Genomic DNA, 57,671 nt, shown 5'->3' with positions numbered 1-57,671 from the left:
GCCGGTCCAGCGTTAAGTGGAGATTGATGGGGACATTCGCTTTTTCTAGCATGCGTTTGGCCAGATTGCCGACGATTTCGAGCTTTTCCTTGCCTGCTTCGATATCGACCAGGTACAAATCTTTCACGGGAAGCTCGGGATACCGTTTGATGAAGCCTTCGATCAATTCCGGCGTGTAGGAAGAGCCGCCGCCGATAACGGCTACTTTTAACGATTCCTTTTTCATGCTTCATACCCTCCGTAAGCTGCAAATTTGGAATGAATCGCTTCGCCTGCCGCCAGACCCAGATGGTCCATGCCGAGCAACACGGCGCCGTAAACCGGAGCCATCTCCGGAATGATCAGTTCGATGGAGCCGTGCTCCTGCCGGACTGTCTCCTCCAAGGCGGCGAGCAAATGCGGATTGCGGCCTTTCTGTACGACGCTGCCGACCAGCACGATCGGAATCGTTTCCTTCCGGAAGCCGCCCAGCCGACGAATGACCGAGCACGCCGCAATGCCGAGCTCCCGGCCGGTGTCCTGCAAGATGCGGATCGCCAGAGCGTCGCCTTCGTCAGCCGCTTCGTGCAGCACGATCGCGAGATTGCCCTCTCGCAGCGAGTAGATGTCCCGGTCCAGAAAATCGTTCACCATCTGCTCGACAGTCTCGAAACCGAAATAACGTGGCACTTTGTGCTGCAGAATGGACGGAATTTCCCGGTATTCCCAGGAGCGAACCGCCGCTTGGAATGTCCGCGTTGCCATGTAGTGGCTACCTGCGGCGTCGCCGTACAGCGTTCCGAGGCCTCCGGTCTGAATCGTGAGGCCTTCCTCGTTGCGTCCCGCCGCATTCGTGCCGCTGCCGCAGACGAGCACGACGCCCGCATTGTCCGGACAGCCGATGCGAAGGCCTTCCATCGTATCACAGACGACGTCCCAATGGGCAAAAGGCAGCGTCGCCAACGCCGGGCGAAGAATCGAGAAATCGTGCTCCCGGTCCGCGCCTGCGAGGCCGTACTGGACGAAGGCGATATCGGCATAGGTCAGGCCGGCCTCTTGGATCGCCAGCTCCATCGATTGCCGGATATGCCCCAGCGCCTTCTCGATGCCGACAATCTGGTGATTGCCGCATCCGGCAATGCCGCTTCCCCGCTTGTTTCCTTGCTCGTCGATAACGACCGCGTACGTCTTGGTTCCGCCGCCGTCTACGCCGATGATGTAGCGCATGCTGAAGCCGACTCCTTTCCTTCTCCAAGAAGTATTTGTTATTACAAATATGATTAAATTGTATTTGTCATTACAAATTTAACATGCCTTCCGAGCGGCGTCAACGGGTTATTTTTCGGATAAAACAGGCTCTTGAATACCTATCTTCAACGTTGTATCCTATAGTTGTATCTAAATTTGTATCGAATGTATTGGGACAATGACTATGGGTTCATATCGGAGGTTTCAACGTGACGAAAACGAAAGCGGATGCTCCGCTCTATCATAAATTGAAAGACCGCATACTGGGGCTGATCGAGTCGGGAAGGTACCGGCCGGGGGACCGATTGCCGACCGAATACGAGCTGTGCGAGCAATTCGAGGTGAGTCGGACGACGGTGCGGCAGGCGCTGCATCATTTGAAGCTGGAGGGGCATATCGAGCAAACGCAAGGCAAGGGAACCTTCGTCGCTTCTTCCAAAATTCAGCAGCCGCTGTCCAGCTACATCAGCTTCGACGATTATATGAAGCGCTTGGGGCTATCCGGCGAAACGAAGGTGCTGGAATTCGCCGTGGTGCCGGCAACCGCGCAGCTGGCCAAGATGCTGCACGTCGCCGAGACGGACCCGCTCTTCAAGCTGATCCGCATGCGGTATGTAGACCGGACACCCTTAAAATACTCGATTACGTATATTCCGTGGAAGGTCGCGCCGGGTCTTGCCATTGAGGAAATTCAAGGCTCGCTGTACGACGTATTCCGCGGCAAGTACGGGCATCAATTAAGCAAATGCGTCGACTGGATCGAGCCGATCCTGACCGACGATCAGTACAGCGAATATTTGGAGGTTGCCGTCGGGGCTCCCGCCTTGATGGTCCGCTCGGTCACCTATGATACGGCGGGCGTGCCGCTGGAGCATTCGCAGGAAATATTCCGCGGCGACCGTTCGAAGTTCGTGCTGGAGCGCGACCTTCAGTCGCCATCTGCGAAGTATACAGGATTGCTGCCCGACCCGTGGCAGCACGAGCCGGACGGCGCGGAATGACCCTAAAAAAGGCATGACAAAACGGCCCGGTTCCAACGAACCGGACCTGTTCCACGCTATTCGGATTAGCCGGAATGATCCTTTCTGACGTATTGCTCCGGCGACGGCCCCACGATCGACCTGAAATCGCGGATGAAATGGGACTGATCGTAGTAGCCGAGCGCCAAGGAGAGCTGCGACCAATCGGGAACGGAGCCATGGTGCATCTGCTCGGCCGCTTCATGAAGCCGGTAGCGCCGAATGACCCATTTGGGGCTTACGCCGACATAGCGGTCGAACAAGCGCTGCAGCGTCCGTTTGTGCACTCCGGTTTGGCGCACGGCGTCATCCACTTTGACGATGGTCCGATCATTTCGGATGCGGCTGACGATGTCGCTCACAAAACTGACGTTGTCGTCCGGCGCCGGAAGCCGCTCGCCGAGGAACGTTTCCACCCGGCTTAACGCCGGCTCGATCTCCTCCTGGGCAAAAATTTCTTTCTCGAGCGGCCCGCTATCCATACCGAACACTTCGTGGAAGCTGACAGAGCTGTCCGTCAACCGGGATACCGGCTCGTTCAGGAAAGGATAGAAGCCTCCGGGCTTGAATTTCAGGCCAAGCACCCAGCCTCGATCCTGCAGCAAATGTGAGGAGGTCATGCTGGCAACGCCGTAAATGCGCGTAAGCTCCGGTTCGAAAACCAGGTTGACATTCGGGTGGGTCAATACCGTCTGACGATACGGTGCTTCTCCGCGCAAGTCCCACTTGACGATCCAATAATGCTGCACGAAAAAGTCGATTTCCGCCGAAGGCTGGAATCGGGACAATTCAAACTTTTTTTCACCGTTTTTCGGATGCAATATTCCTCTTGGGGTCTCGTCGGCCGTCCTGTGCATCAAATCTCTCCCTTGTTCCGGTGTGGTGGGAAAATCGTTCTGTCGCGTTTTTCCTATACGCTTGTCCGCAGCCGAATGTATAGTAAGAGTAGCAGTCGGGACGTCCGATTGCAATTCCAAATTCATTGATGCGCGGAGGGATAAGGATGGATCTCGTTTACCATTACTATATCGGGGCGTCGCCAGAGGACGTCTGGCAAGTATTGATTTCGGACGAAGGCGTGAAAAAGACAATGTTCGGCTGTACGATCCGCTCCACCTTCGAGGTCGGAGCCGATTACGCGTATGTGGGACCCGGGAACGACGGAGACGAAACCGTCCACGTTTACGGCAAGGTGCTTGCCATCGAGTCGAACCGTCTGCTCAGCGTGACCGAGCATGCCGGACCGTCTTACCGGGAAAACCACGCCGAGCTGGAGACCCGGATCACGTTCACGCTGGAGCCTATGGGCAGCTGCACCAAGCTGACGCTGGTCAACGACCGGTGGCCGGCCGATCACCCGTCGTACGAGAACACCCGGCAAAGCTGGCCCATGATTTTGAGCAACATCAAAACCTACGCCGAAACGGGCAAAACGCTTGATTTCGGTTATTGATATCGTGTCAAACGGGACGGAGACTTGCTTCGTTCCGTTTTGTTTTCCACAATTTTTGCGCCGGCGCAAGCGACGATCAGAAGGAGCGTAATCCAGACGGATCGTTCGAAGGCGATGCGAAAGTGAGCTTGCGTCCACAGGCCGTCGCCGATGATAAAATAGGCTACCCGATTGGAGATGCATAAGCCTCCGTCATGCATGCCGGGGATCAGATTGTAAAAGTAGTTCTGCCCCAGACCGAAGTTGGCGACAAGCGATAACAGCACCGACAAGAGCAGGGCCGTGGAATAGACGGCCTTCGCGCCCAGCCGCTTGAGCACGCCTGCGACCAGCAGCACGGCAAGCAGCATCAGAGCTGCATAAAGCATACAGCGATCCTCCTTATGTTAAAAGATATCCATCTCTTTCAGCATAGTAAGAACGAAGCGGTGTGACAATGACGCGCCGCTGACAATTGGATTACAAAAGCAGGTGCCGGGCGAGGCTCGAACATCTGCTCCGCGACATGAAGCTCCCGAATTTAGCAATTTTAGCCCTTCATGTTGTCGGCCGATAGGCCGGGAACTGGCTGCGGTTTCTTTTTGGCTTTCCCCAAACCGGTCATCCATTGCCCGAGGAACGGAATCCTGGACAGCGCGAATGTAGCCAGCACCGACATCGCCGAGCAAAGAATAAAGGCAAGAATCGTGCGAAGCGTGACGTTCATCTGCGGAAGCAGGAGGTCAGAGAGCAAGGTAGCCCAGGTCAGTATCAGCGCATGGATCAAATAAGCGCCATAGGAATATTGGCTGACCATCCAGAACACACGGCGCGTAAGCCCCTTGGCGGATTCGGCGGCCCGCATTCCGAACTTATATGCCACAAGAACCGAAGCGATCAAGAAAACCGCCGTCATCGGGCGCAGCAAAAGCAAGTCCTCGTAGTGATTCTGGGATGCGGGGTTATTTTCGAAGCCGGCAACGACACGATACGTCAAGTAAGCGGACAAGCTAAAAAAAACGGCATACACCAGCGGCCCGTTGCGTCTCAGCCATTCCCTCCAGTGCGTTAGCGCCAAACCGGAAACCGCTCCAAGAACGAAGTAGTAGAAGAAATAGAGCGAGTTGCGATCTGCATATTCGGTCAGCATCGGGGTCAGCACCGGCACATTCCATTGCTCCGCCGCTTGGTAAATCGGCCATATTAGAGTCATGCCATACACATACACGGCAGCCAAAAGCACCATGGCGGCGATCGCGCGCCCAGATGTCAAGATTCGGCTTCGCACATTCTGGATCACCCGGCGCCAAAGCGGAAACGTCACATAAAACGGAATGATCATCACAATATACCACAAGTGATACGAGGCTTTGCCGGTGAATACCAGTCCCGCGAACTGCTGTATGCCTGTGAAGAGGCCGGTGCTTTGCAGCAATGCAGGAGCAGCATAGATGAGGGACCAGAACAAATACGGGACGCCGATGTCCTTCAGCCGCTTTTGCAGAAACGAACCGTAACGAAGCGGCCCGTCATAGTTGTAAAACAGCACGAGACCTGTAATAAAGATGAACACCGGAACGGCAAACTTGGAAATAAGAAGAAAAAGGGTAAACATCACGCCATCCGAAAGCGTTGTATCCGGCTCGGACAAATAGTGGCCGATCGAGTGCTGCAGCACGACGGCCAGAAAGGCGAGCGCCCGTAAAACATGTATTTCTTCGATGCTGTTTTTTTTCATTTCTATCCTTTTTGACCCCCTAATGACAATAAACCCTATGGCTATGATTCAAACAACTCTATCATTATAGTGCAAAGCATAGCTTTATGAAAGAAATGACAGGTTCGGGATTTCTGGAACTTTAGGAAAAAATATTCTACCTTCTCCTAGCAAATGCAAATAGCCCGCAGGGAGCAGCCCCCCCCCCTGAGGGCGTAATCGTGGCTGAGGCCATATGGCCGAACTCGATAACTTCTTCCAGACCGCTTATCCCCGCTAATCCTGAAGCGATTTACCGGCGTCCTCTATGAAGCGTTGGGTTGATCCACACGGCGGATTCTCCGGTTTTGGGAGAGGGTTCTGGTTTTGGAGCCTTCGTTTGCTTTGAAACGAACAGGCGGGAAGGGGCGGTTTTGCGGGTCCGCGATTTACCGCTCCGGCTGGTGGCCACGGTTTTGTTGTCGGCTCGTTGTGCGGACTTCGACCGGTATGACGATCTCATAGGCTGAGCCGAATCGTTCGGCGCAGAACCGGTCGCCGGGTCGACGGATTCCGGTACGTCCGATAGCGGCGAGAACGATAGCGTCCGGGTCGCTTGATCATAAGCAAGCAGGCACGTCTGCCCGTTGCCCAGACGAAGCTTGGCCGCAGCGCCTGCCGACAACACGAATTGTTCGTCTAGCTCGTTTGGGGGCACCGAGAGGCGGAGCTTGACGGAAGCATTCCCGTGTCTGGCCCGCACGGTCCGGCTCCTTTGTGCGCCGGCCAAACCGAGCTTGTTCAGTAACGAATACCCGATTCTTACTCTCGGTTCCGTCCGGCCCTTTTCGGTAAGCACGACTACCCGCTCTTTGTTTACGGTAATTTTGGTCAGAGTCATGGTGTGCTCGAACTCGTTATATACCAGCAGGCAGCGGGCTCCTCCCCGCAGGTCGGCGGCTTGGGCCGTGGCCGGTCCCATTTCGATGTAATGAAACAGGCATTCGTCGTCGAGTCCCCGCACGATGCGGATTTGTTTGTCCGGACTGCCTTCTTTTTTCAAAACGACCATCATTCCGTCCCGAAGCGTATGCAGCTCGTGTTCGTAGCCGTTTATACAATTCGCGACTACCGTTATCGTATCCTCGCCGTGCTCCGGGTTCACTACGACATCGAATAGTCCTCTAGCCACTTCGATCCTCTCCCGTAATGCCGATGTAAGTTTCTGTCCTGCTAGCACCTATATAAGGTATGTCATCGGCCGTCTTATGGTATGGACAGGTGTCCTGAGGCATCTATCACGAAAAAAGGACGCGTTCCCGGAAACAAGGTATAATGGAGCGGTAACAGAGTGCAGCCCAGCTGAGGGAGAGGAGAAAGAGGCTTATGGGGATGACCCGGTATACGCATTTGTTGTTCGACCTGGACGGGACATTAACCGATCCGAAGGAGGGTATTACCCGGTCGGTTCAATATGCTTTGGGGCGTATGGGAATCGAGGAGCCGGATTTGAACAAACTGACGCCGTTTATCGGTCCGCCGCTGCAGGTGTCGCTGCGCGAGCGGTATGGTTTCACCCCGGAGCAGGCGTGGGAAGCTATTGGCTGGTACCGGGAATATTTCACGGAACGGGGCATGTTTCAAAACGAAGTGTACCCCGGCATCCCGCAGTTGTTGGCGGAGCTCGGGGCAGAGGGCCACAAGCTGATCGTCGCGACATCGAAGCCGATCGTGTTTGCAAAGCAAATTTTGGCGCACTTCGGACTGGACCGGCATTTCGCCCATCTGGCGGGCAGCGAGCTTGACGGTACGCGTTCGGACAAAGCCGACGTGATCGCGTATGCGCTGGAGCTGGCGGGCTTCCCACCCGTTTCCGCCTGCTTGATGATCGGCGATCGGAAGCACGATATCGAGGGGGCGAGAGCACACGGAATGGATTCGGCGGCTGTCGCTTACGGCTACGGCACCGCCGAGGAGCTTAAGCTGGCGCAGCCAGTATATAGCGCCGCAACGGTACACTCGCTTGCGGAGCTGCTGCGCGGATGAGCCGCGGGGGCTATGTCGGCGTCGACGGCTGTCCGGGCGGCTGGCTTGCGGTGAGGCTGTCGGAGGATGGACAGAGCTGGGCGGCAGACGTATATGAAGACCTCCATCTCCTGTGGGAGGCCCATCGGGAGGCCAAGCTGATGTTGATCGACATGCCGATCGGCTTGGCGGACGGCCGGGAGTCGCGGGCTTGCGACGCGCTCGCGCGGGAGCTGTTGAAGCCGGGGCGGGCTTCCTCGATCTTCGCCGCACCGGTACGCGAGGTGCTGGGAGCAACCGGCTACGCCGAGGCAAATGCCCTGCAGCGGGAGATCAGCGACCGCGGCTTGTCGCGCCAGTCCTGGGGCCTCGTGCCGAAAATTCGCCGGCTCGACGAGCTGCTCCAGCAGGATATGGAGGCACGCGGGCGCTTCCGCGAGTCGCATCCGGAGCTGTGCTTTGCGCAGCTCTTCGGCGGGTCGATGCGCCACGGCAAAAAGACGCCGGAAGGCTTCGCCGAGCGGTTCGCGCATTTGCGGCGGGTCTGCGCGCACGCTGATACCATCGTCGCCGAGCTGCTCGCGCGGTATCCGCGCAAGGCGCTGGCCCGCGACGATATGCTCGACGCGCTGGTGCTCGCGGTCACCGGCTGGCTCAGCGGCGGCGCATTGCGTCAGGTGCCTGCCGAAGGCGATGCGGACCGGACGGGGCTGTCGCGTACGATTTCATTTTACAAGCCGGAGGGACGCACGCTTGCTGCCGGGGGGCAGTAGATCTGGCGGCACCGGGTTTCACAGCGACTCGGGTTGGCTTAATAAATATGCGGCAATTGCAAAGGCCGGGATTCCTTGAAACAAAGGGATTCCGGCCTTGGACTTTTTACCCGGTCCGAAAATAGGCGGCGTCTCAAAAAAAACATAATTGACAATGATAATCATTATCATTTAATATGGTTGAGGAAGTACATGGAACATTACGGAAAACGGAGGGGCTTGGAAATGAAACTGATTATTGTGTTTGCCAGCATGACGGGCAATACGGAGGAGATGGCCGACGAGGTCGCAGAGGGGGTCCGCGAAGCAGGGATCGAGCCGGTCGTCAAAAACGTGATGGATACAAGCAGTCATGAGCTCGGAGAGTATGACGGTATTATTCTTGGAGCCTACACTTGGGGCGACGGCGAGCTGCCCGACGAATTTCTGGATTTCTACGAAGAGATGGACGGTCTGGAGCTGAGCGGGAAAAAGGCGGCGGTCTTCGGTTCGGCCGATTCCTCGTACGCGCAATTCGGAAAGGCGGTCGACCTTCTCAAGGAGAAGCTGGAGGAGCTCGGAGCGGACGTTGTCGCAGAAGGGCTGAAGGTGGAGTTAAACCCATCGGATTCGGATAAAGCCGCCTGCCGGGCACTCGGCAAACAGGTGGCGGACGCTTTGGCCTGATACGGCTGCTGCGCGCCGGCTCGCCTTATCGCAGCGCTTCAGCCGGCGCATCGACTCATCCAGTTCGGCCTCGGTCAGCTCGTCTTACCCCCGGCATCTTCCTCGGTCGAACGCTTCTCTTCCGCAACGGTCTCTACGATTTGAATCTCAGGCACGCCGACCGGTGTGCGCAGCCTGCTTCCCTCGTTGATCCGCGCTTTCTCCCGGCAGCGGCATTCGCCTCCCGATCATCCTATGGCATACGCTTGGAGCTCCGAAGGGAGCGTGATAAAATCAGTTCAGACGAACTTTGTCGAAGATAGATTTCACGCTACCGAGATCGGGAAAGGAGAGAGGGAAAACGATATGTTTACGACCTTTATATTCGATATGGACGGCGTCATCATTGACAGCGAGCCGCTTCACTTCAAGGTGGATATGGAGGTGATGGAAGGGCTTGGCGTCCCGATTACGAAGGAGGAGCTGGAAGGGTATGTCGGGATGACCAATCCCGAGATGTGGACCCGAATCCGGCTCAAGTACGGCTTGACGCCATCCGTCGAAGACATCATCGAATTGCAGCTGAAGCGGAAGCTGGCGTACTTGGAGGCTTCGGACGACCGGCCGATCGAGGGGATCGCGGAGCTGCTTCATTCGCTGCATGGCAGCAAGCGGATCGGTCTGGCTTCTTCCTCGCCAAGGGTGTTCATCGAGGCGGTGCTGAATAAATTCGGTCTGCTTTCGTATTTCGATTTTGTGATAAGCGGCGAAGAGGTGGACCATGGTAAACCGGCGCCGGATATTTATTTGAAAGCCGCCGAAATGCTTGGAGCCTCACCCGACCAATGCATCGTCCTGGAAGATGCCCGTCATGGCGTGGCTGCGGCCAAAGCTGCCGGCATGACGTGCATCGGGTTTCAAAATGCTAATTCCGGGGACCAGGATTTGTCGAAAGCCGATTGGATCGTCGCCTCGATCCGCCAGATCCGGCTTGAAGAGCTCGAGAGGCTGATCCCATCCGCCGAAGCGGGAGCTTAAGCTGCCACGTAGTCGGTCTAATACAGAGAAGCGCACCTTTGCGGGCACAAGCGTAATTTGCAGCCCAGCCGGTGCGCTTCCGTTTTTCTCCCCTTCCCACAGAAAGAACCTCACTAGTCCCCATTGTTTAGTCGATTGCTTTCTCATTTGAATCTCGTATATGGCATAGACGCCTCATGCAGCGCATAAATTACCAAGTACAGGGGAGATGGCAACGCTTTCGGACAACCTGGCCGGTCGTTTGCCGTAAGCGGTAACGCAAGCGGTCCTGTGGTTCGGCCGCCAGGGCGGTTAACCGTTTCCCCAATCGGCCGCCGCCGAGGCGTCATCCGTGACCGGTGAAACCGTCGGCGTCGTCCCCAGACCAAGGCAACCTTGCATGGAGGTGGTTTTAATGCCCGACAAGCCTTGGCTGCGTCACTATCCTGCCGAGGTGCCGCCGACGTTCGACTACCCGCGACATTCGCTGGCTTGTTTTTTGACCGAGTCCGCCCGTACGTATCCGCAGCGCGCTGCCTTGGATTTTATGGGCAAAACGATGACTTACCGCACGCTTCTGGAGCAAGCGAGCCGATTTGCGGACGCGCTTGTCCGGCACGGCGTGCGCCAAGGCGATCGGGTGGCGCTCATGCTGCCGAACTGCCCGCAAACGGTCATTGCGTATTTCGGCACGCTGCTTATGGGCGGTATCGTTGTGATGACCAATCCAATGTACACCCCGCGCGAGCTGGAATATCAGCTTAAAGATGCGGGGGCCCGGACGATCGTCACGCTGGATCTGCTGTACCGGCGGGTATCCGAAATTGCCGAGTCCGCCGAGCTAAGGCATATCATCGTCACGTCGATTAAGGACTACATGCCTGTCCCGCAAAAATGGCTCTACCCGTTGTTCGCGAAGAAGCAAGGACTGGACCGGAAAGTCGTTTACGGCAATGGCGTCTACCCGTTCCGGCAATTTATGGAGCGGGGTTCCCCGGAGCTTCGGCAAGTGGAGGTGGATGCGGAGCGCGATCTGGCTTTGATCCAATATACGGGAGGCACAACCGGGCGCGCCAAAGGGGTGATGCTGACGCATTATAACCTGATCGCCAATTCGATTCAAAGCCGGCTGTGGTCCTACCGTTTGAAGCCCGGGCAGGAAACATACTTGTCGGCGCTGCCGTTTTTTCATGTGTTCGGGCTGACGGTGCTGCTGAATCAGTCCGTTTATTTGGGCGGAACGCTGGCGCTCTTGCCGCGATTCGAGACCGGTTTGCTGCTTGAGACCATCCGTCGGACGAAGCCGACCGTGTTCCCCGGGGCGCCTACGATGTATATTGCGCTTCTTCAGCAAGCCCGCAAGCCGCGGTTTAACCTGTCTTCGCTGAAGCTGTGCATCAGCGGGGCCGCTCCGCTGCCGCTTGAGGTGCAGGAGCAGTTCGAGGCCGTCTCGGGAGGCCGCCTCGTCGAGGGCTACGGCTTGACGGAGGCGTCACCCATTACGCACGGGAACAACATCTGGGAGCGGCGGAAAGTCGGCTCCATCGGGATTCCGTTCCCCGATACGGACGCGCGGATTGTTGACCCGCAGACGCTGGAGGAGCTGCCGGTTGGAGAAGTCGGCGAGCTTGCCGTCCGCGGGCCGCAAGTGATGAAGGGCTATTGGAACCGGCCGGAGGAGACCGCAGTGGCGCTCAAGGACGGATGGCTGTACACCGGCGATATGGGAAGGATGGATGAAGACGGATTTTTTTACATTTTGGACCGCAAAAAGGACTTGATCATTGCCGGAGGCTTCAATATTTATCCGCGCGAGATCGAGGAGGTGCTGTACGAGCACCCGGATGTGGCGGAGGCCGTGGTGGCCGGCGTGCGCGATCCGTACCGGGGGGAGACGGTGAAGGCGTATCTGGTCATGAAGCAGGGCAGCGAGGCGGGAGCCGAGGAGCTCAATCGGTGGTGCCGGGAGCGGCTGGCCGCTTACAAGGTGCCCCATATTTACGAATTTCGCGACCATCTGCCCAAAACGATGGTCGGCAAAGTGCTTCGCAGAAAGCTGCTGGAAGAAGAGGCGGAACGGACGGAAGGCGAAACGCCCGGCGATTGACGGCGGTGCGGCCGTTTGGCTGAAGAAAGCGGGGGGAAGAAGGCAGGGTGCGGCAGGGGCCTTGAACCGAAGGACGGATGAGCGGCCTGATCCGCGCCATAATGCGTAAGCTCATATAAAACGAAGCAAAGTGCTTCTGCAAGGCGGCGATACACGCTGCGGCAGAAGCACTTTGCTTTTACAGGGATCGGTGGGACGGCAGCCGATCACAAAATTTGCTCTCCAAGCAGGGAGCCGATCAATTCGACGGCGAGCTGCGCCGTCTTCTGCCCCGTATCGAGCGACGGATTCACCTCGACCAGCTCGGCGGACGTCACGATTCCCGATTCGTGCAGCAGCTCAAGGGCCAGGTGCGCTTCCCGATAGTTGAGCCCGCCTTTTACCGGCGTTCCCGTACCCGGCGCCTCGACGGGGTCGAGGCTGTCGATATCGAAGCTCAGATGTACGCCGTCCGTGCCTTTCCCCGCCACCTGAACGGCTTCTTCCATCACGCTGCTCATTCCGCGCCGGTCGATGTCGTGCATCGTGAAGCAGGTGATGCCCTGCGCCTTGATGTACGCTTTCTCGCCCGGGTCGAGATCTCTTACCCCAACAAGGACCGTATGCTCCGGCCTGATCTTCGGGCTAGAACCTCCGATTCGGGTCAGACGTTCGTCGCCCTGCCCGAGGCTTGCGGCGAGCGACATGCCGTGGATGTTGCCCGAAGGCGTCGTATCGGGCGTGTTCAGATCGGAATGGGCATCGATCCAGATCACGCCGAGCCGGTTATAGTGCGAGGCCAAGCCTGCCAGCGTACCGATCGCAATGCTGTGATCGCCCCCGAGAACGAGCGGAAAGCTTCCCTGCTGCACAATACGGGAGACGCCGGCGGCCAGCGCTTCGTTTACGGCCAGCACGTCATGCAAATGCTTCAGGGCGGTAAGAGGAGGCGCATCCTGATCGAGCTGCGGCTCCGGCCAAGTCAACAATCCGGCATCGTTCCATTGGATGCCGAGCCGGCGTAATTTTTCCGGCAGACCGGCTTGCATAATGGCCTCCGGTCCGCCGCAGGCTCCCCGGCGTCCGGCCCCCAAGTCAAAAGGAACGCCGAGGAGGGTGATTGAGTTTGCGCGGGTCATGAAGTCCAGCTCCTTCTTCTGTGCTCAGTTTAAGGCTCTTTGCGCTCTTATGCTGCGGCAGGATAATGCCTGCTTCGCCCTGAATCGGTTCGACGAGAAAGGCCGCCATATTCGTGTGTTAGCGTTTTCGAGCGTCTGCAAATCGCCGTAAGGAACAATCGTAAAGCCGAGGGTAAACGAATCGAAGCCCTTCTTGTATTCCGGCGTTTTGGAGAAAGAAGTGGCCGCAAGGGTCCGGCCGTGAAAATTGCCTTCGCAGACAATCACTTCCAGGGGAGCGCCATAATGCCCCGCCAAACGAATGAAATCCGTCGTTCGGCTCACGTTAATTCACCTTGGTTTCGATTCATTCGAAGATGGAAGAAAACAGCCTGCTATAACTATATTCCATGCGGACTTCGACTGTACTTCTTTTTGAAGGAACGCCGAAGAGGGCCACCCATGATCGGTCTTTATAAAAAGACTGGAGGGCGGCCCATATTCGTTTCGATCGTCCGGCAGCGATTAGGAGGATGTTGGTTTTGTCTGCTTTAACGCGGCAATTGCTTCCCGGAAGGCAACTACTTCTTCGAGCATTTCACTATCGTGTGTATTGACGCTGGTCTTGACAATAACGATATTTTCCTTTTGATTTACATAAATGGATTGGCCATAAATACCGCTTGCAAGAATTTCCTGGCTGTCGCCGGGCAGCCACCACTGATTTTTATAGTATGGCATTCCCGGGCTGCCGACATAAGTTTCTTTGACCCAGTTATCGGAGATGATCCGTTTGCCGTTCCAAAGGCCGTTATTCAAGTACAGGCGGCCGAACTTGGCGTAGTCGCGCAGCGTTGCATTGAGAAAGGCGAATGTCATGTCATCGCCGTGCAAATCCGTGTTCCAATAGGCGCGGCTTTCCATGCCGAGGGGCTTCCATATTTTTTCTTCCAAATATTGCGCAGGCTGCTTTCCGGTTACTCTGTGAATGAGCATGCCCAGAACCTGGGTGTCCGATCCTTTATAAGTAAAGGTCCCCGGTGGGGTTTCGGCAGGGAGGGTTGCCATTTTGCTGTTGAAAGATTTTTTATTCACAAATAATTCGTTGTACCACACGGTTCTGTAAGGCTCTTCAAAAACAGGATATTTTACGCCGGACGCCATGTTGAGAATATGTTGAATCGTGACGCCGTTATACCCCGACTGACTCAACTCCGGCAAATAATCGGTGATCGGATCGTTTACGCTCCGAATGTACCCTTCGTCTATGGCAATGCCGATTAGGGCGGAAGTAAACGATTTGGACATGGACCAGGACGTATTCAACGATTTTGCCGTATTGCCCAGATAATAATTTTCCACCAATATTTTATCGTCTTCGATGATAAGAAGACCGGTCGTTACGGTGCGTGCGAGCAAATCTTTAAACTGTCGGGTCTGTCCATTATACGTATAAGTGAAATTAGGCAGTTCGCGGAGATCTTTTTTGAACCGGTACACATTTTGTTTATCATGTTGGATCGTTCGGCTTGGGAAAACTTTATCCATGGAACGGAAATTTTGCACGATCTTCTTGTGGTCAAACAGGGTTAAAAATTTGGACGGATCATAAGTCGCCGAGCTAACGGACAACTGCTGCTCATCCAGCCCGGCAATTTCTTTGTCGCCCGGCAATTGGACATTCTCGTAATCTTCCAAGCTCGCAATCTGCGATTCTTCCGCATGCGAGACGGAGTAAAGAGGAGAGAAGGTGCCAAACGATCCGATGACAAAAGTGCTGAGAACTGCTGACATTAACCATGGTTTCTTGGGCATGTGCTGTTACACCTCTTAACATTGTAGTAATAGATTGGTAGAAAGCGTTTGCATGATTTATTTTACAGTATTTAATAAAATATTACAAATAAAGAACATACTTCCGTGATGATAGTGACCTAAAGAAAACAACACTCCGCCTAGAATTTGTCGCTTCCTTATTTGGATAAATGGGATTACAACTTAATTAACGTAATATTTTATCATGCATCCCAGAAAATGGTGTTCCATTCACCGATAAAAGGGGGGATTTCATACGATTCATCGGCCGGTACGATACCCGGTGACCCGTCCAAGTAAGGCAGCTAAACAAGGCAGCAAAATCTATTTACCAGAAGGAGGATTGTTTATATTGGCACCAAGAAATGGTTTGACATTGATGCTGAGCGCGGCGATTGTCATGACTTCCTGGGGCTTTTTTTCGGCTTCGCAGGCGGAGGCCGCCGGGGTGCACCCGTCGCTTCCGGATTGGTCCCATGCGGGCTACAAGGGCGGAGCGCCGCTGCCGACCGGAGGGACGGTCATCGATCTGGCATCCAAAGGCGTAAAGGCTAATGACGGCAAGGACGATTCCGATGCGCTGCAGGCGGTCATCGACGCGATCCGCAGCGGCTCGTTAACCGTCAACGGCGCCAAGGTCAGCGAGACGAACCGGGCGATTATGCAATTTCCCGCCGGAGAGATCAATCTGAGCAAATTCATCCGGGCGGATGCCAGCTGGGTAACCTTCCGGGGCGCAGGCACCGATCCGGCTACGGGAACGAAGATGGTATTCAGGCCTGCCAGCACGTACACATCGGATAACGGCCTGCCCGTCATCGACGGCAAGCTGTGGCCGGGGTACGGCGCTTTTCGCGTGGAGGATCGGGACAAAGATCCGGGCGAGCCCGACTATGAAGGCAGCATCAACTTTCATTGGAAAGCCGGCGTCAAAGTAGCGAATGCCGGCGGCGGAACGAAGGGCGGCAATCAAATTAAGCTGGCCAGCGGAGGCGGCAAAAAATTCAAGGCCGGGGACACGGTCTACGTCGGAGCGGCCAATACGGCGGACTTTTATCAAATGATGGGCGCTCCGCAAAATTACCGGATCAATCAGCACATGCGCAGCCAAATGTTCAAAGTGACAAGTCTGAACGGAGATACGCTGACGATCGACAAGCCGCTGGAATTTGACATTCCGTACAGCAACGGCGGAGCGATTCTGGGAACGACCTACTACAGCAAGGTCATGCCGATCAAGCTCGTGGAAGGCGTCGGTTTTGAAAATTTTTATTTTACGCAAGATATTTCTTACACGCAGTACAGCAATAAAAATGTAAACGATTACGATCCGGCCACCAATCCGAACGGCGTCGGCTTGAAATATATGAACGAGGCCCCGGAATACGCGATCCATGCGATTGTGTTCAAATGGGCGCAAAACGGCTGGGTGAAGGGGATCCGCACCTACATGACGGGCTCGCACCCGATTGTCACCGAATTCGCCAGATATATGGAGTTTCGGGACAATGTCATTTTCGGTTCGTGGAACAAAGGCAAAGGCGGCCACGGCTACTTCCGCGGCTCCAAATTGTATGACAGCAAAATTATGAACAATACGATCGACCGCGTCCGCCATCTGACACTGCAATGGTCGGCCACGGGCAACGTCGTCTCGGGCAATACGATGACAGTGGATATGAATCTGCACGGCGGCTGGGAGCGCCGCAATCTCATCGAGAACAACGTCATTACCGTTCCATTCCGGCATCGCAGCTGGGGCGAGGGAGAAGGCGGCTCGGAGCCGGAAGGCGGAACATGGTACCCCATCTGGTACGGTGCAGGGCCTCACGCGTCCAAATGGTCGGGCTCGACCGGCGAGCAGAATGTGTTTTTCAACAACACGATGAGCAAGCAGGAAACGGACGGCGGAAGCTACACAACATATGCGCCTTACAACGATCCTCACCGCATCTATCAAATCGGCTGGGACGGAAGCAAGTGGGCACACCTGGAGAAGCCGGCCGGGACGCTGATCGGCACTTGGACCGATAATGAGAAAGTGGACTATGCGCTCGCTTCGAACAAAGGCGTCTACGACTGTTTGACGTTTTCGGGAAGTTCTCTGTTGGGCGGCGGAACGGCCGTATTGAATTGCAAAGGCAGCAACCCCGGGGATACGCAAGCGCCGTCGGCACCGGCCAATTTGACGGCAACCGGCGTCACGTCCTCCTCGGTGTCGCTTTCCTGGAATGCTTCCACGGACAACTTCGGCGTCACGGGCTATGACGTCTACAACGGCACAGCGCTGGCTGCCACCGTGACCGGCACCGGCGCGACGGTCAGCGGGCTGAGCCCGAATACGGCGTACACGTTTACAGTCAAGGCGAAGGATGCGGCCGGCAACGTTTCCACAGCGAGCAATGCCGTTAAGGTAACGACCAGCGGAGGCACGCAGAACCCTGTGCCGGTTACGTTGACGGCAGCGGAAGACAGCTTCGTTCGAGGCGGGACGTATGCCAACGACAACTACGGTTCCTCGGATACCATGAGCGTCAAGCTCAGAGCCTCCAATGCCTCCTACGACCGCAAAGGCTATGTGAAATTCAATCTATCTTCGATCAGCGGAAACATCAGCTCGGCGACCCTGAAGCTGTATGTCACGAATATTCACAGCAACACGACGTCCTACAAGCTGGAAGCCAGAGGGCTGCAAAACGACGCGTGGAGCGAAACGGCGATTAACGCCGCGAACCAGCCCACAGAAGCAGGAACCCTCGTAGGTACGGCAACCGTCAACCAAAAGGACGCGTATGTCAGCTTTGATGCGACCGCTTTTGTGAAAAGCCAGACCGATGGAACCGTCAGCTTCCGGCTTGTCGGCTTGGACGAGGATTTTGGCGCCGATTACGCGACCAAGGAACATGCCAATGCGGCGATACGCCCCGTTCTTGTCGTGAATGCAGGGGGAAGCAGCGGCGATACGCAGCCGCCTTCAGTTCCGACCGGGCTGTCGGTTACGGGCAAAACCTCCTCCAGCGTATCGCTCGCATGGAATGCCTCTACCGACAATACGGGTGTCGCGGCCTACGAGGTGTATAACGGCTCGGCGTTGGCCGCTACGGTGACGGGAACAACCGCGACCGCCGGCGGATTAAGTCCGAATACGGCGTACACGTTCACGGTCAAAGCGAAGGATGCGGCCGGCAACGCTTCCGGCGCCAGCAATCCGGCGAGCGCGACGACGGATGCGGTCGGAGCCGGGTGCTCGGGCGCGCTGAATTCGACGCCGGCGATTCAAAACGCGATGAAAAACGCGAAGCCCGGCGATATCATCAGCATCGCTCCGGGAACTTATCTCGGCGACGTGTCGACGTCCGGGGATACGCCCAGAACGCCGGATGATCCTTATGGGCCCGGGCTGTTCTTTTCGCCGAAAAACGGGACGGCTGCCGCTCACATTGTGCTGAAAAGCTGCGATCCCGGGAACCGGGCGATTTTAACGGGAAAAGCGGTAAACGACGGGTCCTACGGCATTCATTTGACGGGGGATTATTGGGAAATCCGCGATCTGATCATTACAAACGCCCAAAAGGGGATCGTGGTCGATAACGGCAACAACAACCTGCTGAACAACGTTGAAGTACATCGGATCGGGGACGAAGGCGTCCATTTTCGGGATGGCAGCTCGTACAATACGCTGGAATACTCCAAAATTTACGATACGGGCAACTACCAGCCGGGGTATGGGGAAGGAGCTTATGTCGGCTCGGACGAGAGCTCGCCATACGAGCATATCGTGATCGGCAATACGATCCGGCACACCGTCTTCGACGGCGGGATTACGGCGGAGCACATCGATATCAAGGAGGGCGCCGACGGCACTGTGGTGGAGAATTGCTATTTCAACGGGACCGGCATGACAGGAGACAACAGCGCCGATAGCTTCATTGACGTGAAGGGCGTCAATTCCGTGATTCGCTTTAACGAGGGCTACCGGAACGGGAATGCGAAGGTGGCGGATGCGTTTCAGGTGCGGACACACGGCTCCAAGTACCCGACCGGAAAGGACAATACGTTTTATAACAATAAGGTGAATCTCGATAACGTGCCGGGATACGTTGTCAATGCCACAAGCGCCGCTACGGGCACAAAAGCGCACGACGACGTCCGAATCGGCGGCGGCAATTTATACAATAAAAATGTGAACAAGTAAGGGCGCGGACTATGCGGCCAAAGAACATGCAAATACCGCCATCCGACCTTTCTGTCATCAACGGAGGTTAACTCAGCACACCAGCACGGAGGCATTCTCTCTTCTCGAGGGAATGTCTTTTTTTATGCAATGTGTTCATTGAGCATAAAGCATTAAAGTTTGCACTACTATTTGGCGAAAACAACCAAATATTTTAAAATAATGTGGAACCCTAAAACATAGAGAAGTTGTACCAATCAACTGTAATTGGTCTAAAATACCTATCGAATTCGACAAATAATTCCAATAGTAGTATTATAGATTCATGAGCTGAGATTGGACGGTGTTTCTATGGAACTAATTTGGAATGTCGTTGGGTTAACTCTTCTAAGTTCGACTTTATATTTATCTTTAAGAGTGTTTTTTAAAAAATCGGAATAAAACGATGCAAAATGTTTTGCCATTGGAGACATTTCCCTTCGCGGGGGAAGGTCTCTTTTTTGCGAGATCATGTTTCCGCTTTATCTGTGAGACTGTACTCGACTTTAAGGGGAACTTGAATACACTATCCTTTCGGGTAGTACCTATCAAAAAAGTGCGTACTACCTTTTTATTTGTGCCCGGTTTATACTGACCTTACTTTGAAGTAAAGGAGAGAAAAAAATGACTATTGCCAAAACCTACAATCACGGTGTTGCCTGGGAAGAAGCTTTCGGCGTCACCCAAGGCTACAGTGCTAACGGCACCATTTACATTTCTGGACAATTTTCCCACGATATGCAGGGGGCATTCGTTGGCGAGGGCGATATCGAGGCACAGACCCGGCAGACGCTGGAGAACCTCGATCGCGTGCTAGCGGGATTTGGTGTCACGAGGTCGAACATTGCTGAGATGGAAGTCTTTCTAACAAACCCGCAAGAGCATTTCGAGCAGTTCATCGTTCTGTACAAGGAGTATGTGGGCGACCATCGGCCGGCCGCCACTCTCATCGGCGTGTCGGGTCTGGCGTTCCCTCATCAACTGATTGAAATCCGCGCCGTCGCACACATCGACTAACCCGGCCACCCAAGACATTGGGAAAAGTAAGGAGGGTAGAATCTTGCCCTCTTTTTTTAATGTCTCTTTTTCTTCGATGGATGTAAACTTTTGTGTACAGGCACTTCCGGGCTTTCGCCCACATACACTAATACTAATCTTTGCGCGGAGATTTCCGAGACTGTGATCGGCAAACACCTTAGGGGGTGGCTGGAATGCCCGGATTGTTCAGTGCCGTAGCTTTGTTTATTAAACAGCTTACTTTGCTCGTTTCCTACGTAAAAAACAACGCGTTTCCCCAGCCCTTGGCGGAGGATGAAGAAGAAAAGCATTTGAAGCTGATGGCTCAAGGCAATCAACACTCGCGCAATGTGCTCATCGAGCATAACCTTCGGCTTGTCGCGCACATCGTCAAGAAATTCGATAATACGGGAGAGGATCTGGAGGATTTGATCTCCATCGGTACGATCGGTTTGATCAAAGCGATTGAATCGTTTTCCCCCGACAAAGGGACCAAGCTGGCGACCTTCGCGGCGCGGTGTATCGAGAATGAAATTCTGATGCATCTTCGCTCGCTAAAAAAGACCCGCAAGGACGTATCGCTGCACGATCCGATTGGGACAGATAAGGAGGGAAATGAAATCACTCTCATAGATATCCTCGGCACGGACTCCGACGAGGTGGTGGATAAAGTGCAGCTCAAGATCGAGAAGAGCAAGATTTACAAAAATCTGGATATTCTCGACGAGCGGGAAAAGGAAGTCGTGGTGGGCCGCTTTGGACTCGAGCATGGCGGAGAAGAGCGTACACAGCGGGAAATCGCCAAGGAGCTCGGCATCTCGCGCTCTTACGTGTCGCGGATCGAGAAGCGGGCGCTCATGAAGCTGTATCATGAGTTTTATAAGGCGAAGAGATGAACACGGTAATAGCTTGCCTTGTTGGCAGACCTCTATGCAATACTTTGTTGCTGTTCGATTGGGGGTGAAGGCGGGGCTACTCGATGTACAGAAGATCGCCAGCCAGCCTCTCATACAGCTGGTTGGCGACAACTTTATAGAAGTTTTAATTTCGGGCCCCCCGCAAAGTACCTGAATCGGCTTTGAAGCCATGACACCACTTTGAGGGGGTGTTTCTTTTTATTTCAATAAGTTGTAAACCGCTTGAGCCGCTTCTGCTCGTGTCGTGTGTTCAGCCGGTACGAACAGCCCTTCTTGGCGTCCCGTCAACAGCTTCGCTTTGACTGCACTATGAACATAAGGCAAAGCCCAATCGCTGATCATTGAAGCATCAGAGAGTTCCGTTGAAGCTTTTTCTAATTTTACACCCGTTCGATATTCATAAGCGCGGACAAGCATAATGGCCATCTCTTCTCTGGTAATGCTTCGATTCGGATCGAACATTTGTCGGGAATCACCTGTGATAATGCCTGCTTTATAAGCTGCGGATACTTCCTTGGCATACCATGCGTTTCCAGCCACGTCACCGAACGGAGCCGTCTCGGAAGACTTGAGATGAAGTGTCCGTACGAGAAGCGATGCAAACTCAGCACGGGAAACATCTTGGGCTGGTGCAAAGCTCGAGTTCGTCACTCCGTTCACGATATGCCGGGCGGACAGCTCTTGAATCGTCGAGTATGCCCAATGCATGCTTAGTACATCACTATAATTTTTTTCCAATGAAAGGACTGCGTAATGGCCGAGACGGTCAATTCCGACTTCAATTGCGGTATTGCCGTTTGTAAGCGTTCCGCCCAAGTACGTAAGACTTCCGTCATCCAGAATCTTATAGATACCGGCCAGCTTCGGATTCATTCCAACTGGAATCGGGAATGTAATGGTTACAGGCTTTTTCAACTCATTCATTTCATACTGCTTCCCGCCTGCATCGGTCACGAAGATCGCGAGGTCGAATACCTTTCCGCCCAGCGTATAAAGACCGTTATCCTTGCTGCTCGCTTTTTTTAGTGTCAGGTTCGCTTGTTCTGCTGAGACCGGTTCAATTTTCACCGTAATCATAGCGGAGTCGTCAACAGATGGCAGCAAGCTGGTTGCAGATTTCAACAGATCAGCGGGAACGATCAGTTTTACATCGCTCGCCTGGACATTTAATGGACGCCCTTTAAGCTGGTCTACCTGCGCGATTGGAATGATAATGCGATTCTGTCCTTCCGTCAGTGCGACGGATATGGATGCAGAGTTCTTTTGCAGGTCTTCGTCCTTGATCACAGCTGAGTTACCCGGCAGCTCCGGCTTCTTTGGCGGTACTACTGCCGTTGGAGATGAAGATGACGATTCCGATGACCCTGACGAATCGGGCAATCGATTAACTAGTATCACATATTCTTTAGTCGTTCCGTCCTGTGCAGTGACAAGGACAGAGATGCGATTCGAGCCGACGAGCAGGCTGCTGCCGCCAGTAACAACGACTTGGGATGTGGCATGCTCGGCGGAATAAGTCACCGCCGCTACCGTTGTGCCATAGGAGACATCAACCGTATAGCTCAGCTTGTCCGGTGCGAATCCGTTCAATGCGATATGATTGACACGCAAATCAAGCAGGTTCGCGTTGGACGATAGCGCTTGAGGTTGTCTGGTTATCGCGATGCTATACATACTCTTCGTTCCGTCTTGAGCGGTTACCGTAACCGTAACCGTATTTACTCCGACAATTAATTTATCGCCACCGGCAATCACAACGGTTGCAACTGGATTTGCTGTTGAGTAAGTTATGCTTGTCACCGTAGTCTCATACGGTACCGGCAATGAATAATTGAGCTTGTCTGAAGCGAATCCATCCAACGTCTTTCCGTTTACGCACAGATCGAGCAGGGAACTATCGGACGATAGCCCCTGAGGCTGTCTGGTAATCACGATGCTATACATGTTCTTAGTCCCGTCTTGAGCTGTTACCGTAACCGAAACCGAATTTTTACCGACAATTAATTGATCTCCGCCAGTAACCACCACGGTTGAAGCAGGACTTGCTGTCGAATAAGTTATGCTTGTCACCGTGGTCTCATACGGGACCGATAACGAATAGTCAAACTTATCCCATGCGAAACCGCTCAACGTCACCCCGTTAACGCGCAAATCACTTAAAGAAGCGGGCGATATGTCGGCGCGGTTCAGATGGATGACATACGATCTGACGTTTCCGTTCGGTGCTGTTATGGTCACTGTCACGACATTATTGCCAACCTGGAGGTTGGAGCCGCCATTGACTACTACCGTTGACTGAGGTTCTGAAGTCGTATAGGTAACTTTTGCATTCGTCACGCTATTCGGAACGTTCAGCGAATACTCCAATGTATTCGCTGTGAAGCCGTCTACCGAGACACCGTTAATTTTCAGATCCGTCAGGTTCGCGTTCCCGCTTGCAACCTTATCACCGGTAAAATCGATCTCGCTCATGCTTGTAAATGTTTTGGATGGATCCGTATTGTAGGTTCCGGTAACTACGAATTTTACATAGCGGCCCTGCACAGCCTTATCCACAGAGACAAAGTCTGTATATACGTTGCCTGTCCAAGTTTTCCCAAACGTGCCGGAGGCTTTGTTGGCCGTATTGCTCAAGAAAGCAGGATCGTTTAAGTCGGTCGGGTTATCGGACGCGTACAATTCGAATGTTTTCGGAAATTCCATCGCACTTTGGTTAGGTCGGCTCTTTCTCTGGATACCATTCAGTTTATACGTGCTCTCCATATCGATAATGACCCAGTGCGGGAATGGTGCAGCAGGCGCTTCCCATTTGGAATGCCAGATGGTTGTTTCTTGACCGTCCAAGATGTTGCTTGCTACAGCGTTCTCATTGTCCGCATAAGAGCTGAAAGAATGGATAGAAAAAGCCGTTTTTGGAATGAATGTATAGATGATGCTATTCTTGGCAGTTTGCAAAGCCCACATCAAATCGAGATAGGCTTGATCGATCGCAGCCGCGCTGTCGCCAGAAGTAATAGCCTTGGCGTTAGCAAGTCGAGCCTCCAGTTCATTTTGTGCCTGTACGGGAAGTGATAATCCTGTAGTTCCTTTGACATACGCAGTGAATTGTTCAGCTTCCTGAATTTTACCTGTCAATTGCTTAAAGTTGTACAAAGTTGTCGACTGGTACGAATCGGATAACGCTTTGGCTTCCGTGGCGGATAGGGCGCGCTTCCAAATCTTTAAGTCGTCCAGCGTAACGGTTGCTCCGCCGTTTCCTTTATTACCGTCTGCACCGATGATGACGTGATAAGGAGTATCCATACTGGACGTACCCAGTGCGGTGATATCCTTGGTCGCCTTCATGACACCGTCGACGTAAGTGGTGGCCGTCTTGTTCGTCCTGTCTACGGATATGGTGAAGTGGTGCCATTCTGTCCCTACACTTTGAGCCGAATAATCGATACGATTGGTGCCGTCTGCCATGTTAAGCGTCATGTTGTTCGTAGTCGCAGGCCCAATATACCATCCGGCATTTTTACCGGAATTCCAGTCTTTGTTAGAGATTACCGTCTGATCGCCTGCCAAATTGCCGGCGTGCCAGAACGATACGGTGAAATCGCCATTACCGAACTTCAAGTCGGATCTTTCTCCAAGATCGATATAATTGGCATTGCCGGACGCAATGCTGGCCGCTTGACCGGATCTGCCTGCCACATAGGTGACATTACCGACAGAGGTGGCCAGACCTGTTGCACCGGCAGCATCATCATTCAAATTGCCGTCAAATTTCATGTCGGACACAAGCTGCTTCCACATCGTACTAGGATCGATCGGCGTCAATTCCGGTGCCGTGCCTTCCGTTCGTAAGTAAGTCTGCAAAGGCGCGCTTTTGTTGCCGTAAGCATCCACTGCCGCTATGGTAAGGACGTAGGACGTAGCCGGGCTCAGACCCGGTATCGGGATATTCATTTTGTTCGGAATCGGAGAGAAATAAAAGTCCGATAAAACATTGTACGACTTTGCGACTTCCGCCGTACGCTGGTTATACACTTTGATTTCATAATGATGCATGGATTGATCGTCCTTGGCTTGCTTGAACGAGAGCATCGGCACGTTATTCGAACCCGGCAATACTTTAAGGTCGGGATTCGCAGGGAATTGCGGTGCCGTTTTGTTGCGGTTGCTTGAGGTATACGTGAAATTGCTTTTTATTTCATCCTTCGTATTGCCTATTAATTTCACTACCCATTTTTTTCCCGCTAATGCGCCGGCACTGTTATAAGGTGTTGGGGAATTATTGCCTTGCCATTTACCACCCAGATAGATAGAGCCAGGATCTCCGTTATACTCCACGCGTTCAATCTCTACACGGTCCTTGTATACTTCAATGAGTTGGGATTGGTTGACAGGGAATTCGAATCGCCCATCCATCAATCCTTCTTCCGTGACAGCGGAATAGCCATGATCTACCTCGATGTATGACATGGACCCAAGATTGACAGCGGTAAAATCTTTCTGATAGATCGAACGATCATCGTTAATATTCAAATGCGAATGGCCGGATAAAACAAAGACTTGCGGATAATCCTTCAAATCCGTATACAGGTTCTGATTGCTTCCTTGCTGGCCGTCCATGGCGGTGCCGGACACAGGATGATGCAAAGTAATGAAGATCGGCTTATTCAGATTCGCCGGATCGGCTGTTATGGCTGCGAGCCGACCCTTCAGCCAGTTTCTTTGTCCGGTGTCGCCGTTATAATTGTTTCCGTTCAAAAAGAAAAACGAATAGCCGCCGATCGTTTTCTCGTAATAGCCATTCGGCTGATCCGTAAACCATTCCGCCGGGTAATAGTTTTTCACTTCGGCTACGCTTGCGTCATGGTTGCCGATCGCAATCTGAACGGGCGTGCCCGACCAATTTTTGCGTGCCAATTGTTCTTGCAGAACATCGCGTGCAAACTGATGATCCGGCCCTTTGCCATCACCGTTGTCATTGATGATGTCGCCTGCAATAACTATGGCGTCCGGATTGGGAAAGATGGAAGAAAGAACATCGAAATTGCTGGCATACCTTGCGCGTGTCTTGGCATTCTCAGCCTCCGTGCCGGGACCGACATGGATATCCGACATCGCGGCGAATTTCAGCAGCGGTTTTTCGGTTGTTTTGATGATGTAGCCGTATGTAGCGGGTTTACTCCAGACGCCGTCTTTCAAGGCGATCACTGAGATATTCGTCGACTCCGTAAGGACAATCGGCGTTCCGTTAAACTTAAGGCTTGTTTCGTCAGGCATGGTCCCGTCCAACGTGTAATAGATGTCGGCACCTGATGTGGTGGAGCTGAGCGCAACGGTAACAGATTGCTCATAGCGTCCTGCGGGTACGGAAACGACCGGCGTATCGACTGTAGCTGCTGCGATCGCTGCCGGGATAGAGCCTGCTCCTGCTGAACTAACAACAGAAGTTGCTATGGTGCAAGCAAGGAATGCGGATACGAATTTCTTGGCCTTCAACAAGTGAAGTCCTCCTTTTCATAAGCTTGAATGATGGATTGATGTACATAGCTTCGTGTGTGCTCGTACCGATGGCTTAGATAGGCATTCCCTCCTTTAACAATAAAACAATACAAAAACATAATAATTAGTTGTTTTTATAGTTGTTTTATTGCATTTTATTTGTATTTTGTTTTTGTGAGATTAAATAGAGGTGATGTTTTTGTAAAGGAAAAGAGGGCTTTTGAAGTAGTCTTCGTATTTTCTTAATCATGCGTTGATGTTGATATAACAATCCGAAGTTAAACTAAATAAAGGGAAAAACACGGTAAACAAATGATCCGAATTTAAAATTTGTTGTTTTTGTGATGATTTATTCTTGATGAGGTGGCCTGATGAGTTTTCTAAGTGATTTTCGCACCATGATGGTTGGCATTTTACTCGAATCGTTTCCCTTTATTTTACTTGGTGTCGTGATTTCTGCTTTGCTCCAAACGCTGGTTAGTGATCAACTGCTGCAGCGATGGATACCGAAAAAAACGATTCCCGGCATCCTTTTCGGATGTTTGCTGGGTATCATTTTTCCGCTTTGCGAATGCGGGATCATTCCTGTTGTGCACCGGTTGATTCGCAAAGGCATGCCGCCTTATATCGGCATTGTGTTTATGATGGCAGGGCCGGTCATCAATCCGGTCGTATTTACTTCCACGTTCGTGGCCTTTCAGGCCCAGCCAGAGATGGCTATCTCCCGCATGGTGCTGGCGTTTGCCGCATCGGCCTTCATTGGGCTATGGGCTTCTTGGGGAGTACAAGCTTCTGCGCTCCGTAATACTGTGAACAACGCTAATGAGCAGGCCGCTGCAGGCAAAAAAAACATCAAGCCCCCGCATTCCAACAAAGCGCCAAACGCAGCATGGAAAACGAAATTGCATGAAACGTTGGAGCATGCCGCCATTGAAATGTTTGATGTAGGCAAATATTTAGTTTTGGGCGCTACCGTCACAGCTTTGCTGCAAACCGTTGTAAGCAAGAAGTGGCTTCTTACGTTAAGTGATGGGGACTGGACCCCGCATTTGTTTATGATGGGGCTTTCCTATGTGCTATCCATTTGCTCCACAGCAGATTCCTTTGTCGGAGCTACGTTCATTCCCGATTTCAGTTTAGGCTCAGTGCTTGCTTTTCTCGTATTTGGCGCCATGCTGGATATCAAAAGCACTTTGATGCTGCTAAAAGTCTTTCGCTTCAAAACCGTCGCTACGGTTCTGATCATTTCAGCGGTCGTTGTTCTGTTGGGGTCTGTCGCCTTCGATCAACTGTATATGCACTTATAACATGGAGGCGGGGTCATCATGAAAATAAATTCCGCGTTTGCGCATCGAACGATTCGAGCTGCGGTCTTGATCGCATTTGTTTTTTTTATTGTCCGGATTAGCCGGTCGGATGCGTTGAGCTATTATGTGGCTCCAAGAATGGAGCTTTGGGTAAAAGGTCTTGCCTTTGGTCTGTATGTACTGGCCATGCACCAGCTTTATTTGGCGGTTCGAGATGTCTTGTCCAACAAGAAAACTGCTGCTGTCACTTGTACTTGTTCAGCACATAGTCACGATCAATGGAAACCAAGCGTTATTATCATGTACGCGGCTTTGATCGTTCCGCTTGTTCTTGCCTTTTTCATTCCCGATGCGGTATTAGGGAGTCAGATGGCGGCCAAAAAAGGGTTGAATTTAACCCCTTCAGGCATATTGCTTACTAGCAATTCCGGTGATGCAGCTCCAAACTTAATTCCCAATCATAAGTTACAATTGGATTCGGGACCGTCTTTTCCGTTCAATGAATACACAAGGCCCTATGCCAAACAGGCTGCGGATATGTACAATCAGCCTCTCATTTCGATTAACGATGATATTTATATTGAATCGCTGACGTCGATGGACTTGTATCAAGAGCAGTTTATTGGTAAAAAGGTGCAGATTAGCGGTTATGTTTACCGTCTCGACAGTATGAATAAAAACCAATTTGCCGTGGGAAGATTCGCGATGCGGTGCTGTGTCGCAGACTCCGTACCGCTTGCTATCATTGTAGAAACCGACACCCCCGAGCAATGGCAAAACGATATGTATGTGGTCGTTCTCGGCACCATTAAAAAACGTAATTTTGACGGCAAAAGCGTATTGGCTATCGATGCCAAATCGATAGATACCCAAAAAGTGCCTACAAATCCTTACGTTTATGGAAATCCGTATTTTGGGAATTGATGAGATAAGGTTTGCAAAAGACTTCGTTCATCGCCTATAATACTGAATAAAAGTTCAGTGTTATACGGGCATCCTCTTTAAAGAATCTGTCATCCAGAAAAGTGGTGAAATAGATGTGAATAAAAAGAAACAGCAAACCGAGCAAACGAAGAAGAAGATCGCTGATGCTGCAAGAGCTTTATTTGCCCAAAAAGGCTATAAAGCAACATCCATAGAAGATATCGTGAAAGCGACCGGGTGCAGCGCAGGGAACATTTATTATCATTTCAAGAACAAGGAAGGGCTTTTTTTATATTTACTTGAAGAGTGGAACACGGAATGGGATAAGACATGGCTGGACAAAGAAACGCTGTATCCCACCGCGATCGATAAATTATATGGTATGGCGGAGCATTTGGCGCTTGATCAACTTAATCATCCGCTAACCAAGGCCGCCGATGAATTTTTCAACAACTCCGAGAAAGCTCCGGATGTAGAGGAGCGAATTCATGAAATGGTCAAAGGCTATCTTGACTTTAATCGGCAGTTGCTGCAGAGGGGGATCGATAACCATGAATTCGAAACTACCAATGTTACCGGGCTCGCCATTATTTTGGATAGTTTGATGCTTGGATTGAATCAACATAGCCGGAGAATGGAAAGAGAGGAAGCGCTGGAGGCCTATCGATTAGCTATGGATGTGTTTCTGCATGGCATTGCGAAGCCAACCCGCACCCGCTAGCTCTTTTTTTTGCCGCTATCCTGAATAAATATTCAGTATTTTGTTACAGAAGTATGGAGGAATGTAAGAATGAAATTATTATCGAAAAATCGGGGCGCCTTACTGATTCTCGTGTTCAATCTATTTCTGGTTTTCTCGGGGATCGGGCTTATCGTCCCCATTATGCCCAAGTTCATGGAAAGCTTGGGCATAACCGGGGGGATTATGGGCCTGTTGGTTGCGGCTTTTTCATTGACGCAGCTTCTTTGTTCGCCGTTGGCCGGCCGGTTGGCCGATTCCTTCGGTAGAAAAAGAATGATTGTCATCGGCTTGACCGTGTTCGCCTTCTCTGAAGTGCTGTTCGGGATAGCAAGTTCACCTGCTCTACTGTTTGTTTCCAGGCTGCTCGGCGGCATTAGTGCTGCAATGATTATGCCGGCCGTTATGGCTTACGCGGCGGATATCACGACAAAGGAAGAAAGGGCGGCGGGGATGGGCTACATTAACGCAGCCATTACAACAGGCTTTATTATCGGACCTGGTATTGGCGGTTATATTGCCGAATTCGGCATCCGCGTGCCCTTTTACGCCGCGGCGGTTGCGGGGATCTTGGCTGCATGTATTACATTGTTTATTCTTCGGGAATCGCTCCCTTCAAAAGAGAATACAGCTGATACTCCATCTGACGCAAGAGAGTGGGGCGGTCTTCTCTCGCAATTAAGATACGCTTATAAAGAGCCCTATTTTTTAAGCTTGATCATCGTTTTTGTCATGTCGTTTGGGCTTGCTAATTTTGAGACGATCTTTGGACTGTTTGTGGATCACAAATTTGGGTTTGGACCTAAAGATATCGCCTTTATCATAACGTTCGGGTCGATAGCCGGCGCTGTGGTCCAGGCTACGGCCTTCAGCTGGATCATGAAGCGTTTCGGGGAGCAGCGTATCATATCGCTCTGCCTTATTTTTGCCAGTTTGTTTATTTTGCTGACGCTTTTTGTTCACACATTCTGGTTGATTTTTGCCGTTACCTTCATTATATTTCTGGCAATCGATATTTTACGACCGGCCATCAGTACGCAAATGTCAATGGTGGCAAAAGATCAGCAAGGCTATGTTGCCGGCTTAAACTCTGCCTTTACCAGTCTTGGCAATATCGCAGGTCCTATCGTAGCCGGTTTTTTATTCGATCTGAACGTTAATTATCCGTATACACTGGCGTGCCTAATATTGTTTATTTGTTTTGTTGTATCGGTAAAAGGTAATAAGAACAACCCGCAGGATGTGAATGCCGCCTCCTGATGGGGAAGAGCTCACGTTTAAATGGATGAGCTCAGAAGCATTTGTCTATGCAGCTCTTTGGCGGCAGGGCCGGGCTCGATATCCAGCTCGGCTCTCAATAGATTGGCGAATTTATCATAATGCGTAATGAAAGCGGTGCGGTCCTTCAGGTGAAGGAAGGCGCTAAGCAGAAGCACATGAACGTCTTCATGAAAGGGGCCGACGGCGATCATATATTTCAAAAGCTCGATGGACTTGTCAGCTTCGCCCAGGGATAAATAATGCGAGGTCAGCCTTTTCGACAGGTCGATCGCTGCGCTGTACACCCGTTCTTTCTCCGCTTCACACCATGGATAGTCTTTGCCGCCGAACAAAGGGCCTTGAAATAACGGAATAATGTTTTTCATTTGTTCCGGCGGCATGTCGCCCATGGAATACGGCTTGAGCTGACGGTCGAATTCCAAATAATCGCAGCGCATGCCCGTCTCGAAACGGTAAACCCCCCGCTGCGAATGAATCGTGACGGGCATGTCGTAATGCTTTAGCGTCTTTTTCAAACGAAAGACCGTGGTATGCAGATTTTGCTCGGCCTTTTCGGGCGTGAAGCCGGGCCATAAGCTTTCGCACAGCGCCCATTTGGAAATATTCACCCCCGCGTGAACCAGGAAGAAGGCAAGAAGCTCCTCCGTTTTGGCTGTCGGGAACCGGATCGGCTCGGCCGGATTCAAGGCGGTATAGACCCCAAACTGGCCAAAACAGTAAATTCCCGGGATGCCGGACTCCGGCTTCCGCACAGCAGGTCTTTTTCTTTTCATTACCCTTTCCACCGTTCGCTGCAAGTCCTCGGGCTGCACCGGCTTGAGCAAATAGTCCGTCGCGTTGACCCGAAAAGCTTCCAGAGCATATTGCTGGTAGGCGGTAACAAACACAATTTCGATATCCTCATCCAGCTCCGTCAAACGGGAGGCCAGCTCGATGCCATGGACGCCCGGCATTTCAATGTCCAGAAAGACCAGCTCCGGCCGGAGGTCCGCAAAAGATTCCAACAGCTCGGAGACCCTGGTGAAGGAGCCCACGATCTCAAGTTCGTTCCGTTCCTCGATGATTCGGCTTAGCCAATTCAATGAAGGTTTTTCGTCATCAATCAGGATAGTTCTTAACATAGCCGACCCCTTCGTTTTTGAACCGTTTCATTTTGTATAAAAGGAAATTTTGGTCCATTCTTGTTCTGCACTTTCAATCTGCAGGCCATTTCCCAGCCAGTTGATCAATCTTCTGTGAATATTCGGCAATCCGACTCCGCCGGTTTCGCGCGCGTAATTTTTTTCAATCAGTGCGGCCAGCTTGCCGTCGGGGATTCCGATCCCGTTGTCCCATACCTCCACGTGCGCCAAACCGGCAGCAGCTTTAACGGTAAGTTTCACGACGCCCCCGTTTTCTTTTTTCATAATGCCATGCCGGATCGCGTTTTCCACCAAAGGCTGGATGGTGAGAGGCAGAAGCCGTGTTTGCAGCAGCCCGGGGTCAATATCGTAGACCACCGTCAACCGCTCCTCGAACCTCGCCTTTTCAATCTCGACGTAAGCTTGGACAAGCTGAAGCTCCGATTCCAAAGTGACGAAGGCTTCCGTGCCCGGGATATCGAAGCATCTTCGTAAATAAACGCTCAGATGGGAAATTAATTGCTCGGCCCGGGCGCTATCTGTGCGGCAAAACGACAAAATCGCATTCAAGGAATTGAACAAAAAATGCGGCTTGATCTGGGATTGCAGGAACGCCATTTCCGAAGCAAGGGCATCCTGTACGGATTGCTTCAACTGCAGCAGGGTGTTGACCCTTGCCCGAACCTCCGAGGAGTTAAACGGCTTAATGATGAAATCGTTGGCCCCCGCTTCAAAGCCCGCGGCCACCTCGCTGGGGGTATTGCGGGCCGTCAGCATCACAATCGGGAGGTCGAATAGCGTATATTGTCTGCGAATTTCCCGGCATACCTCATACCCTGACAAATTCGGCATCATGACATCCAGCAGGACAAGATCGATTGCGCCGGAGGTTTGCAGGAGCTGAAGCGCCTCCTGAGGGCTGGTTGTTTTCAGCATCCGGTAAGCTTCTCCGGCAAATAGAACCGAAAGCACCTGCAGGTTGGACGGCTCGTCGTCCACGGCCAGGATGGTAAATTTCTTGCCCGTCGTTTCCGGTTCGGCTTCGCCCGCGGCGCTCGGGGTCAGACGAAAACTGGCGGTGTTCCCTTCCCGTTGCCGCCGGAAGGGTCCGGCGGCTGGTAAATGAAATAGGAAACGGGAGCCCCTTCCTTCTTCGGACCAGTCCAAACGAAGCTCTCCCCCCATCAACTGAACCAGCTTGCCGGAAATGGAGAGGCCAAGCCCCATGCCGCCATAGGCCGAGCGATCCGCTTGACCGAACGACTCCATAATACGCTGCTGTCTGTACGGCGGTATCCCAATGCCGGTATCCTCTACGGAGATTTCCACATGTCCGTTTCGATAACGAGCGGATACGGTAACGGCGCCTCGTTCGGTAAACTTGACGGCATTTCCGACAACATTGTAAACGACCTGCCAAAGCCGGTTTTCATCCGCGCGCACCGGAGGCAGGTTGTCGGGGATGTCTTGAATGAGGCTGACTTTTTTTCCGGAAATTAAATAGTTGAACATATCCATGATAATCGAAATCAGCACTTTCACATCGACCGCGGACGTTTGCAGATGGATTTCATTTCTTTTGATCCGCTCCAGATCCAGAATATCGCGAACGAGCGTAGACAGCCGCTGTGACACGGCCACGATCGTGGACAAGTTTTCCTTCTGCTTTTCGTTCACATCCCCAGCGGCTCCTTCGAGCAGAGACTGGGAGATGTTGATGATGCCGTTGAGCGGAGTTTGAAACTCATGGGTGGTATTGATCAGAAACTCGTCCTTTAGCCGGTCGTTTTCGCTAAGCTTGCGGGTCATTTTTTCTATCGTTTGAAAAGCTTCGGAGAACCGGGATGCAAGCATAAAGGAAATCAATAACACGAACGACATGGCGCAAAAATCGAACAAAAAATTTTTAGGAACGATTCGCAGCAGATAAAGGGAAGCGTCCAGGATGCAAATAAGCAAAGCGCAGAAAGCCAAAATCAGGATCAGCAGGCTCCGCTTGCTGAAGCTGCCGTAGTTGCCCCGCATATACGCGGCGGACAACAACCAGATGATGATGAAATAAATAACGATCTGCAGGGCGCTCATGACAAAGGTGGTATAAGAATAAACCCGGAAAGGGACCAGAATGAAATAAACCGAATAAACGCCGTAGACGGTTAACACGCTTTTCACCAACCACCGTGGGACCTGCTCGGAGCAAACATGCTTTATGAATAAGGTCAAGGCCAGTATCGAAGTGTGCATGGAAATCCCTTGAATTTTGTGAATAAGCGCAAAAGGGAATCCGTCAAAAATTTGCATTAACGGTTTATCGCCCAAGCCCGCAAAGCTGACCGCAGAGGAAATGCAGTAGATCCCGAAATAGAGGAAGCCCTTCTCTTTTTTTCGGGTGACATAAGTGCCCAAGTGATAAATGCCGAGCAGCAGAATCGAGACCTCGAGCGCAATGCCGATGCCGGTGGAAAGCTTGTCGATGCGATTAATCTGCTCCGCGCTTCCAAGATAAAGACTGGAGGCGACGCCGCCTTGGATAAAATCGTAATTCGCGGCATGAATCATAATGTCCGCCGTATCCCCTTCAAGAGGGAAGTAGGCTATGTAGGGTTTGTTCTCCGGGCTGTATTCGCTTCTCGAAGGTCCGGGCGTGCCGCTGCTCCCCAGTTTTAGACCGTTCACATACAAGGCGCTGGACATTTGGATGTTCACGACCCTGATGCCGTAGACCATGGAAGGCGAAGGCTTGACCTTGACATGCAGCTTATAGGTCGCCATGCCTTTGGCCTGCAGCAGGGTATGGTTCAAGCTGCCGGACCAGTAGGACAAAATCGGAAAAATACCGGTCGGCACGGCGGCTTGCCCGGGCTCCAGGAGTGTTCCCCAATAAAGCTCCCAGGCACCGTCCAGCTTCACGGGGCCGCTTTTGTCAAAATCCCAATTGGAAAGGTTAAGCACGCCATTTTGAATTTGCGGGGCCGATTCCTTGTTTTGACCGAAGAATATCGTACCGTAATAGAGAAGCAAGAAACAGACAATTGCGAACAAAATGATATAAAGCGAATTTTTTTGCAAAACCTTCATAGGCGTGTCTCTCCGAATGCAAGTATCGATGGATATCATCATTATAAAGGAGTTTGTCGAAAAAACGATGATTTTGTAATAAAAAATCACTGGAACCATGATTGGAATCCGATTTGTAAGCGTTTTGTAAGCGAACATCGATATAATAAAAACACGATTAGGATAAAAGTCCTGAGTCTATAGTTGTAAGGAAGGAGAGCAATTTCATGCCGTGTATCTAAAATCGATTGCCGCCGACTTAAGATGTTGAAGTTTGATGGCTAAACATGAAATAAGGGGGATAAGCTTCGTGTTCGACTACATAAAACGCAATAACAAAGTGACCGCATGGGGACTCATCATCTGCATGATCCTGGCCATGGTCCAGCCTTTTTCCTCAAAGGTCCATGCGGGCAGCTCAGGCGGTCAAACGCCGGTTACGAAATGGCTCACCTTTAAGTACGATAATTTCAACAATCCGAATCAAACGAATCTTCTTTCCATGAACGGTCAAGCGGCTGCCTTCTTTGACAATACGCCGCAAGTCAACAATAAGGTGCTCCGTTTGACGAAAACCACGGCCGGAGTATTCGGCTCCGCCTTTAACAAGTCCTTGATTTACAGTACGAATAACTTCTCTTTCAGCACCTCCTTTGCTTTCCGTATCAGTGACCCTTCCGGATATCCTAACGATACCTTCCCGGATGGAGCCGACGGCTTTACTTTTGCTATCCAGACGAAGTCAAGCACTGCGGGGTCCGTGGGGGACGGCATTGGCTATGGGGGCATTCAACCCAGCTTTGCGGTAAAGTTCGATACGTTCGATAACAAGACCTATACCGGCCAGCATAACGATCCAAGCGATAACTATGTCGGGCTGGCCCAAAACGGGAACGTCGCGAATACGAATCCGACCTGGTACAAAGCCATTCCCAAAAACCAGATGGATATGAAAGACGGCAACATTCATTATGCCTGGATCGATTACGACGGGATAAATAAAACGATGAGAGTCTACACCAACAACACGAATAACCGCTCTACGGCCGTTCAGCAAATCGATGCCTCCGGTATTGATTTGGGAGCCATATTCGCCGGCAAAAGCAGCGTGTATGCCGGTTTTACCGCTTCGACGGGCTCGTCGTGGGAAAATCATGATATTTTATCCTGGTATTTCACAAACCAACTCGATCCTATCGATGTCAACCAACCGGATGTCGTGTACAAGCAAGCGCCGACCAGCGTTCTGTTGAACACAACGCCGACAGGCGAACCCGGAAAAATGAGCGTTACCGCAACGGTATACGATGTCGACGGCAATCCCGTTTCGGATGCGCCAATCACCGTTTCATCCACACAAGGCACGCTTACGGATGCAAACGGCAATCCCGTGTCTACGCTGACATCGGATAATCAGGGCCAAGGTCAAGCGATCCTGGATTTCGGCGGCGGAACCGTCGCGGGCAATATAACGGCTGTCGCCGTTGGCGGCGCTTATGTAACGGTTTCGATTCCGGCCCCGCCTACCGGGTTGAAAACGGGCGCAACGGCCCAAACGGCCTCGACCCTGAGCTGGAACCCGGTTCCCGGTGCTTCCTACTACAAAGTGTATAAGAACGGCGTTCTGTACGCCTCCAATGTAACGGGACCCGCTTTCAATGTAAGCGGACTTGCGCAGGGCACGTTCAATACCTTTACGGTCACGGCAGTCAAAAACGGACTTGAATCGGACTTTTCGAACCGCGTGACGCTTCCTGTTTTCGCCGGACTGAGTCTGGATAGCGTAAGCTATACGTTGCCCGTCGGAGAAACGCACCAAACTGTGGTGAGCTACGTTTATTCGGACGGCTACCGTATGGACGTCACTCCTTATGCTTCGTATCAATCCATGAATTCCAGGGTTGCAACGGTGAATGCGGGCGGGCTTGTAACCGCGGCCGGAGCAGGCACTACGGTGATTCAAGCGGTTTATGGCAATGGCAGCGCCCAAACGGAGGTAACCGTAACGCTGGGTGCGCCGACAGGAGTTTCGATAAACGATGTCACCTCCACGGGCGCTACCTTGACCTGGAATGCCGTGCCTGGCGCCCAAACCTATAATATTTATGAAAACGGCCGGCTGATCGCCTCCGGCGTGACCGGAACCACCTATACGGCAACCGGACTGACTGGCGGAACGGAGCATCGCTTTACCGTGACAGCGGTGAGCAATGGCATCGAATCGTCAGCTTCCGGAGGTTCGAATGTTACAACGTCGACATTAAGAGAACTTCAGGCCGATCAGTCAAGCTTCACATTGACGGCGGGAGATACGCATCAGACGAAAATTCAGGCGGTCTACCTGGACGAGAGTATTCAGGATGTGACCGGCAAGGCGGTTTACCAGAGCTCGGATCCTTCCATTGCGACGGTAGATTCGCACGGGGTCATTACCGCCAAAGCTCCCGGTACGGCGACCATTACAATTTCGTATGACGGTAAAACCTTGACGGAAACCATCGTTGTTCAAAGTGCTTCGCCACAGATCAAGCTAACCTTGAATACATCGCCAAGCAGCGTAGTCGGCGACGGAAAATCGCAAGTGACGCTCTCTGCCAATGTAGCGATGCTTAACGGCTTGCCAGTAGCCGGAAAACCGGTCGTCTTCCATTTCGGCAATGGCGGTGAAGGCGATGTTACGGCCGTTACGGATGCTAGCGGAGTTGCGTCGGTTACCTTTACGGCGCCGGACATTCGGAGCACGACTCCTGTGCGCGAAGTCATTACGGCGTCTGCAACCGATCCGATGACCGGTTTAACGGTTCAAAAAGGGATTGACATTCGTTACATGCCGGCTTCGATTAAGGGAATCTTAATCGATCAAATCACAGGCCAGCCTATAGCGGGGGCTGCCGTTTCGGTCTCGGCCGACTTCAACCAAGACGGCATTACGGACTTCAGCTCTACGGTGACGACAGGGCCGGACGGCTCCTATCAAATTTCGGTACCTCGCGGCAATTACGATTATATGGTGGATATTACCACATCCGTTAAAATGGGCAATCAGACCGTCCAGTTAACCAAAAAGCAAACGGTACATGTGGATCAACTGAACGGCACGGGCGAAACGATCGTCTCTTCCAATAAAATTAGCGGCCAGCTGTTTGTGTCCAACCGTTCTTCAAGCAATACCCAGCCGACCGTCGAGAGCGTTTTTGGCAAAGGAAATGTATCGGTATTGGTGAAAGCGATCAACGGGAGTGCGTTTGTGACTCAGATGCCACTGGATTCCAATGGAAGCTTTGATATCAGCGATGTTCCTCAGGGACAATATATCGTTTCGTATCAAATTAAAGCTAAGGACGGAACGATGCTTGCCGGACCATCCGCACTCGTGAAGGTAAGCCAGAACGGGGAAACGGGGGTAGTCTACTCGTTGATCGACCCGTACGGGGTCGTTAAGGATACAGCAACGGGCCAACCGATTAGCGGCGTTACGATGAATTTGTATTGGGCGGATACGGAGCTGAACAAGCAAAAACGCCGTACCCCGAATACGTTGGTTCAATTGCCTGAACTGCCAGATTTTGCGCCAAATCAAAACCACAACCCGCAAGTAACGAATCAGGCGGGAGAATATGCATGGATGGTATTCCCGGACGGGGACTACTATATTACGGCAACGAAGCCCGACTATAGCTCCTACAGTTCATTGGAAGCCAAGCCGAACGTTCCGGCCGTTAACGGCGCGGACAGCTATGTCCGGGATGGAATTATCCATGTAGGTCAAGACCTGGTATCGCTTAGCTTCTCGATGAGCGCAAATTCAAGCCCAAGCTCGAGCTCCGGCCCAAGCTATGGCGGCGTTTCCGTATCGCCTTCGGTCACGGCAAGCGATGTGACAAGCACGGGCGTCACGTTGAATTGGAACGGATTCGGCGGCGCGAGCTCGTATAACATCTACGATAACGGTAAACTTATTGCATCCGGCGTTACCTCCACCAGCTACAAGGTAACCGGATTAACCAAGGGCGATCATCCGTTTACGATCAAAGCGGTGGTGAACGGAGTCGAAACCGGAGTTGTACAAGCTCTTACCGTAACCATCCCGTCAGGCGCGGGAACCGACGGTGCGGCAGGCGCATCGGGCGATTCCTCCAAGCAAGCAGGCGAGCATGAGAAGTACGTTGAAGGGTATCCGGACGGCACATTTAAGCCGGAAAGGAACGTGACCCGCCAAGAAGTAGCGGCTATGCTCTACCGGCTGTATCACCTCTCCAAATCGGATTCGCCGGCCGCGATTTATTCGGATCTGACAAGCGCGGATTGGGGCGCAGCTGAAGTTGCCGCTGTTACAAAGGCCGGCTATATGAACGGATACCCGGACGGTACGTTCAAGCCGAATCAACCGATCACCCGGGAAGAAATGGCGGGAATCGTCGCTCGTCTCAAGCAATTGCAGGGCGGCGAGAAGGATGTCTTTGCGGATATTGCCGACAGCTGGGCACGCGGGGAAATCAATGCGGCCGGTCAAGCAGGCATTTTGTCGGGGTATCCGGACGGAACGTTCCGGCCTAAGGCAAACACGACCCGCGCAGAGGTCGTAACGATCTTCAACCGTCTGCAGAACCGTGGACCGCTGACAGGCGTTGACACGCCTTCCTGGTCGGATGTGCCTTCGAGCCACTGGGCTTACGGCGATGTGGAAGAAGCTTCGACCCATCACGCTTATAGGATTGAAAATAAGGCAGAAAAACGGACAAGCACGAAATAACGAAATGATGCTCACGCAAAAGAGGGCCATTCCTACCGTCGACAATCGGCGGGGAATGGCCTTTTTCTTGTAGAGGGGCTAACCCTTAATCCGTTAAAGCCTTCATAGCCGAAAAGAAGCGGTTGATCGCAATCGACGCGGCGCCGGCAGCCGAGGAATTCATGCCAAGCTTGGCGTAGACGACGTTCATTTTTTGGCGATGGAACGAGAGGCTGTGCGAATTCAACGTTTCACGGATGGAATCTGCCATCCATTCGGATGCCAAGGACATGCGGTTCCCGATCACGATGAGCTCGGGATTAAACACATTCACCAGATTCGTAATCCCGACCCCCAGCCAGTGTCCCGTGCTTGCAAAAAGATCGATGACCGGACGGTTTCCCCGCTTGGCCAGGTGCAGCAAAGTGCTCAAGTTGATTTTGTCGATCGCGTCGGCGACCTGAATTTTCTCGTCAACGAGCTGAAGGGATTTGGCTTGTTGAATGAGCGCCTTCTCCGAGGCGAACGTTTCCCAGCACCCGCGGCTGCCGCACCCGCAGAGGGGCCCGTCCTGCGCCAGGGTCATGTGCCCCACTTCGCCGGAAAAGCCGGACACTCCCCGATACAGTCCATCGTTCAAAATAATTCCCGCACCGATCCCGATCCCGACGCTGAGATAAATCATATTCGAGACGGAACGTCCGGCGCCGAATTCCTTCTCGCCCAAAGCGCCGACGTTCGCTTCGTTATCAATGGCGATCGGGAGGTTGAACTCTCGCTCTAGCATCTCTTGGAGGGGAACGTCGGTCCATCCCAGATTGGGAGCGGACAGCACGTTTCCTTGATCGTCGACCAGACCCGGTACGCCGACGCCGATTCCAATGATGCCGTAGGGAGACGAAGGTGTTTTTTTGATGAGCGAATGGATGCATTTCTTGAGCTTCTCCGTCACCGTCTCCACGCTCAAATCGGTCATGTCGATTCTTTTCTCCTTGACGATGGTTCCGCCCAAATCGGTGACCATCGCCAAAATATAATTTACGCCGAGATCGACGCCGATCGCGTAACCGGCCTGCTGGTTAAACAGCAGCATCATCGGCTTTCTTCCGCCGCTGGACTCCCCAAGCCCGATTTCGGTCACAAAGTGGCTGTCGATCAGTTCGGTGACAAGGGAAGAGACCGTCGTTTTATTTAAACCGGTTTTCACGGAAATATCCGCTCTGGAAATCGGAAAATGGTGGCGGATCGTGTCCAGAACAAGATATTTGTTTATTTTTTTCATCAATTGCAAATCGCCGGTGATTTTCATGCCATCCTCCAAAGCCTGCTATTGTCGGTGCTTTTTCTTTATCATAACATGGATTGCAAAAAATAAAAGCTCAACTTACTTTGTCTACTGGACAAACAAAGTATCCGGTGCTAACATGAAATTAAGCCATTTTTCCAACATAGGGAGGAATCGATATGAGTTATTTCAATAAGGTCAGCAAGATTCAGTTCGAGGGGAAAGATTCCAAAAATCCGTTGGCATTCAAGCATTACAACCAATCGGAAATCGTGCTTGGCAAAACGCAAGAGGAGCATCTTCGCTTTGCCGTAGCCTACTGGCATACCTTGACAGGCGGGGGCAGCGATCCGTTTGGCGTCGATACGGCCATTCGTCCTTGGACGAACTACACCGGGTTGGACTTGGCGAAGGTACGCGTCGAGGCGGCTTTTGAATTTTTTGAGAAGATCGGCGCTCCTTATTTTTGCTTCCATGACCGGGATATTGCGCCCGAGGGCGATTCGCTGAAAGAAACGAATCACAATCTGGATGTGATCGTGGCCTCCATCCAAGAGCACATGAAAGCGAGCGGCGTAAAGCTGCTGTGGAACACGGCTAATATGTTCACGAACCCGCGATTCGTTCATGGCGCGGCAACGACCTCCAATGCGGACGTGTACGCGTACGCGGCGGCGCAGGTGAAGAAAGGGCTGGAAACGGCGGTAGAGCTGGGTGCGGAAAATTATGTGTTCTGGGGCGGCCGCGAAGGATACGAGTCGCTGCTCAATACGGATATGGAGCTTGAACTCGATAATTTGGCGAGATTTTATCATATGGCGGTTGCTTATGCGAAAGAAATCGGCTTTACGGGGCAGTTTTTGATCGAGCCGAAGCCGAAGGAGCCGACGAAGCACCAGTATGATTTTGACGCGGCGACTACCATTGCTTTCCTGCAAAAATACGGGCTGCAGGATCATTTTAAACTGAATCTCGAAGCGAATCACGCGACGCTCGCCGGACACACCTTCGAGCACGAGCTGCGTGTGGCCCGCTTGCACGGCATGCTCGGTTCCATCGACGCGAACCAGGGCGATCTGCTGGTTGGCTGGGATACGGATGAATTCCCGACCGATCTGTATGCGGTTACTCTCGCGATGTATGAAATTTTGAGCAACGGAGGCCTCGGATCGGGCGGCGTGAACTTCGACGCGAAGGTCAGAAGATCGTCGTTCGAGCCGGAAGATTTGTTCCATGCGCATATCGCGGGAATGGATACGTTTGCCAAAGGCTTGAAGGTTGCGGCAAAATTGATGGAGGACCGCTTTTTTGAGAAAATTACGGATGAGCGTTACAGCAGCTTCAAGAGCGGCATCGGCCTCGATATCGTGTCGGGCAAAGCGGATTTCCGCCAATTGGAGCAGTACGCGCTCGGCAACCAGACGATTGGCAACAAATCCGGCAGACTGGAGCGGATCAAAGCTGAGTTGAATGAGTATATTTTTTCCGTATAAGCGGGCGAACGATCACTCCTTGGGGAGGATAGGGCATGAAATATGTTATAGGGATTGATTTAGGCACCGGTTCCGTAAAAGCTCTTCTTGTCGATCAAGAAGGGAAGGTGCGCTGCGAGACGTCGCGGAGCTATCCGCTGCAGCACGAGCAGCCCGGATATAGCGAACAGGAGCCGGAGGCATGGGTAAGTCAAACCGTGGACGGTTTGCGCGCTTTGGTGCAGGAGTCGGGAGTGGAGCCCAAGGATATCGAAGGGATCAGCTTCTCGGGACAAATGCATGGCCTGGTGTTGCTGGATGAGCAGGGGCAGGCGCTTCGCCCGGCGATTCTTTGGAACGACACGAGAACGACGGCGCAGTGCAGAGCGATCGAAAGCAAGCTTGGGCCGAGGCTTTATCACATTACGAAAAATGCCGCCCTGGAAGGCTTTACGCTCCCGAAAATCATGTGGGTGCAGGAGCATGAACCGGAGGTATTCCGCAAAGCGGCGGTGTTCCTGCTTCCCAAAGATTATTTGCGCTATCGTCTGACAGGCAAGCTGCATATGGATATTTCCGATGCGGCAGGCACGCTGCTGCTCGATGTGATCGGGAAGCAATGGAGCCGGGAAATTTGCGACGCCTTCGGCATCGACACGAGCCTATGTCCGCAGCTTGCGGAATCGCTGGATTTCGTCGGCTGCTTGCTGCCGGAAATCGCGGCCCGGACGGGGCTTGCACCCGAGACGAAGGTGTATGCGGGAGGAGCCGATAATGCGTGTGGCGCGGTCGGATCCGGTATTTTAAAGAAGGGCGACGCTTTGTGCAGCATTGGAACCTCGGGGGTCATCTTGTCCTACGAGGATCGGGAGAAGGATTTCGCGGGGAACATCCACTTCTTTAACCACTCGCAGCCGGGCGGCTATTATGCGATGGGCGTCACGCTTGCGGCGGGATATAGTCTGGATTGGCTCAAGAAAACGATTGCGGCTGAGGAAAGCTACGATGCATTTTTAGCGCAGGTTTCCGAGGTGCCAGCCGGCGCGGGAGGGCTGTTATTTACGCCGTATCTCGTCGGGGAGCGCACGCCTCACGCGGATTCCGTGATCAGAGGCAGCTTTATCGGGCTGGACGGCTCGCATCGGCGCGAGCATTTGGTTCGGGCTGTGATGGAGGGGATTACTTTTTCCTTAAATGAGTCGGTCGGGATGTTGAGGGAAGCGGGAGTCGAAGTAGGGACGATCGTCTCCATCGGCGGCGGGGCCAAAAACGAGGTTTGGCTGCAAATGCAGGCGGATATTTTCCAAGCTCCGGTCGTGAAGCTGACTAGCGAGCAGGGCCCCGCTTTAGGAGCGGCCATGCTTGCCGCGGTCGGCTGCGGTTGGTACAGAAGCATAGCGGAGTGCGCTGAGCGGTTCGTCGGCTATGAACGGCAATTTGAACCGGACCCGCAACGTGCGGCGGTGTACCAGGACTTATTCGGAATATATCAATCGGTTTACGCCAGCACGCGGGACTTGAATCGGAGATTACAGGCGTACCGGTAACCAAAGCATCATTCAACTGCAAAAAAAGGGCGGACGAATTAGCATTCGACCTGCCCTTTTTCAGTTAGGAAATAAATGGACCGATAAACAATTTTTATCGCTTTGCTGCCGGCGCGTACTGAATCTGCTACAATAAAGGCGAACATTTGATTTTATGGGAGGCCGGCACCATGATGAAGCGACTCTTCCATCGCTTTCAGAAGAGCCTGAGGTACAAGCTGATGCTTTTGATGGTGACGATTGCGATCATGCCGTTAATCCTGGTCACCCTGTTTGCGGCGAATACGACCAAGCAATCTTTGAGCCTGGAAGTGATCCGCTCCAACGAATCGAGAATGGACTGGGCTGCGAAATATTTGGATGAAAAATTCGATCAGCTGCAGGCGGTGAGCTATTCCCTTCTGCTTGACCACAACCTGTTTCCAAACGGGAGCGGGGAATTGGACAACGGCGCAAATAGCGCGGATGCGGCGGACTCCTATATTCAAGAGAAGCTGAGATCCTTATATATCGCCAATAATAAAAATATCGTGCGGATTTCGCTTTATTTGAAGTCCAAGCACCGTTTATTCGTCGTCGATAAAGATGCGGTGAGTTCAACCGGGCAACTCAATGCTCCCTTTGGAAACTGGGGGGATTTGGATCAATCGTTTGAAAGCGTTAACAGGGTGATGCATGCGGCACATAATAATTTTACCCTGGTACGTACGATGAACCGGTTTGAGAATCGGGAGGTACTTGGCGGGATATCGCTGGATGTCCGTTGGAATATGATGAACAGCGTGCTGGACATGATCCATTCGGAACCGAACAGCCAAGTGATGATTTTGGACAATCAAGGAAATATGATGTATAACCCTTATGCGAATTCGCAGCAGGAGGCTCTGCCCGGTGAAATCTTGAAGGAGGCTGCCGCCAAATCGGACGGGCCCGGACATATGGAGCTGAAGCAGGGGTTATTGTTTTACCAGCCCGCCGTATCGGGTCAGCTTCGGATTATCAAGTTTATTCCGATGAATTATTTGACGAAAGGCGCTTCGTCGACGTTGAGCTTCAGCTTCTTTACCGCCGTCATCTTTATTGTGCTGGCGATCATGGCCGCGATCTTGACCGCCTATTACACGACGAAACCGATCATCCGGCTGACGAAATCGATGAAAGCGGTGGAATTCCAAAACTTCGATGTCAGTGTCAGCAACATACGCAGCGATGAAATCGGCACGCTGGAGCGGCGGTTTAATTCCATGCTTCAGCGGATCAAAGAACTGATCCAGATCGAATACAAAAGCAAGATCGAGAAGCGGACGGCGCAGCTGAAAGCGATGCAGGCGCAGATCAATCCGCATTTTCTGCAAAATGCGTTGCAAGCCATAGGCGGTATCGCCATCTCGCGGAACGTTCCCGAAATTTATGAGCATGTCCGCGCGATTAGCGATATATTCCGCTACACGATTCGAATGAAGTCGGACTTGGTCACGGTTGCGGATGAGTTGGAGCACGTGAGCAATTATTTGCAGATTCAAAAATTGCGCTTTCAGGACATGATCCGCATTCATCTGGATGTCGATGACGAATGCCGGTCCTGTCAGATTCCGAAGTTCTCGCTACAGCCCATCGTCGAGAACTGTTTTGTTCACGGACTTGAGGGGAAAATGGCGGAATGGTCCATTACGATTACGGCGCAGAAGGTGTTGGATGAAATCGAGATCAGCATCGAGGATAACGGTGTCGGCATGGAGGAAACGCGGCTGGAAGAGCTGCGCAGCCGGTTGAACGACGAATCGGAAGACCGGGAGCTGGGCGAGAGTCTGGGCCTCGGCAATGTGCATTCCCGGATTAAGCTTATTTTCGGGGAAGAGTACGGATTGTTTATCGACAGCAGGGCAGGAGCGGGTACGACGGTCAAAGTTGTCATTCCTGCCGTTCCGCAGCATGGAGAGGAGGAAGCCGTATGAAGGCTGTCGTTATTGACGACGAATTTTGGACGCGGAGCAGCATTCGGCAACTGGCCGACTGGGCGCGTTTCGGCATCGATCGGGTCGAAGAGGCGGAGGACGGCTTGAGCGCGTTGAAAATCATCGATGAAATCAGCCCGGAAATTGTCATTACGGACATGAAGATGCGCGGGATGAACGGGATCCAGCTTTTGCAGAAGCTGACGGAGGACTACCCGTTTATCCGCAAGATTGTAATCACCGGCTATGACGATTTTTCTTATACCAAACAGGCAATTCGATCCAAAGTGGATGAATACATTTTGAAGCCGATCCACCCGGAAGAGCTGAACATGGCGCTGGAGAAGGCCGTCCGGGAATGGCGGATCGCCCGGGGGCTTCATACCGTGCAGCCGCTGGACAAACCCATGCTGAAGATCATCACGGAGTATAAGCGGATCATTTCCGGCCATTTTCAGGGCATGCAGGTGGAGGCCGTTCAGGGTCGGTTCAAGGAATTGGAGCAAGTATTGAGAGCCCGGGAACCGTTCCAGCCCGGCTTTAACAATACGTTGTACAAGCAATTCCTTTTATTGCTGGAGGAACAGGCATCCATGGCGGGAACGGATGCGGCGTTCGCGATTCCGGCATGCGCCAATAACTTTTACGTTTCGGACGATACGCCTCTGTCGCAGTGGATCAAGGTGTTGTCCGCCGCGTACGCTGCCGTGCTGGAGGAATGGATTCACCGGAGAAGAAGCAAGAACAGGATCGACATTGACGAAGTCAGGCAATATATCGACGTTTCCTTCGCGGAATCGATCACTTTGGAATCGGTCGCCGGCCGATTTTTCGTCAGCAAGGAGCACCTGTCCCGGACGTTTAAGCAGGAAACCGGCTCGACGGTCGTGGATTACATCATTTCCAAACGGATGGACAAAGCAAAGCAACTGCTGCTAGATCCGGCCAATTCCATTAAAAGCGCGGCGGAAGCCGTAGGCTACTCGGATATTACTTATTTTCACCGCTTGTTCAAAAAAGTAACCGGGATTACTCCCAATCAAGTCAGGCAGGACCCTCAAGCCTAATATCAATATCGTCCAGTCCATGACGCAAATCCGGTCCAATGCGCCCGAGGCGCACTCCCGATTATACTAAACACGTAAGCGCCATCACGAAAAAGGGAGGATACAAGCAATGAAGAAAGCACTTACAACAGCAGCTGCTATTCTCATGCTGGGGTCTACGGTCGCTTGTTCATCGGCCGGAAGCGGCGATAACGCCGGCGGTTCGGGAGCGCAGGGGAACCAAGCCGCGGGGGCACCGAAAAAGGTCGAGCTGAAAATTTTCCTCGGGGGCCTGGACCGTTTCCGCGATCAATTCGACAAGTACTTCGCCCAGTTTGCCGAGAAGGAAAAGAAAGAGAAAAATATCGAAGTCTCGATTAACTCCGAGTATCCGGGGGCGGAGAATGCCGCGCAAATCTTGAAAACCCGGCTGGCTACCGGAGATGTGCCGGACATCTTTTCCATCCATGCGGTGAACGAGATTCCGGATTATTACAAAGCCGGCTATTTGTCGGATTTATCCAGCCAGCCGCTGGCAAGCAAGCTGAGCGACGGGATCAAGCCCATCGTCTCGATCGACAATAAAGTGGTGGCGGTTCCGATGGAAAGTCTGGAATGGGGATATCTCTACAACAAAAAAATATTCAACGATTTGGGACTGAAGCCGCCTGCCACGCTGTCAGAAATGAAGGCGGTTGCACAAAAGCTGAAAGACAATAACGTCAAGCCTTTTCTTCTCAGCTACAAAGAAAGCTGGGTTCCGCAGCTGTTCCTTTCGCTTACCATCGGCGGATTGGTCAATACGAGCCACAAAGACTTTGTCGACAGCATGAACAAGGGGCAGGGCAGCTTTGCGGATATTAAGGAGATGTTCGACATTATTGACCTTGTGAACGCGAACGGAACGGACCGCGCTTTTGAAATCGGCAACGATGACGGAGCCGCCGAGTTCGCGAGCGGCAAGGCCGCCATGTGGGTACAGGGGCCTTGGGATTCCGACAGCATCCTGAAGGTCAACGACAAGCTTGATTTTGGCGTCGCGCCGCTGCCGATTAATGACGATCCGAATGCGACGATGATTAATGTATCCGTATCCACCTCCTTGGCGATGGCCCCGAACGGCAAAAATAAAGAGGTATCGCTCGACTTGCTGAACTATATCTTGGACGATCAAGCGTCGAACGAGCTTTATCAAAGCCTGAAGTTCAATCCCGTCTCCAAAACCCATACCTTCAAGCCTTATCCTTGGGTGGAGGAAGCTTCGAGCTACGTGAACAAAGGGAAATCCTACAAGGACCCGTCGATTCCTTCTGCGGTTAAGGACGAAGGAGGCAAGGCGCTGCAGGCCTACTTCAGCAAGAAGATGTCCAAAGAAGACGTCATCAAAGATCTGGATAAAACCTGGAAGGATGCCAACGCGGCCGCCAATAAAAAATAAGTGTCCGAAAGAGAGCGTCGCGCCCTGTTCCCGCAGCCAACCGTTCTGCTGAGAACAGGGCGCGGCTTCCCCGAAGGAGGGATTGAACATCATGCTGAAACGCCCGTCCAAAGCAACGACTTCTCTGATTTTGTTCGTACTTCCTGCTTTTATATTATATGTCATTTTCTTGGTCATTCCCGTGCTGCAAGGCTCTTACTACAGCTTCACGAACTGGGACGGCTTGAATAAGTCCTACAGCTTCATCGGGCTCCAAAATTTCGTCGAAGCCATTCGCGACGATGCCAACTTCAGAACGGCGCTTTTATTTACCGCCAAGTATGTCTTGTTTGCGGTCGTGCTGCAAAACGCCCTGGCGCTGCTGCTCGCTCTACTGATTGAGTCGCAAAAAAGAGCGAAGGGATTTTTCCGAACGATCTTTTTCATGCCCAATATGCTCAGCGTCATTATCAGTACGTTTATGTGGGTGTTCGTGTTTACAAAAGTGATGCCCGCCCTGTCCGAATATGCCGCTTTAAAATTTCTCGGTCAATCCTGGCTCGGCGACTCGAACGTCTCGTTCTGGAGCATCATGCTTGTCTCCGTATGGGGCGGCGTCGGCACCCTGATGATTATTTATATGTCCGCCATCCAAGGCATTCCGCAGCATTTGAAGGAAGCGGCCATCATTGACGGAGCCAAGCCGTATCATATGCTTCGTTACATTACGCTGCCTTTAATCACACACGCGCTGACGATCTGCATTTTTCTGACTTTGAACAGCTCGTTCAAGGTGTATGACCTCATCTTTGCATTGACCGGAGGAGGTCCTGCCCGGGCTACGCAGGTAATTACGATGAATATTTTGGAGGAAGCTTATCAGCGCAACTACCGTTACGGCTATGCCAGCGCCAAGGCGATCATCCTCTTCCTGATTATTCTGGTCATTACGCTCGTTCAAGTGTCGGTGATGAAGAAACGGGAGGTGGAAGCGTGAACAGGCGTATGTATTCCGTTTTGTCGCTCGTCGTGCTGTCCTTGCTGGCGGTCTACTTCCTTTTCCCAATCTATATGGCGATCATCAATTCCTTGAAATCTCCGGGCGATATGTACCGTTCCGTCTTAAGCTTCCCCGCTAGTCCGCAATTTGACAACTACGTTCAGGCGTTCAAGAAAGCGAACATGCTCAGAAGCGCCTGGAATACCGTCGTGGTCACGGTAACGGGGATTACGGGAATCGTCTTTTTCAGCTCTTTGGCCGGATATAAGCTTTCCCGGACGCGGGGCAGACTAAGCAATTTTGTGTTCATGCTGTTTGTCGCTTCGATGCTGATTCCTTTCCAGACGATCATGGTCACCTTGACCAAAATGGCCAAAGGGCTGGGGCTGCAAGGTTCGCCGCTGGGGCTTGGGATCGTATGTGCGGGACTAGGCATCAATATGGCTATCTTTTTGTACCACGGATTTGTGAAAGGCATTCCGCGCGAGCTCGACGAGTCGGCTCAAATCGACGGCTGCGGCGAGTTCAGGACGTATTTTACGATCATTTTTCCGCTGCTGCTGCCGATTACGTTTACGATTGTGATCTTAAACATGCTCTGGCTGTGGAACGACTTCCTGCTTCCGGTGCTGCTGCTTACCGATTTCCGCAATTATACGCTCGTGTTGACGATCAACATGTTTTTCGGCAAGTACAGCAGGGAATGGGGGTTGATTCTGGCATCCTTGATTTTGTCTTCGATCCCGATCGTCGTCTTTTTTGCCATTTTCCAGCGCTGGATCATTCAAGGGATTACGGACGGCGCTGTAAAAGGGTAACGGGCTACGGGTTACTACGCATAGAGAGAAGCATAGGAGGGTTTACTTCATGGGCAATCGCGATATTCGCTGGATTTCAAGTACGAAAGACGCTTGCTGGACGGAAAAACCGGTCTCCGGCCAAGCGGGAGGCGACGCCAACCTCACGATTACCGGCGAAGCATTTCAAACGGTAGAGGGCTTTGGAGGCTGCTTTAACGAATTGGGCTTTACGGCGTTAAGCCACTTGACGCCCGAAGAACGGGGACGCGTGCTTCACTCCTTATTTCACCCCGAAGGAGAGCTAAAGCTCGGCATCTGCCGGCTGCCGATCGGCGCCAGTGATTACGCGCTCGAATGGTATAGTCTGAACGAGACGGACGGAGATTTGGCGATGGAGCATTTCTCCATCGAACGGGATCGTCAGTATTTGATTCCCTATATCAAAGAAGCGTTAACGTGCAATCCGGAGTTGAAATTTTTTGCTTCCCCGTGGAGTCCGCCGACCTGGATGAAGTTTCCCAAAGCCTACAATTATGGAACGCTGCGTTGGGAAAAGGATATTTTGCAGGCCTATGCGCTTTATTTCGTCAAGTTTGTGGAAGCGTATCGTCAAGAAGGCATTACGATTCATCAGATTCATGTGCAAAATGAAGTGGTCGCCGACCAGAAATTCCCGTCGTGCGTTTGGACAGGAGAGCAGCTTCGCGAGTTCATCCGCGACTATCTAGGGCCGGCCTTCGAGGAGCACGGGCTGGATACGGAAATTTGGCTGGGAACGATCAATGCGCCGGAGCCGTGGCAGGAAATGCTGCACAAATCGACTTCGGATTACGATGTTTATGCAAATACCGTGTTAAGCGATCCGGAAGCTTATAAATATATTCAAGGCGTCGGTTACCAATGGGCGGGCAAATATGCGATTCAACGAACCGTGCAGAGCTATCCGGACCTTCGCTACATGCAGACGGAAAACGAATGCGGAGATGGTCTGAATACGTGGGACTACGCAAAATATGTTTTTAATTTATATCAGCATTATTTCACGAACGGCGTAAACAGCTATATTTATTGGAACATGGTGCTAGAGCCGAAAGGGCGAAGTACGTGGGGCTGGGAGCAAAATTCGATGATCACGGCAGATCCTGCCGCCAAGCGGGCCGTGTACAATCCCGAGTTTTTTGTGATGAAACATTTCTCGCATTTCGTTGCTCCGGGTTCGTCGCGCATCGGGTTGAAAGGTCCGTGGGCCGGAAATGCGCTTGCCTTTGCAGCGCCGAACGGACAAAAAGCGGTGATTGTGGCCAATCCGTTCGCCGAGCCGCGGATTCTCCGACTAAGTGATGGAATGCGCACGCAAGCTTTGGAGCTTGAACCGGAATCGTTCAATACGATTATTTTTTGACATCGGATTCATCGTATGGGGAGGATGCTAATGGAGAGATATATACGGCAGCTTATCGCGCAAATGACCGTAGAGGAGAAAGCAGGGTTATGCTCCGGCTTGAACTTCTGGCAAACGAAGGCGGTGGAACGGCTGGGGATTCCATCAATTATGCTTACAGACGGCCCTCACGGACTCCGGAAGCAGCGGGGAGGTTTAGACCATCTGGGCTTTGCCGACAGCGTGCCGGCGACCTGCTTTCCTTCGGCGGCAGGCTTGGCCTGCTCGTGGGACCGCAAGCTGATGGAGCAAGTCGGCGTCGCGTTGGGCGAAGAATGTCAGGCCGAGGACGTTGCGATCCTGCTGGGGCCGGCGGCCAACATCAAACGTTCGCCGCTTTGCGGCAGAAATTTTGAATATTTCTCGGAAGATCCCTATTTATCGTCGGAAATGGCGGCCTACCATATCCAGGGCGTCCAAAGTCAAGGTGTAGGAACGTCGCTGAAGCATTTTGCCGTGAATAACCAAGAGCATCGAAGAATGACCGTGGATGCGGTTGTGGACGAACGGACCTTGCGGGAAATTTATTTGGCAAGCTTCGAAGGAGCGGTCAAGCAGGCTCAGCCTTGGACCGTGATGTGCGCCTACAATAAGGTCAACGGCGAGTATTGCTCGGAGCATGAGAACTTGCTGACCCGTATTTTGAAGGAAGAGTGGGGACATGAAGGCTTTGTTGTGTCCGACTGGGGGGCCGTGAACGACCGGGCGAAGGGATTGGCTGCCGGGTTGGAGTTGGAAATGCCGTCAAGCAACGGCCTCGGCGACCGGAAAATCGTAGATGCGGTGAAGAGCGGCAAGCTGTCCGAGGAAGCGCTGGACAAGGCTGTAGAGCGAATATTGCGCGTTGTTTTCCAAGCGGTCGATCGGAAAAAGGAACATGCTTCCTTCGATACGGAGGCTCACCATGATCTGGCCAGAACCGTCGCGCGCGAAAGCATGGTGCTGCTTAAAAATGAAGACGGCATTCTGCCCCTGAAAAAGGACGGCACGATCGCCGTGATCGGGGCGTTGGCGAAACATCCGAGGTATCAAGGCGGTGGAAGCTCCCACATCAACCCGACCCGATTGGACGATATTTATGAAGAAATGCGCCGAACGGCAGGGGCCGCAGCCAGCATCGTATACGCCGAAGGCTATCCGTTGGAAAGCGACGACATCGACGATCGCTTGCTTCAGGAAGCGAAGCTGGCGGCGGCGCAAGCAAAGGCCGCGGTCATTTTCGCGGGCCTGCCGGAACGGTACGAATCCGAAGCGTATGACCGGCAGCATTTGCGGATTCCCGACAATCACCGGAAGCTGATTGAGGCCGTCGCGGAAGTGCAGAGCAATGTGGCCGTCGTTTTAAGCAACGGCGCGCCGGTCGAGATGCCCTGGATCGATCGCGTGAAGGGCGTGCTCGAAGGCTATCTGGGCGGTCAGGCGCTAGGCGGCGCGATTGCCGATTTGCTGTTCGGGGATGCGAATCCGTGCGGCAAGCTGGCCGAAACGTTCCCGAAACAACTAAGCCATAATCCTTCCTATTTGAATTTCCCGGGCGAAGGGGATAAGGTGGAGTACAAGGAAGGGCTGTTTGTCGGTTACCGCTATTACGATGCGAAGCAGATCGAGCCTTTGTTTCCGTTTGGGCACGGATTAAGCTATACGACATTCGAATACAGCGGCATGACCGTCGACAAACGGGAAATCCGGGATACTGAGACGGTACGTATCGGCGTTCGTGTCCGAAATACGGGCGAACTCCCCGGAAAAGAAATCGTCCAACTGTATGTGCGAGATGTTGAAGCAAGCGTGATCCGGCCGGAAAAAGAGCTTAAAGGCTTTGAAAAGGTCGAGCTGGCGCCCGGGGAGGAAAAGACCGTCGAGTTCGTGTTGGACAAGCGCGCATTCGCCTACTACAATCCGGATTTGCAGGACTGGCATGTGGAGACCGGCGATTTTGAAATCTTGATCGGAAAATCATCGGCCGAGCTCGTGCTTCAAGAGACGATTCGCGTGCAATCGAGCGTCAAATTAAAGAAAACCGTTACCCGAAATTCGCTCGTAGGCGATTTGCTGGACGATCCGCAGTTGTCGCCGATCTTTCGCGAGATGCTTCGGAAGTACAGCGAGAACAAGGTGATGCATGCGCTGGAAGAGGACGGTTCGGATATGATGCTGGAGTTTGTCAGGAATATGCCGCTGCGCGTGCTCGCTGCTTTCAGCCAAGGCGCCGTGACGGAAGAGATGCTGGAAGCGGATCTTCAGCGGTTAATTGCAATAGGCGAATAGAAGTGGGGAGAAGGGAGAAATTCCTTTCTTCTTTTTTTATGCCCAAGTCCGCAAAATCGCCAGTGTTGGCGATTCCTAACGAATGAGGCGCATATGGTAATAGGTAAGGTCGTAAAGCACGCTCCATCCTGAATAGTAAAGGGTAAGTATTCTAAAGCGATACTAACAAAAATGCCGGGCTAGGAGAAGCCCGGAACGAACCTTAAGTCAAAATATGCCCGCCTTCCACGTGCATAACGGTGCCGGTCACGAAACCGTTTTGGATCAGATAGAGCACGCTCTGCGCGACATCCTCCGCTTGGCCGACCCGTTTGACCGGGAGCTTGCCGGCCACGGTTTCGTAAAACTGCTTGCGCGCGTCCTCCGGCATTTTGCTGCGCGAAGGCGTATCGATGATCCCCGGGGATACGATATTGACCCGGATCGGAGCAAGCTCCAGCGCCAGCGTCTGGCCCAGATTCGAGACCGCCGCATTGACCGCGCCAAGGGCGGACGAGCCGACCATCGCTTTGTAGGCGACCACGCCGGAGAACAGGGTAATCGACCCGTTCTTCGAGATGTGCGGCGCACCGTATTTGGCCGCATAGTATTGGCCCCAGAATTTGTTTTCGAACAATTTGCGGGCTTGCGCCGTATCGGTTTGAAGGAACGGTCCGCCCGAAGTTTCCGCGGCGCTGACGACAAGATGATCGAACGATCCGACTTTTGCAAAAAATACCTGCACCTGTCCTTCGTCCGTCGTATCGAGCGTATAAGCTGTGGCCTTCGGTCCGAGCTGCTCTTTGGCGCTTTGCAGTTTTTGCTCCGAGCGGCTGGCTATAATCACTTCCGCGCCGAGCGCAATCGCCTGCTTCGCGGTTTCCAGACCGATTCCGGAGCTGCCGCCGATCATGATCACTTTTTGATTTTGCAACATGAGATATCCTCCTTTTTGGGTAAGCGAATTATTGATTCAATACCGATTGCAGATGGGCGTCGAGCTCGGCCGTGAACTGGTCGATCTTCGGATGTTTGATGACATCGTAGCAGGCGAAGCTTTTTAAAGGCTGCAAGCCGAGGAACTCCTGCGCCCGGTGCAAATGGCTTAACGCTTCTTCCAGGTCGGCTCCTTTAAAAAACTGCGTCGGATCGTTGAACGCTTCTTTCGGAGCGTTCCAAGTTGTCGAGAGCATATATTTTTTGCCGGTTAACATACCGCCCCTGCCGTACTGCTCGGCGCCTTTGAAAAACAACCCGTAAGCATACACTTCGTCCATATACGTTTTCAGGAGTCCGGGAACGCTGAACCAGTATACAGGCGTCTGGTAAATAATCACGTCGGCCCAAATAAATTTTTGCTGCTCTTCTTCGATGTTGTAGCCGTTTTGAATAATGGTCGTTTGGACCTCGTTATTTTCGCTCAACGTGCTTACCATTCGATCGACCAAGGTTTGATTCAGTTTTCCCTCCGCCGAACGATATGTTTGATGACCGTTAATGATCAAAATTTTCATTTTTTCTCCATCTCCTTATTATGTGTTTAACGTGCGGCCATGCCCGGCTTGTGAAGATAATTCGGCATCCTGACGGTCCAACGACCAGCTGGCCAGTGCAACCAAGAGTCCGGCAGCGGTCACGATGGCGGCTACCCACGGTAAAGCGTGAAGCCCGGGGCCGTTGTCGATGATCCAGCCTCCCAAGTAAGCTCCGCCGGCATTGGCCAAATTAAAAGAGCTGATGTTCAAAGCGGAAGCGATGTTCGGCGAGCCTTTTGCTTTCTGAAGCACCCGCATTTGGAACGCCGGTACGATGGTGAAGGACGCGAAGCCCCAGACGAACACGGTGACCACGGTGGCGATTTTGTAGGAGCTGGTCAGCGTAAACAGGGCCAGCACGGCCGTCAAAAGCACCAGCATCCCGGCGAGCGAGGGCATCAACTTCCAATCGGCCAGCTTGCCCCCGACGGTGTTGCCGATGGTCATTCCGATTCCGAACACAAGCAGGATCGGCGTAACCGCACCGGCTCCGAATCCCGTGATGTCGGTCAGGATCGGGGCGATGTACGTAAAGGCCGTGAATACTCCGCCAAACCCCAGAACCGTCATCAGTAAGGCAAGCCCTACCTGTTTGCTGCGAAGAACGCGCATTTCTTGACGGAAACCCGCAACGGCTTCTTGCGCGATGCGCGGGACGAGTCCGCCAATCCCGACGAGAGAGATGATCCCGAGCGCCGTCACAATCCAAAAGGTGGAGCGCCATCCCCACATTTGCCCGACAAAGGTGCCGAAGGGGACGCCAAGAATGTTGGCGAGCGTGAGTCCGGCAAACATCATGGCGATTGCGCTCGCTTGTTTTTCGCGGGGAACGAGACGTGTGGCCACGATCGAGCCGACACCGAAAAAGGTGCCGTGCGCAAAGGAAGCCAGGATGCGGGCGATCATCAGAACCGCATAGTTGGGGGCGATTGCGGCCAACAGATTACCGGCGACGAAGATGAGCATCAGGCCGAATAGCAGCGACTTGCGCGGCAGCCGCCCGGTCAAGGCGGTAATGACCGGACCGCCAATGGCGACGCCCAGCGCATAGCCGGTAACGAGCAAGCCTGCGGCGCTTAAGGTAACCTGCAGATCGGCCGCAACCTCCGGAAGGATGCCCATAATGACGAACTCCGTCGTGCCGATGGCGAACGCGCTGATCAAGAGAGCGACGAGCGCCAAGGGCGGCCTGCTTCGTTGAATTTCCGTAGACATGTTGTTCACCTCCTCAGGTAGGGTGGAATGATCGGCTCACAACGATATTATATGTGTAGTAGATTCATTTAGGGAAGTAGTGATATTTAATTCATATAGTTTCCGAAAGTATATTTATGTGATACAATGGGGATAATTAAGCAAAAAAATGTCGGGAGGGTGCTTGAATGAGTGAGCTTGAACCAGTCGTTCTGACCAAAGGAACGCCTGGCGTGCCTTGTCCCATTGCCAAGACGCTGGATGTAATCGGGACGAAATGGACCTTTTTAATTATTCGCGATCTGCTGATCGAAGGGACGATGCGATTCAGCGACCTGCTGAAATCGATGGATGGCATTAGTCCGAAGACGCTCTCGCTCCGTCTGAAAGAACTGGAAGACCATGGCATGCTGGAAAGAACGGTATACCCGGAAGTTCCTCCGCGCGTCGAATATACGTTGACGGAAAAAGGAAGGCGATTGGAAGGCATTTTTATCGAATTAAAAAGATTTGGCATGCAGTTATAGGACTAGAATTGTTCCGCGGGGAATGTCGTGAAAAGGAGGGGGGGACACTCGTGGGAAATGTGATTTCCATGCCCAAAGCCCAAGAAGACGCAGCACCTTCCCTGTCCATGTCGAACGGGTTGACCTCGGTTTTTCTTGATGTTCTGGTGCTTAGCGGTTCTCGAATCGCGAATACGGATCGGGAGAAAGAACTGATCAACCTGCTCTTTTAGCAGCCTAAGAAACTGCTGGAGTGCTTCTACCTTCCATCGCCAATGTGGCAGGATAGGGGCTCAACCTATAGTGGGATACGCTGTCTAGTCTCCGTCTGCGGTGAGCTGAAGAAGACAACCAGGCTGACCCAACGTAGAGCCGGTTACGGGGCGTTGCTCGGGTGACTTTAAAACTGCAGCTACACTCGTAGAAGCTCTTGTGGCGTTATCCTCGGACAGGGGTTCAAATCCCCTCGCCTCCATATGGAAAATCCACAACGCAAAAAGGAGCTTCGTCACTAAATTATGGTGATGAAGCTCCTTTTTCGTTTGAAAAATAAGGGGCTTAAGAATAAT

General features: G+C 52.5%; 42 protein-coding genes and 1 pseudogene (1 of these 43 running past the window's edge). 26 read left to right on the top strand and 17 right to left on the bottom strand.

Features of this window, described 5'->3' with window-relative positions; genetic code table 11:
• On the bottom strand, window positions 1–226 hold the 5' end (the start) of the coding sequence (locus QMG93_RS12650) for a 6-phospho-beta-glucosidase (protein ID WP_281936918.1). The gene continues 1,097 nt to the left of window position 1, outside the view; the window shows 226 of its 1,323 coding nt (coding positions 1–226); the start codon lies at window positions 224–226; its stop codon lies off the left edge, out of view.
• Window positions 223–1,206, bottom strand: coding sequence for an N-acetylglucosamine kinase (locus QMG93_RS12645; protein WP_281936916.1), 984 nt, complete (start codon window positions 1,204–1,206; stop codon window positions 223–225). Before QMG93_RS12645 ends, QMG93_RS12650 begins: the two co-directional genes overlap by 4 nt.
• A gap of 230 nt (window positions 1,207–1,436) precedes the next feature.
• Here QMG93_RS12645 and QMG93_RS12640 point away from each other — a divergent pair, with 230 nt between their 5' ends.
• Window positions 1,437–2,228, top strand: coding sequence for a GntR family transcriptional regulator (locus QMG93_RS12640; protein WP_281936914.1), 792 nt, complete (start codon window positions 1,437–1,439; stop codon window positions 2,226–2,228).
• 65 nt (window positions 2,229–2,293) lie between these two features.
• On the opposite strand, the gene QMG93_RS12635 is transcribed toward QMG93_RS12640, so the two are convergent.
• On the bottom strand, window positions 2,294–3,103 hold the full coding sequence (locus tag QMG93_RS12635; protein ID WP_281936911.1) for a helix-turn-helix domain-containing protein: 810 nt from the start codon (window positions 3,101–3,103) through the stop codon (window positions 2,294–2,296).
• A gap of 146 nt (window positions 3,104–3,249) precedes the next feature.
• On the opposite strand from QMG93_RS12635, the gene QMG93_RS12630 reads away from it, so the two are divergent.
• Complete coding sequence (locus QMG93_RS12630) at window positions 3,250–3,699, top strand: SRPBCC family protein (protein ID WP_281936909.1); 450 nt, start codon at window positions 3,250–3,252, stop codon at window positions 3,697–3,699.
• Here QMG93_RS12630 and QMG93_RS12625 read toward each other — a convergent pair.
• From QMG93_RS12625 to QMG93_RS12615, 3 genes are all read right to left on the bottom strand, one after another.
• Window positions 3,693–4,067, bottom strand: coding sequence for a hypothetical protein (locus QMG93_RS12625; protein WP_281936907.1), 375 nt, complete (start codon window positions 4,065–4,067; stop codon window positions 3,693–3,695). The two genes, QMG93_RS12630 and QMG93_RS12625, sit on opposite strands and share 7 nt — an antisense overlap.
• Window positions 4,068–4,228: 161 nt before the next feature.
• Window positions 4,229–5,416 (bottom strand): acyltransferase, encoded by a 1,188-nt coding sequence (locus QMG93_RS12620; protein ID WP_281936905.1) that lies wholly within the window; start codon window positions 5,414–5,416, stop codon window positions 4,229–4,231.
• 271 nt (window positions 5,417–5,687) lie between these two features.
• Complete coding sequence (locus QMG93_RS12615; protein ID WP_281936903.1) at window positions 5,688–6,566, bottom strand: hypothetical protein; 879 nt, start codon at window positions 6,564–6,566, stop codon at window positions 5,688–5,690.
• Window positions 6,567–6,760: 194 nt separating this feature from the next.
• Between QMG93_RS12615 and QMG93_RS12610 the strand changes: the two genes are divergently transcribed.
• The 5 genes from QMG93_RS12610 (at window position 6,761) to QMG93_RS12590 (ending at window position 11,941) form a co-directional block, all read left to right on the top strand.
• Window positions 6,761–7,420, top strand: a complete 660-nt coding sequence (locus QMG93_RS12610) for an HAD family hydrolase (protein WP_281936901.1) — start codon at window positions 6,761–6,763, stop codon at window positions 7,418–7,420.
• Window positions 7,417–8,172, top strand: coding sequence for a DUF429 domain-containing protein (locus QMG93_RS12605; protein ID WP_281936900.1), 756 nt, complete (start codon window positions 7,417–7,419; stop codon window positions 8,170–8,172). Before QMG93_RS12610 ends, QMG93_RS12605 begins: the two co-directional genes overlap by 4 nt.
• Window positions 8,173–8,397: 225 nt before the next feature.
• On the top strand, window positions 8,398–8,838 hold the full coding sequence (locus QMG93_RS12600) for a flavodoxin (protein WP_281936898.1): 441 nt from the start codon (window positions 8,398–8,400) through the stop codon (window positions 8,836–8,838).
• A gap of 345 nt (window positions 8,839–9,183) precedes the next feature.
• On the top strand, window positions 9,184–9,855 hold the full coding sequence (locus QMG93_RS12595) for an HAD family hydrolase (RefSeq protein WP_413789294.1): 672 nt from the start codon (window positions 9,184–9,186) through the stop codon (window positions 9,853–9,855).
• A 394-nt stretch (window positions 9,856–10,249) separates the two neighbouring features.
• On the top strand, window positions 10,250–11,941 hold the full coding sequence (locus tag QMG93_RS12590; RefSeq protein ID WP_281936894.1) for a long-chain-fatty-acid--CoA ligase: 1,692 nt from the start codon (window positions 10,250–10,252) through the stop codon (window positions 11,939–11,941).
• 206 nt (window positions 11,942–12,147) lie between these two features.
• Here QMG93_RS12590 and rocF read toward each other — a convergent pair whose 3' ends face one another.
• The 3 genes and pseudogenes from rocF to QMG93_RS12575 form a co-directional block, all read right to left on the bottom strand.
• Window positions 12,148–13,059, bottom strand: a complete 912-nt coding sequence (gene rocF, locus QMG93_RS12585) for an arginase (protein ID WP_281936892.1) — start codon at window positions 13,057–13,059, stop codon at window positions 12,148–12,150.
• A 52-nt stretch (window positions 13,060–13,111) separates the two neighbouring features.
• Window positions 13,112–13,329: pseudogene (locus tag QMG93_RS12580) on the bottom strand (aminotransferase class III-fold pyridoxal phosphate-dependent enzyme); the annotation flags it as partial.
• 234 nt (window positions 13,330–13,563) lie between these two features.
• Window positions 13,564–14,853, bottom strand: coding sequence for a serine hydrolase domain-containing protein (locus QMG93_RS12575; protein WP_281936890.1), 1,290 nt, complete (start codon window positions 14,851–14,853; stop codon window positions 13,564–13,566).
• Between the two features lie 352 nt (window positions 14,854–15,205).
• Between QMG93_RS12575 and QMG93_RS12570 the strand changes: the two genes are divergently transcribed.
• From QMG93_RS12570 to sigK, 3 genes are all read left to right on the top strand, one after another.
• Window positions 15,206–19,048, top strand: coding sequence for a DNRLRE domain-containing protein (locus QMG93_RS12570; RefSeq protein WP_281936889.1), 3,843 nt, complete (start codon window positions 15,206–15,208; stop codon window positions 19,046–19,048).
• A gap of 642 nt (window positions 19,049–19,690) precedes the next feature.
• On the top strand, window positions 19,691–20,083 hold the full coding sequence (locus QMG93_RS12565) for a RidA family protein (protein WP_281936887.1): 393 nt from the start codon (window positions 19,691–19,693) through the stop codon (window positions 20,081–20,083).
• Between the two features lie 194 nt (window positions 20,084–20,277).
• A complete protein-coding gene (sigK, locus tag QMG93_RS12560) occupies window positions 20,278–20,979 on the top strand; it encodes an RNA polymerase sporulation sigma factor SigK (protein ID WP_281936885.1) in 702 nt (233 codons plus the stop codon).
• A 219-nt stretch (window positions 20,980–21,198) separates the two neighbouring features.
• Here the strand turns inward: sigK and QMG93_RS12555 are convergent, their stop codons facing one another.
• Window positions 21,199–26,496, bottom strand: coding sequence for a cadherin-like beta sandwich domain-containing protein (locus tag QMG93_RS12555; RefSeq protein WP_281936883.1), 5,298 nt, complete (start codon window positions 26,494–26,496; stop codon window positions 21,199–21,201).
• A 371-nt stretch (window positions 26,497–26,867) separates the two neighbouring features.
• Here QMG93_RS12555 and QMG93_RS12550 point away from each other — a divergent pair, with 371 nt between their 5' ends.
• The 4 genes from QMG93_RS12550 (at window position 26,868) to QMG93_RS12535 (ending at window position 30,726) form a co-directional block, all read left to right on the top strand.
• Window positions 26,868–27,803 carry a permease gene (locus QMG93_RS12550; protein WP_281936881.1) on the top strand — a complete coding sequence of 312 codons (936 nt, stop codon included), beginning with the start codon at window positions 26,868–26,870 and terminating at the stop codon, window positions 27,801–27,803.
• Window positions 27,804–27,821: 18 nt separating this feature from the next.
• Entirely contained in the window at window positions 27,822–28,727 is a 906-nt protein-coding gene (locus tag QMG93_RS12545; protein ID WP_281936879.1) for a TIGR03943 family putative permease subunit, read from the top strand.
• Between the two features lie 115 nt (window positions 28,728–28,842).
• Window positions 28,843–29,448 (top strand): TetR/AcrR family transcriptional regulator, encoded by a 606-nt coding sequence (locus QMG93_RS12540; RefSeq protein WP_281936877.1) that lies wholly within the window; start codon window positions 28,843–28,845, stop codon window positions 29,446–29,448.
• Between the two features lie 69 nt (window positions 29,449–29,517).
• A complete protein-coding gene (locus QMG93_RS12535) occupies window positions 29,518–30,726 on the top strand; it encodes an MFS transporter (protein WP_281936876.1) in 1,209 nt (402 codons plus the stop codon).
• Window positions 30,727–30,743: 17 nt separating this feature from the next.
• On the opposite strand, the gene QMG93_RS12530 is transcribed toward QMG93_RS12535, so the two are convergent.
• Window positions 30,744–31,868 (bottom strand): response regulator, encoded by a 1,125-nt coding sequence (locus QMG93_RS12530; protein WP_281936873.1) that lies wholly within the window; start codon window positions 31,866–31,868, stop codon window positions 30,744–30,746.
• 27 nt (window positions 31,869–31,895) lie between these two features.
• Entirely contained in the window at window positions 31,896–34,946 is a 3,051-nt protein-coding gene (locus tag QMG93_RS12525; protein WP_281936871.1) for an ATP-binding protein, read from the bottom strand.
• Window positions 34,947–35,235: 289 nt separating this feature from the next.
• Between QMG93_RS12525 and QMG93_RS12520 the strand changes: the two genes are divergently transcribed.
• Entirely contained in the window at window positions 35,236–39,678 is a 4,443-nt protein-coding gene (locus QMG93_RS12520; RefSeq protein ID WP_281936869.1) for an S-layer homology domain-containing protein, read from the top strand.
• A gap of 85 nt (window positions 39,679–39,763) precedes the next feature.
• Here the strand turns inward: QMG93_RS12520 and QMG93_RS12515 are convergent, their stop codons facing one another.
• Window positions 39,764–40,966 carry an ROK family transcriptional regulator gene (locus QMG93_RS12515; RefSeq protein WP_281936867.1) on the bottom strand — a complete coding sequence of 401 codons (1,203 nt, stop codon included), beginning with the start codon at window positions 40,964–40,966 and terminating at the stop codon, window positions 39,764–39,766.
• Window positions 40,967–41,121: 155 nt separating this feature from the next.
• Here QMG93_RS12515 and xylA point away from each other — a divergent pair, with 155 nt between their 5' ends.
• The 9 genes from xylA (at window position 41,122) to QMG93_RS12470 (ending at window position 53,888) form a co-directional block, all read left to right on the top strand.
• The gene (gene xylA / locus QMG93_RS12510) at window positions 41,122–42,435 is read left to right on the top strand and encodes a xylose isomerase (RefSeq protein WP_281936865.1); all 1,314 of its coding nucleotides are present in this window, start codon (window positions 41,122–41,124) and stop codon (window positions 42,433–42,435) included.
• Window positions 42,436–42,470: 35 nt separating this feature from the next.
• Window positions 42,471–43,961 (top strand): xylulokinase, encoded by a 1,491-nt coding sequence (xylB, locus tag QMG93_RS12505; protein ID WP_281936863.1) that lies wholly within the window; start codon window positions 42,471–42,473, stop codon window positions 43,959–43,961.
• A gap of 170 nt (window positions 43,962–44,131) precedes the next feature.
• Entirely contained in the window at window positions 44,132–45,916 is a 1,785-nt protein-coding gene (locus QMG93_RS12500) for a sensor histidine kinase (RefSeq protein WP_281936862.1), read from the top strand.
• Window positions 45,913–46,983 carry a response regulator transcription factor gene (locus QMG93_RS12495; RefSeq protein WP_281936860.1) on the top strand — a complete coding sequence of 357 codons (1,071 nt, stop codon included), beginning with the start codon at window positions 45,913–45,915 and terminating at the stop codon, window positions 46,981–46,983. Before QMG93_RS12500 ends, QMG93_RS12495 begins: the two co-directional genes overlap by 4 nt.
• A gap of 109 nt (window positions 46,984–47,092) precedes the next feature.
• On the top strand, window positions 47,093–48,400 hold the full coding sequence (locus tag QMG93_RS12490; protein WP_281936858.1) for an ABC transporter substrate-binding protein: 1,308 nt from the start codon (window positions 47,093–47,095) through the stop codon (window positions 48,398–48,400).
• Window positions 48,401–48,491: 91 nt separating this feature from the next.
• Complete coding sequence (locus QMG93_RS12485) at window positions 48,492–49,376, top strand: carbohydrate ABC transporter permease (protein ID WP_281936856.1); 885 nt, start codon at window positions 48,492–48,494, stop codon at window positions 49,374–49,376.
• 8 nt (window positions 49,377–49,384) lie between these two features.
• Complete coding sequence (locus QMG93_RS12480; protein WP_281937252.1) at window positions 49,385–50,197, top strand: carbohydrate ABC transporter permease; 813 nt, start codon at window positions 49,385–49,387, stop codon at window positions 50,195–50,197.
• 49 nt (window positions 50,198–50,246) lie between these two features.
• Window positions 50,247–51,581 (top strand): glycoside hydrolase family 30 protein, encoded by a 1,335-nt coding sequence (locus QMG93_RS12475; protein ID WP_281936854.1) that lies wholly within the window; start codon window positions 50,247–50,249, stop codon window positions 51,579–51,581.
• A 30-nt stretch (window positions 51,582–51,611) separates the two neighbouring features.
• Window positions 51,612–53,888: a beta-glucosidase family protein gene (locus QMG93_RS12470; protein WP_281936852.1), complete on the top strand. Its 2,277-nt coding sequence runs from the start codon at window positions 51,612–51,614 to the stop codon at window positions 53,886–53,888.
• Between the two features lie 202 nt (window positions 53,889–54,090).
• Here QMG93_RS12470 and QMG93_RS12465 read toward each other — a convergent pair whose 3' ends face one another.
• From QMG93_RS12465 to QMG93_RS12455, 3 genes are read right to left on the bottom strand one after another with little or no spacing between them, the layout of a single operon-like run.
• A complete protein-coding gene (locus QMG93_RS12465; RefSeq protein WP_281936850.1) occupies window positions 54,091–54,804 on the bottom strand; it encodes an SDR family oxidoreductase in 714 nt (237 codons plus the stop codon).
• Window positions 54,805–54,832: 28 nt separating this feature from the next.
• Window positions 54,833–55,381, bottom strand: coding sequence for an NAD(P)H-dependent oxidoreductase (locus QMG93_RS12460; protein ID WP_281936849.1), 549 nt, complete (start codon window positions 55,379–55,381; stop codon window positions 54,833–54,835).
• A gap of 18 nt (window positions 55,382–55,399) precedes the next feature.
• Window positions 55,400–56,617 (bottom strand): MFS transporter, encoded by a 1,218-nt coding sequence (locus tag QMG93_RS12455; protein ID WP_281936847.1) that lies wholly within the window; start codon window positions 56,615–56,617, stop codon window positions 55,400–55,402.
• A gap of 167 nt (window positions 56,618–56,784) precedes the next feature.
• Here QMG93_RS12455 and QMG93_RS12450 point away from each other — a divergent pair, with 167 nt between their 5' ends.
• Window positions 56,785–57,123 carry a winged helix-turn-helix transcriptional regulator gene (locus QMG93_RS12450; RefSeq protein WP_010498754.1) on the top strand — a complete coding sequence of 113 codons (339 nt, stop codon included), beginning with the start codon at window positions 56,785–56,787 and terminating at the stop codon, window positions 57,121–57,123.
• A gap of 50 nt (window positions 57,124–57,173) precedes the next feature.
• The gene (locus QMG93_RS12445) at window positions 57,174–57,335 is read left to right on the top strand and encodes a hypothetical protein (protein WP_281936842.1); all 162 of its coding nucleotides are present in this window, start codon (window positions 57,174–57,176) and stop codon (window positions 57,333–57,335) included.
• An 84-nt stretch (window positions 57,336–57,419) separates the two neighbouring features.
• Here QMG93_RS12445 and QMG93_RS12440 read toward each other — a convergent pair.
• The coding region (locus QMG93_RS12440; RefSeq protein ID WP_281936840.1) for a hypothetical protein at window positions 57,420–57,671 on the bottom strand (252 nt) is incomplete at its 5' end.

Origin of the sequence: Paenibacillus tyrphae (genome assembly GCF_027925525.1) — a bacterium.
Lineage (GTDB): Bacteria > Bacillota > Bacilli > Paenibacillales > NBRC-103111 > Paenibacillus_G > Paenibacillus_G tyrfis_B.
Note: the sequence above shows the minus strand (reverse complement) of the source record. Positions and strands in the feature narration are given on the sequence as shown.

Coding starts and splice junctions, on each gene's coding strand:
- QMG93_RS12550 (WP_281936881.1), top strand. CDS start 26,868: ATGAGTTTTCTAAGTGATTTTCGCACCATGATGGTTGGCATTTTACTC.
- QMG93_RS12645 (WP_281936916.1), bottom strand. CDS start 1,206: ATGCGCTACATCATCGGCGTAGACGGCGGCGGAACCAAGACGTACGCG.
- QMG93_RS12535 (WP_281936876.1), top strand. CDS start 29,518: ATGAAATTATTATCGAAAAATCGGGGCGCCTTACTGATTCTCGTGTTC.
- QMG93_RS12595 (WP_413789294.1), top strand. CDS start 9,184: ATGTTTACGACCTTTATATTCGATATGGACGGCGTCATCATTGACAGC.
- QMG93_RS12495 (WP_281936860.1), top strand. CDS start 45,913: ATGAAGGCTGTCGTTATTGACGACGAATTTTGGACGCGGAGCAGCATT.
- QMG93_RS12630 (WP_281936909.1), top strand. CDS start 3,250: ATGGATCTCGTTTACCATTACTATATCGGGGCGTCGCCAGAGGACGTC.
- QMG93_RS12635 (WP_281936911.1), bottom strand. CDS start 3,103: ATGCACAGGACGGCCGACGAGACCCCAAGAGGAATATTGCATCCGAAA.
- QMG93_RS12625 (WP_281936907.1), bottom strand. CDS start 4,067: ATGCTTTATGCAGCTCTGATGCTGCTTGCCGTGCTGCTGGTCGCAGGC.
- QMG93_RS12610 (WP_281936901.1), top strand. CDS start 6,761: ATGGGGATGACCCGGTATACGCATTTGTTGTTCGACCTGGACGGGACA.
- QMG93_RS12500 (WP_281936862.1), top strand. CDS start 44,132: ATGATGAAGCGACTCTTCCATCGCTTTCAGAAGAGCCTGAGGTACAAG.
- QMG93_RS12530 (WP_281936873.1), bottom strand. CDS start 31,868: ATGTTAAGAACTATCCTGATTGATGACGAAAAACCTTCATTGAATTGG.
- QMG93_RS12460 (WP_281936849.1), bottom strand. CDS start 55,381: ATGAAAATTTTGATCATTAACGGTCATCAAACATATCGTTCGGCGGAG.
- xylA (WP_281936865.1), top strand. CDS start 41,122: ATGAGTTATTTCAATAAGGTCAGCAAGATTCAGTTCGAGGGGAAAGAT.
- QMG93_RS12525 (WP_281936871.1), bottom strand. CDS start 34,946: ATGAAGGTTTTGCAAAAAAATTCGCTTTATATCATTTTGTTCGCAATT.
- QMG93_RS12565 (WP_281936887.1), top strand. CDS start 19,691: ATGACTATTGCCAAAACCTACAATCACGGTGTTGCCTGGGAAGAAGCT.
- QMG93_RS12455 (WP_281936847.1), bottom strand. CDS start 56,617: ATGTCTACGGAAATTCAACGAAGCAGGCCGCCCTTGGCGCTCGTCGCT.
- rocF (WP_281936892.1), bottom strand. CDS start 13,059: ATGACCCGCGCAAACTCAATCACCCTCCTCGGCGTTCCTTTTGACTTG.
- QMG93_RS12590 (WP_281936894.1), top strand. CDS start 10,250: ATGCCCGACAAGCCTTGGCTGCGTCACTATCCTGCCGAGGTGCCGCCG.
- QMG93_RS12470 (WP_281936852.1), top strand. CDS start 51,612: ATGGAGAGATATATACGGCAGCTTATCGCGCAAATGACCGTAGAGGAG.
- QMG93_RS12515 (WP_281936867.1), bottom strand. CDS start 40,966: ATGAAAATCACCGGCGATTTGCAATTGATGAAAAAAATAAACAAATAT.
- QMG93_RS12450 (WP_010498754.1), top strand. CDS start 56,785: ATGAGTGAGCTTGAACCAGTCGTTCTGACCAAAGGAACGCCTGGCGTG.
- QMG93_RS12485 (WP_281936856.1), top strand. CDS start 48,492: ATGCTGAAACGCCCGTCCAAAGCAACGACTTCTCTGATTTTGTTCGTA.
- xylB (WP_281936863.1), top strand. CDS start 42,471: ATGAAATATGTTATAGGGATTGATTTAGGCACCGGTTCCGTAAAAGCT.
- sigK (WP_281936885.1), top strand. CDS start 20,278: ATGCCCGGATTGTTCAGTGCCGTAGCTTTGTTTATTAAACAGCTTACT.
- QMG93_RS12480 (WP_281937252.1), top strand. CDS start 49,385: ATGTATTCCGTTTTGTCGCTCGTCGTGCTGTCCTTGCTGGCGGTCTAC.
- QMG93_RS12620 (WP_281936905.1), bottom strand. CDS start 5,416: ATGAAAAAAAACAGCATCGAAGAAATACATGTTTTACGGGCGCTCGCC.
- QMG93_RS12605 (WP_281936900.1), top strand. CDS start 7,417: ATGAGCCGCGGGGGCTATGTCGGCGTCGACGGCTGTCCGGGCGGCTGG.
- QMG93_RS12490 (WP_281936858.1), top strand. CDS start 47,093: ATGAAGAAAGCACTTACAACAGCAGCTGCTATTCTCATGCTGGGGTCT.
- QMG93_RS12575 (WP_281936890.1), bottom strand. CDS start 14,853: ATGCCCAAGAAACCATGGTTAATGTCAGCAGTTCTCAGCACTTTTGTC.
- QMG93_RS12465 (WP_281936850.1), bottom strand. CDS start 54,804: ATGTTGCAAAATCAAAAAGTGATCATGATCGGCGGCAGCTCCGGAATC.
- QMG93_RS12545 (WP_281936879.1), top strand. CDS start 27,822: ATGAAAATAAATTCCGCGTTTGCGCATCGAACGATTCGAGCTGCGGTC.
- QMG93_RS12475 (WP_281936854.1), top strand. CDS start 50,247: ATGGGCAATCGCGATATTCGCTGGATTTCAAGTACGAAAGACGCTTGC.
- QMG93_RS12600 (WP_281936898.1), top strand. CDS start 8,398: ATGAAACTGATTATTGTGTTTGCCAGCATGACGGGCAATACGGAGGAG.